General features: G+C 67.8%; 54 protein-coding genes (1 of these 54 cut by a window edge). 18 read left to right on the top strand and 36 right to left on the bottom strand.

Annotation, left to right across the window (positions count from 1 at the left end; all coding sequences use genetic code 11):
• Together ACXJLH_RS11360 and ACXJLH_RS11355 are read left to right on the top strand one after the other, a co-directional pair.
• Positions 1-56: the end of a PsiF family protein gene (locus ACXJLH_RS11360; RefSeq protein WP_056200449.1), read on the top strand. Its footprint begins 247 nt before the window's first position; 56 of the gene's 303 nt are visible here — the last part of the coding sequence; the start codon falls outside the window, past its left edge; it ends in the stop codon at positions 54-56.
• Positions 57-216: 160 nt separating this feature from the next.
• Positions 217-471: a YMGG-like glycine zipper-containing protein gene (locus ACXJLH_RS11355; protein ID WP_056201292.1), complete on the top strand. Its 255-nt coding sequence runs from the start codon at positions 217-219 to the stop codon at positions 469-471.
• A gap of 65 nt (positions 472-536) precedes the next feature.
• Here ACXJLH_RS11355 and ACXJLH_RS11350 read toward each other — a convergent pair whose 3' ends face one another.
• From ACXJLH_RS11350 to ACXJLH_RS11325, 6 genes are all read right to left on the bottom strand, one after another.
• Positions 537-3,536: a TonB-dependent receptor gene (locus ACXJLH_RS11350; protein ID WP_457356344.1), complete on the bottom strand. Its 3,000-nt coding sequence runs from the start codon at positions 3,534-3,536 to the stop codon at positions 537-539.
• Between the two features lie 166 nt (positions 3,537-3,702).
• The gene (locus ACXJLH_RS11345) at positions 3,703-4,662 is read right to left on the bottom strand and encodes a peptide ABC transporter ATP-binding protein (RefSeq protein ID WP_457444130.1); all 960 of its coding nucleotides are present in this window, start codon (positions 4,660-4,662) and stop codon (positions 3,703-3,705) included.
• Positions 4,655-5,605, bottom strand: coding sequence for an ABC transporter ATP-binding protein (locus ACXJLH_RS11340; RefSeq protein WP_457444128.1), 951 nt, complete (start codon positions 5,603-5,605; stop codon positions 4,655-4,657). The genes ACXJLH_RS11345 and ACXJLH_RS11340 overlap by 8 nt, the downstream gene beginning before the upstream one ends.
• A gap of 610 nt (positions 5,606-6,215) precedes the next feature.
• Positions 6,216-7,112: an ABC transporter permease subunit gene (locus tag ACXJLH_RS11335; protein ID WP_457444126.1), complete on the bottom strand. Its 897-nt coding sequence runs from the start codon at positions 7,110-7,112 to the stop codon at positions 6,216-6,218.
• Complete coding sequence (locus ACXJLH_RS11330) at positions 7,112-8,125, bottom strand: ABC transporter permease (RefSeq protein ID WP_457444124.1); 1,014 nt, start codon at positions 8,123-8,125, stop codon at positions 7,112-7,114. Before ACXJLH_RS11330 ends, ACXJLH_RS11335 begins: the two co-directional genes overlap by 1 nt.
• Positions 8,125-9,042, bottom strand: a complete 918-nt coding sequence (locus ACXJLH_RS11325; RefSeq protein ID WP_457444122.1) for an N-acetylmuramoyl-L-alanine amidase — start codon at positions 9,040-9,042, stop codon at positions 8,125-8,127. The genes ACXJLH_RS11330 and ACXJLH_RS11325 overlap by 1 nt, the downstream gene beginning before the upstream one ends.
• A 128-nt stretch (positions 9,043-9,170) precedes the next feature.
• Here ACXJLH_RS11325 and ACXJLH_RS11320 point away from each other — a divergent pair, with 128 nt between their 5' ends.
• From ACXJLH_RS11320 to ACXJLH_RS11300, 5 genes are all read left to right on the top strand, one after another.
• Positions 9,171-9,581: a GNAT family N-acetyltransferase gene (locus ACXJLH_RS11320; protein ID WP_457444120.1), complete on the top strand. Its 411-nt coding sequence runs from the start codon at positions 9,171-9,173 to the stop codon at positions 9,579-9,581.
• Positions 9,578-11,152 (top strand): ABC transporter substrate-binding protein, encoded by a 1,575-nt coding sequence (locus ACXJLH_RS11315; RefSeq protein WP_457444118.1) that lies wholly within the window; start codon positions 9,578-9,580, stop codon positions 11,150-11,152. The genes ACXJLH_RS11320 and ACXJLH_RS11315 overlap by 4 nt, the downstream gene beginning before the upstream one ends.
• Positions 11,149-11,850 carry a creatininase family protein gene (locus tag ACXJLH_RS11310; RefSeq protein ID WP_457389799.1) on the top strand — a complete coding sequence of 234 codons (702 nt, stop codon included), beginning with the start codon at positions 11,149-11,151 and terminating at the stop codon, positions 11,848-11,850. Before ACXJLH_RS11315 ends, ACXJLH_RS11310 begins: the two co-directional genes overlap by 4 nt.
• A 90-nt stretch (positions 11,851-11,940) precedes the next feature.
• Positions 11,941-12,342, top strand: coding sequence for a pentapeptide repeat-containing protein (locus ACXJLH_RS11305; RefSeq protein ID WP_457444117.1), 402 nt, complete (start codon positions 11,941-11,943; stop codon positions 12,340-12,342).
• Between the two features lie 287 nt (positions 12,343-12,629).
• Positions 12,630-13,139: a DUF1993 domain-containing protein gene (locus tag ACXJLH_RS11300; RefSeq protein WP_457444115.1), complete on the top strand. Its 510-nt coding sequence runs from the start codon at positions 12,630-12,632 to the stop codon at positions 13,137-13,139.
• 167 nt (positions 13,140-13,306) lie between these two features.
• Here the strand turns inward: ACXJLH_RS11300 and ACXJLH_RS11295 are convergent, their stop codons facing one another.
• The 5 genes from ACXJLH_RS11295 to ACXJLH_RS11275 form a co-directional block, all read right to left on the bottom strand.
• On the bottom strand, positions 13,307-13,951 hold the full coding sequence (locus tag ACXJLH_RS11295) for a glutathione S-transferase family protein (RefSeq protein WP_457444113.1): 645 nt from the start codon (positions 13,949-13,951) through the stop codon (positions 13,307-13,309).
• Positions 13,952-14,034: 83 nt separating this feature from the next.
• Entirely contained in the window at positions 14,035-14,547 is a 513-nt protein-coding gene (locus tag ACXJLH_RS11290; RefSeq protein ID WP_457444111.1) for a DUF2894 domain-containing protein, read from the bottom strand.
• Positions 14,547-15,200, bottom strand: coding sequence for an OmpA family protein (locus tag ACXJLH_RS11285; RefSeq protein WP_457444110.1), 654 nt, complete (start codon positions 15,198-15,200; stop codon positions 14,547-14,549). The genes ACXJLH_RS11290 and ACXJLH_RS11285 overlap by 1 nt, the downstream gene beginning before the upstream one ends.
• Complete coding sequence (locus ACXJLH_RS11280; protein WP_457444108.1) at positions 15,193-17,706, bottom strand: hypothetical protein; 2,514 nt, start codon at positions 17,704-17,706, stop codon at positions 15,193-15,195. Before ACXJLH_RS11280 ends, ACXJLH_RS11285 begins: the two co-directional genes overlap by 8 nt.
• A complete protein-coding gene (locus ACXJLH_RS11275; protein ID WP_457444106.1) occupies positions 17,706-18,380 on the bottom strand; it encodes a DUF3348 family protein in 675 nt (224 codons plus the stop codon). The genes ACXJLH_RS11280 and ACXJLH_RS11275 overlap by 1 nt, the downstream gene beginning before the upstream one ends.
• A gap of 134 nt (positions 18,381-18,514) precedes the next feature.
• Here ACXJLH_RS11275 and ACXJLH_RS11270 point away from each other — a divergent pair, with 134 nt between their 5' ends.
• The gene (locus ACXJLH_RS11270) at positions 18,515-19,639 is read left to right on the top strand and encodes a threonine aldolase family protein (RefSeq protein ID WP_457444104.1); all 1,125 of its coding nucleotides are present in this window, start codon (positions 18,515-18,517) and stop codon (positions 19,637-19,639) included.
• Here the strand turns inward: ACXJLH_RS11270 and ACXJLH_RS11265 are convergent.
• The 12 genes from ACXJLH_RS11265 to ACXJLH_RS11210 form a co-directional block, all read right to left on the bottom strand.
• Entirely contained in the window at positions 19,617-20,489 is an 873-nt protein-coding gene (locus ACXJLH_RS11265) for an alpha/beta hydrolase (protein WP_457444102.1), read from the bottom strand. The two genes, ACXJLH_RS11270 and ACXJLH_RS11265, sit on opposite strands and share 23 nt — an antisense overlap.
• Before the next feature lie 122 nt (positions 20,490-20,611).
• Positions 20,612-20,878, bottom strand: a complete 267-nt coding sequence (infA, locus tag ACXJLH_RS11260) for a translation initiation factor IF-1 (protein ID WP_056200396.1) — start codon at positions 20,876-20,878, stop codon at positions 20,612-20,614.
• An 88-nt stretch (positions 20,879-20,966) separates the two neighbouring features.
• The gene (locus ACXJLH_RS11255) at positions 20,967-21,182 is read right to left on the bottom strand and encodes a hypothetical protein (RefSeq protein ID WP_082532821.1); all 216 of its coding nucleotides are present in this window, start codon (positions 21,180-21,182) and stop codon (positions 20,967-20,969) included.
• Positions 21,183-21,259: 77 nt separating this feature from the next.
• Positions 21,260-21,472, bottom strand: a complete 213-nt coding sequence (locus ACXJLH_RS11250; RefSeq protein ID WP_056200393.1) for a cold-shock protein — start codon at positions 21,470-21,472, stop codon at positions 21,260-21,262.
• A gap of 274 nt (positions 21,473-21,746) precedes the next feature.
• Entirely contained in the window at positions 21,747-22,067 is a 321-nt protein-coding gene (locus ACXJLH_RS11245) for a DUF1330 domain-containing protein (protein ID WP_457356362.1), read from the bottom strand.
• 48 nt (positions 22,068-22,115) lie between these two features.
• Positions 22,116-23,708: a hypothetical protein gene (locus tag ACXJLH_RS11240; RefSeq protein WP_457444100.1), complete on the bottom strand. Its 1,593-nt coding sequence runs from the start codon at positions 23,706-23,708 to the stop codon at positions 22,116-22,118.
• Positions 23,709-24,103: 395 nt separating this feature from the next.
• Positions 24,104-24,775, bottom strand: a complete 672-nt coding sequence (gene trhA, locus ACXJLH_RS11235) for a PAQR family membrane homeostasis protein TrhA (RefSeq protein WP_056201287.1) — start codon at positions 24,773-24,775, stop codon at positions 24,104-24,106.
• Between the two features lie 120 nt (positions 24,776-24,895).
• The gene (locus ACXJLH_RS11230) at positions 24,896-25,294 is read right to left on the bottom strand and encodes a hypothetical protein (protein ID WP_457356364.1); all 399 of its coding nucleotides are present in this window, start codon (positions 25,292-25,294) and stop codon (positions 24,896-24,898) included.
• Positions 25,295-25,306: 12 nt separating this feature from the next.
• On the bottom strand, positions 25,307-26,041 hold the full coding sequence (locus ACXJLH_RS11225; protein ID WP_457444098.1) for a hemerythrin domain-containing protein: 735 nt from the start codon (positions 26,039-26,041) through the stop codon (positions 25,307-25,309).
• Positions 26,042-26,245: 204 nt separating this feature from the next.
• Positions 26,246-26,692, bottom strand: coding sequence for a hypothetical protein (locus tag ACXJLH_RS11220; protein ID WP_056200374.1), 447 nt, complete (start codon positions 26,690-26,692; stop codon positions 26,246-26,248).
• A gap of 169 nt (positions 26,693-26,861) precedes the next feature.
• Positions 26,862-27,515, bottom strand: a complete 654-nt coding sequence (locus ACXJLH_RS11215) for a site-2 protease family protein (protein WP_457444096.1) — start codon at positions 27,513-27,515, stop codon at positions 26,862-26,864.
• A 5-nt stretch (positions 27,516-27,520) separates the two neighbouring features.
• Positions 27,521-28,363, bottom strand: a complete 843-nt coding sequence (locus tag ACXJLH_RS11210; protein WP_457444094.1) for a hypothetical protein — start codon at positions 28,361-28,363, stop codon at positions 27,521-27,523.
• A 148-nt stretch (positions 28,364-28,511) separates the two neighbouring features.
• Between ACXJLH_RS11210 and ACXJLH_RS11205 the strand changes: the two genes are divergently transcribed.
• Positions 28,512-29,786, top strand: coding sequence for a hypothetical protein (locus ACXJLH_RS11205; RefSeq protein ID WP_457444092.1), 1,275 nt, complete (start codon positions 28,512-28,514; stop codon positions 29,784-29,786).
• A gap of 8 nt (positions 29,787-29,794) precedes the next feature.
• On the top strand, positions 29,795-30,028 hold the full coding sequence (locus tag ACXJLH_RS11200; RefSeq protein WP_457444090.1) for a hypothetical protein: 234 nt from the start codon (positions 29,795-29,797) through the stop codon (positions 30,026-30,028).
• Between the two features lie 259 nt (positions 30,029-30,287).
• On the opposite strand, the gene ACXJLH_RS11195 is transcribed toward ACXJLH_RS11200, so the two are convergent.
• Both ACXJLH_RS11195 and ACXJLH_RS11190 read right to left on the bottom strand, forming a co-directional pair.
• Positions 30,288-30,761, bottom strand: coding sequence for a hypothetical protein (locus tag ACXJLH_RS11195; RefSeq protein WP_457444088.1), 474 nt, complete (start codon positions 30,759-30,761; stop codon positions 30,288-30,290).
• Positions 30,758-31,423: a type 1 glutamine amidotransferase domain-containing protein gene (locus ACXJLH_RS11190; RefSeq protein ID WP_457444086.1), complete on the bottom strand. Its 666-nt coding sequence runs from the start codon at positions 31,421-31,423 to the stop codon at positions 30,758-30,760. Before ACXJLH_RS11190 ends, ACXJLH_RS11195 begins: the two co-directional genes overlap by 4 nt.
• Before the next feature lie 361 nt (positions 31,424-31,784).
• On the opposite strand from ACXJLH_RS11190, the gene ACXJLH_RS11185 reads away from it, so the two are divergent.
• Entirely contained in the window at positions 31,785-32,513 is a 729-nt protein-coding gene (locus tag ACXJLH_RS11185; RefSeq protein ID WP_457389780.1) for a substrate-binding periplasmic protein, read from the top strand.
• A 17-nt stretch (positions 32,514-32,530) separates the two neighbouring features.
• On the opposite strand, the gene ACXJLH_RS11180 is transcribed toward ACXJLH_RS11185, so the two are convergent.
• From ACXJLH_RS11180 to pedF, 7 genes are all read right to left on the bottom strand, one after another.
• Positions 32,531-34,639, bottom strand: a complete 2,109-nt coding sequence (locus ACXJLH_RS11180; RefSeq protein WP_457444084.1) for a TonB-dependent siderophore receptor — start codon at positions 34,637-34,639, stop codon at positions 32,531-32,533.
• Between the two features lie 210 nt (positions 34,640-34,849).
• Complete coding sequence (locus ACXJLH_RS11175) at positions 34,850-35,980, bottom strand: porin (RefSeq protein ID WP_457444082.1); 1,131 nt, start codon at positions 35,978-35,980, stop codon at positions 34,850-34,852.
• A gap of 238 nt (positions 35,981-36,218) precedes the next feature.
• Complete coding sequence (locus tag ACXJLH_RS11170) at positions 36,219-38,705, bottom strand: TonB-dependent receptor (RefSeq protein ID WP_457444080.1); 2,487 nt, start codon at positions 38,703-38,705, stop codon at positions 36,219-36,221.
• A gap of 21 nt (positions 38,706-38,726) precedes the next feature.
• Positions 38,727-39,668, bottom strand: a complete 942-nt coding sequence (locus ACXJLH_RS11165) for a beta-propeller fold lactonase family protein (RefSeq protein WP_457444079.1) — start codon at positions 39,666-39,668, stop codon at positions 38,727-38,729.
• A 13-nt stretch (positions 39,669-39,681) separates the two neighbouring features.
• Entirely contained in the window at positions 39,682-41,805 is a 2,124-nt protein-coding gene (locus ACXJLH_RS11160) for a TonB-dependent receptor family protein (RefSeq protein WP_457444077.1), read from the bottom strand.
• A 37-nt stretch (positions 41,806-41,842) separates the two neighbouring features.
• On the bottom strand, positions 41,843-42,664 hold the full coding sequence (locus ACXJLH_RS11155) for a substrate-binding periplasmic protein (RefSeq protein WP_082532818.1): 822 nt from the start codon (positions 42,662-42,664) through the stop codon (positions 41,843-41,845).
• On the bottom strand, positions 42,661-43,122 hold the full coding sequence (pedF, locus tag ACXJLH_RS11150; RefSeq protein ID WP_056200338.1) for a cytochrome c-550 PedF: 462 nt from the start codon (positions 43,120-43,122) through the stop codon (positions 42,661-42,663). Before pedF ends, ACXJLH_RS11155 begins: the two co-directional genes overlap by 4 nt.
• Positions 43,123-43,361: 239 nt before the next feature.
• Here pedF and ACXJLH_RS11145 point away from each other — a divergent pair, with 239 nt between their 5' ends.
• From ACXJLH_RS11145 to ACXJLH_RS11115, 7 genes are all read left to right on the top strand, one after another.
• Positions 43,362-45,482, top strand: coding sequence for a sigma-54-dependent Fis family transcriptional regulator (locus ACXJLH_RS11145; protein WP_457444075.1), 2,121 nt, complete (start codon positions 43,362-43,364; stop codon positions 45,480-45,482).
• Between the two features lie 455 nt (positions 45,483-45,937).
• A complete protein-coding gene (pqqB, locus tag ACXJLH_RS11140; protein WP_457320512.1) occupies positions 45,938-46,873 on the top strand; it encodes a pyrroloquinoline quinone biosynthesis protein PqqB in 936 nt (311 codons plus the stop codon).
• The gene (locus ACXJLH_RS11135) at positions 46,870-47,514 is read left to right on the top strand and encodes a hypothetical protein (protein ID WP_457320514.1); all 645 of its coding nucleotides are present in this window, start codon (positions 46,870-46,872) and stop codon (positions 47,512-47,514) included. Before pqqB ends, ACXJLH_RS11135 begins: the two co-directional genes overlap by 4 nt.
• The gene (locus ACXJLH_RS11130; RefSeq protein ID WP_457320516.1) at positions 47,514-48,122 is read left to right on the top strand and encodes a hypothetical protein; all 609 of its coding nucleotides are present in this window, start codon (positions 47,514-47,516) and stop codon (positions 48,120-48,122) included. Before ACXJLH_RS11135 ends, ACXJLH_RS11130 begins: the two co-directional genes overlap by 1 nt.
• A complete protein-coding gene (locus ACXJLH_RS11125) occupies positions 48,119-48,613 on the top strand; it encodes a hypothetical protein (RefSeq protein ID WP_457444073.1) in 495 nt (164 codons plus the stop codon). Before ACXJLH_RS11130 ends, ACXJLH_RS11125 begins: the two co-directional genes overlap by 4 nt.
• 2 nt (positions 48,614-48,615) lie before the next feature.
• Positions 48,616-49,317: a hypothetical protein gene (locus ACXJLH_RS11120; RefSeq protein WP_457444071.1), complete on the top strand. Its 702-nt coding sequence runs from the start codon at positions 48,616-48,618 to the stop codon at positions 49,315-49,317.
• Between the two features lie 139 nt (positions 49,318-49,456).
• Entirely contained in the window at positions 49,457-50,614 is a 1,158-nt protein-coding gene (locus ACXJLH_RS11115) for an alpha/beta hydrolase family protein (RefSeq protein ID WP_457444069.1), read from the top strand.
• 316 nt (positions 50,615-50,930) lie between these two features.
• On the opposite strand, the gene ACXJLH_RS11110 is transcribed toward ACXJLH_RS11115, so the two are convergent.
• From ACXJLH_RS11110 to ACXJLH_RS11095, 4 genes are all read right to left on the bottom strand, one after another.
• Positions 50,931-53,366, bottom strand: a complete 2,436-nt coding sequence (locus ACXJLH_RS11110) for a glycoside hydrolase family 2 TIM barrel-domain containing protein (RefSeq protein WP_457444067.1) — start codon at positions 53,364-53,366, stop codon at positions 50,931-50,933.
• A 323-nt stretch (positions 53,367-53,689) separates the two neighbouring features.
• Positions 53,690-54,091: a hypothetical protein gene (locus ACXJLH_RS11105; protein WP_157281071.1), complete on the bottom strand. Its 402-nt coding sequence runs from the start codon at positions 54,089-54,091 to the stop codon at positions 53,690-53,692.
• Between the two features lie 63 nt (positions 54,092-54,154).
• The gene (locus ACXJLH_RS11100; RefSeq protein ID WP_457444066.1) at positions 54,155-54,817 is read right to left on the bottom strand and encodes a hypothetical protein; all 663 of its coding nucleotides are present in this window, start codon (positions 54,815-54,817) and stop codon (positions 54,155-54,157) included.
• Positions 54,818-54,899: 82 nt separating this feature from the next.
• Positions 54,900-55,090, bottom strand: a 191-nt coding sequence (locus tag ACXJLH_RS11095) for a hypothetical protein (RefSeq protein WP_457444064.1), incomplete at its 5' end; no start/stop codon positions are given.

Here is a 55,090-nt window from a genome sequence, read left to right as displayed (position 1 = left end):
CAGCCAAGAGCCACATCAAGAAGTGCATGGCCGACGCCGCCTCGGCGCCCAAGTGACTGGCTGACAAGCCCTGTAGGACGAGAGCCACCTTCGGGTGGCTCTTTGCTTTGTACGCTAGGACAAGTCCCACGCCTCATCGGCCCCTGGGCTGGTTCCGGCGCCGGCGGCTGGCGACGAAAGTTGACTCACCTGATCACCTCCCTCAAGGAGCAGACCATGAACAGCTTTGCAACGTTTTCCAGCCCGAATGGCGCCTATTGGCGCGTGACGGTCCTGTCCCTCGCCGCAGCCGCGACGCTGGCCCTGACGGCCTGTGCGGGCATGTCATCCCGTGAGACCAGCACCATCGTTGGCGCCACGGCGGGCGCCGTCGTCGGCGGCGCGGTGACCGGCACAACCACCGGTGCCGCCATCGGCGCGGCGGCCGGCGGCGTCGTCGGCAATGAAGTGTCGAAGAAGAGAAACCGCTGAGGAATGAAGAAGGCCGGCGCGAGCCGGCCTTTCCTGGATGCGCCGAGGATGCGCCAAGGCAAGTCTCAGAACTTGTAGCGCGCCTCCAGGTAGTACTGGCGGCCTGACGCGTCGACCTTCTGCTGCTCCGCCTCGCTATAGCGATAGGTGGCGCGGACCGGGTTGGTCAGGTTGGTGGCGCTGAACGAGATCTGCAATTCCGGTGTGACGTTGTAGTTGGCCGAGAAGGCCACGTTGGACACCGGTGCCGCGATCGTCGGCGCGGAAGGCATCAGCACACCACCGATGGTCGAATTGCCCTGGCTGTTGGCCGTCGGGGACGGTGCCGTGGTGCTCGACACGTACTTGCCGCGGTAGTTGTAGACCAGGCGAGCGCTGAACACGTCGTTTTCCCAGTACCCGCCCACATTGCCGGCAATCTTGGAAGCGCCGGTCATCGGGCGGCCGTCTTCGACGCGCGTCTCGGTGTAGCTGGCGTTGGACTGAAAGCCGAAGCCCCAGGCGATCGGCTGTTCCCATGACAGCTCGAGGCCGCGGATGCGGGCCTTCTGCTGCGTTGAGCTGTTGATCAGGTAGGTGCGGTACTGGTTGGTCGTGCCGTCGTACAGCTCGACGGTCTGGCCCGACGACGTGCCTCCGGTCTTGGCGTAGCCGTCGATCAGCGAACTGAAGCCGGAGAGCGCCAGCATGGCGCGCTTGTCGTAATACCAGGCCACCGAGATGTCCAGGTTGCGTGAGCTCATCGGCGTCAGGTTCGGGTTCGGGCCGGTCACCGTGCAGCCCTGCGAGTTGCAGGCTTGGGCTGAATAGGTAGCGCCGTAGAGGTTGTAGTTCTGGCGGCCGATGGTCTTGGACAGGCCCAGGCGGCCGACCAGGCCCGTGGCGAACTCATAGCGCAGGTTCAGGCTCGGCAGGATGTCGTCGAATGTGCGCCGGGTGCTCTCCTTTCGGTAGATCACGCCCGTGGCACCGTTGAAGGGCACGTTGTCGTAGTAGGGCTGGCCTTCGCTGACGTCGAGGATGGCGTCCGGGTAGGCGGCGCAGGGCACATAGGGCTTGCCCGGCTCGATGCGCAGGCAGGCGCCTGCCGGAATCGGCACGGGGGTGCGGGAGGTGACGGTCGTGCGCACCAGGCGCAGGCCGACATTGCCGGACCACTTCTCGCCTTCCAAGTTCTGCATCAGGTAGGCCGCGCTCTGCACTTCGCGCAGGTCGATGGAGCCGGAGATGCGGCGCTCCCATTGAGAGTTGGTTTGCTTGGCCAGGTCGCCGAAGAGGCTGGTCAGCGTGTCCCGCGAGAAATAGAAGCCGGAGTTGTCGAAGTTGCCGCCGAGGTACTGGCCGAAGTCGCCGGGGTAGGGCACGGCCAGGGCCGGGTCAGGCGCGTTGGCTGCCACGAAAGCGGACTTCAAGGCCACGGTCGACAGGCCGTATTGGCGGCGGTGATCGGCGTTGCGAAAGCCGAAGTTCATCGAGCTGAAGATGCCGCTGTCCTGCGTGTACTCGCCGTCGATGGCGAAGCTCTTCTCGCTGTCGATGGTGTGGTAGCGGTTCAGGCCGCTGCGGCCGGTCAGGCGGTAGCCGGGCGTGCCGGCGGCCGCGCTGCTGGCCAGGGGCGTGGTGCCGCTGCCGGCGTTGATCCAGCTGAAGTCCGGCGCCTTCTCCAGGTCGGTGATGTCGTACTTGATGCCCTGGCCGTAGCGCGAGTAGGTCAGGCCGCGGTCCATGTCGGTGTGGCCGACGCCCTTGGTTGTGCTCAGCAGGCCCTTGAGGGTCAGCTTGTCATTGACGACCCACTTGCCATCCAGGTCCAGGAAGCCGGAGCTGGCGTACGCGCCGCTGCGGTAGAAGCCTTCGGAGTCGCCGGCGTACTGGGCCGGCAGGCCGTTCGCGTAAGAGATTTCCGCGGACTTGAGCACGCGCAGCTTGTGGCCGTAGATGGTCTCCTCTTCGACGATCACCGGGTTTTTTATGGAGGCATAGACACGCTGGCCGTTGACGTTGGTGGCCGTGGTGCCGCCCAGCGGGCCGGACTGGCCGGCCAGCATCTGGTAAATGGCGCCCATGGTCGCGCGGCCGAAGTTGGCTGCGTTCATCTTGGAGTAGAAGCCGGTCAGGCCGACTTCGGTATTGCTGGTGGGCTTGAGCTGGCCGGAGAACATGCCGCCCTTGCGGTCACGCACACCTTCCACGAATTCGGTGGACATCGAGCCGGGCAGGCGCACGCCGTTCAAGTCCGCTGCCTTGTAGGGTGTGCCTGCCAGCGAGGCGTCGGTGATGCCCAGCATGGTGGCCGTGTTGATCTGGTCCCAGCCGGAGTTGGCGCCGTAGGCGAAGCGCGAGGCGGTGTCGCGGCGGATGTAGCGCTTCTCGGCGAAGACCTGGCCGATGAAGCCCAGCGTGCTGTCCTCGTTCTTCCAGTTCAGGCTGGCGTTGAGCTGCGGGCTGGTCTTGCCGGGCAGGTCGGCGTACACGGCGCCGGCGCTGACCACGCCGCTGAAGCCCTTCGGATTGTCCAGGGGTTTGCGGGTCGTCACATTGATGGTGCCGGCCAAGCCGCCGTCCAGGATATTGGCCTGCGAGGTCTTGTAGACGGTGGCCGAGTTCAGCACCGACGAGGGCATCAGCGACAGGCTGGTGGAGCGGCTGCTGGAGGCCTGGTCGGACAGGTACCAGTCACCGCCAGAGACGGTGTGGCCGTTGAACAGGATCAGCGACATGTCGGGGTTGGTGCCGCGCATGGCGACCTTCTCGGCCTCGTCGTAGTCCGTGCGCACCGCCACGCCGACGACGCGCTGCAGCGAGTCGGCCAGGTTCTTGTCGGGCATCTTGCCCACGTCCACGGCCGTGATGACGTCCACGTTGGCCGAGGCGTTGCGCTTGGCGTCCAGCGAGCTTTCCAGCGAGGCGCGGATGCCCGTGATGACGACCTTCTCCAGCGCCTGCGCGTCGGCCTTGGCCTTGGCGCTGTCCGGGGCGTTGGCCTGCTGGGCCAGGGCTGCGCCCTGCAGGCTCATCAGCAGGGCGGCGAAGCCACAGGTGATGGGAGTGGGCTGGAATCTCATGGTGTTGTCCTTGCGTTGCCGAATGCAAAGATTCTTGCGACGCAAGTCACACCCCATCAGGGGCCAAGCCCGCGAAGTCGGCACCGGAGCAACACTCCGCGCATCACGGAATGACGGCGGGGCATGTACGGCGGTTATGCCCGCCGCGCCTCACCTGCGAGTCACGTCAAACGACGTGGCAGGCGACGCGCCGCCCGTCCACCTCGCGCAGCAGCGGCACCTCTTCGCTGCAGCGCGGCACGGCCAGCGGGCAACGCTTGTGGAAGCTGCAGCCGCTCGGCGGATTCAGCGGGCTGGGCAGCTCGCCATGGATGACGATGCGCTCGCGCCGGTCCGCCTTGCGCAGCGCCGGTGTCGCGCTCATCAGCGCCCGCGTGTAGGGGTGCAGCGGCGACGCGAACAGGCGCTTCTTCTCGCCGATCTCCACGGCCGTGCCGAGGTACATCACCATGACCTCGTCGGCCACATGCTCGACGACGCTGAGGTTGTGCGAGATGAACACATAGCCCGTGCCGAACTCGTCCTGCAGGTCCATGAAGAGGTTCAGGATCTGGGCCTGGATGGACACGTCCAGCGCGCTGACCGGCTCGTCGGCGACGACGATGCCGGGGTTCAGGATCATGGCCCGGGCGATGGCGATGCGCTGGCGCTGGCCGCCCGAGAACATGTGCGGGTAACGGCGCAGGTGCTCGGGCCGCAGGCCCACCTTGGCCGCCAGCGCCGCCACGCGCTCGCGCCGCTCCAGTGCCGTCATCGGCGTATTGATCAGCAGCGGTTCGGCCAGCGTGGTCTCGACGGTCTTGCGCGGGTTCAGCGACGCGAAGGGGTTCTGGAACACCATCTGCACCTGGCGGCGCAACGACTTCAGCGTGGCCTTGTCGGCCGTCGCGGCATCGGTGCCGCTGATCTTCAAGGCGCCGCGCGTCGGGTGCTCGATCAGCGTCAGCTGGCGCGCCAGCGTGCTCTTGCCGCAGCCCGATTCGCCGACGACGGCCAGCGTCTTCTTGGGCGCGAGCGTGAAGCTGACACCGTTGAGCGCCTTCACCGTGGCCTTGGGGCTAAAGAGGCCGCGGCTGACGCTGTAGTGCCGGGCGAGGTCGGCCGCTTCGAGGAGGAGCTCAGACATGGGCGTGCTCCTCGACGGGGAAGAAGCAGCGCACACCGTTCTCCAGCGCCGGCCGCTCGGCCACGCAGCGCGGCTGCACGCGCGGGCAGCGCGGCGACAGCAGGCAGCCCTTGGGCCTGTCCAGCGCGCCGGGCACGATGCCGGGCAGGGCTGACAGGCGCGTCGCGCCCTTGTTGTGTTCGGGAATGGCTGCGAGCAACGCATTCGTGTACGGGTGGCGTGGCGCGTCGAACAGCTCCGGTACGGGCCCGGTCTCGACGATCTGGCCGGCGTACATGACGGCAATGCGCTGCGCCATCTCGGCCACTATGGCGAGGTCGTGCGTGATCATGATCAGGCCCATGCCCTGCTCGCGCTGCAGCTTCAACAGCAGGGCCATGATCTGGGCCTGGATGGTCACGTCCAGCGCGGTGGTCGGCTCGTCGGCGATCAAGAGCTTGGGGCCGCAGGCGATCGCCATTGCAATCATCACGCGCTGGTTCATGCCGCCCGACAGCTGGTGCGGGTAGGCCCTGGCGCGGCTGGCCGCGTCGGGGATCTCGACCAGCTCCAGCAGCTCGATGACCCGCTGCTTCGCCGCCGCGCCACGCAGGCCCAGATGCGCCTTCAGCACCTCGGCGATCTGCGCGCCGACCGTGTAGCTCGGGTTGAGGCTGCTCAGCGCGTCCTGGAACACCATAGCCACGTCGCGGCCGATCAGCGCGCGGCGCTCGGCGGCATTGAGCTTCAGCAGGTCGCGACCCTGGAACTCCAGCGCGTCCGCCGTGACCTTGCCGGGCGCGTCGATGAGGCCCATCAGCGCCAGCATGGTGACTGACTTGCCCGAGCCCGATTCGCCGACGATGCCGAGCAGCTCGCCCGCGTCCAGCGTCAGGTCCACGCCGTCGACGGCGGGGAAGTTGCCGAACTGGACGCGGAGGTTCTTGATTTGGAGGAGGCTCATCGGTGGTTTGGGTTGATGGCCAGGCCCAGCGGGGAGTTCGCCCCCGCGGGCGAGTCACTTTCTTGGGCGCCCAAGAAAGTAACCAAAGAAACCGCCCCCGATCCGCCCGCCCTGCGCTGCGCTTCGGGTTCCCTGCGGTACTCAGGCCTTGAGGCCCCGCGCAAAACTCCCTTCGCTACGCTACGGTCAAACAGTTGCGCGGAGTCAGTCCACGAAGTGCGCTGCGCGCACGGCCTCAAGGCCTTCCGTTCCTCGGCAGGCTCAGAGGGGGGAAGAGGAATACCTCGTTGCGAACGGCTTTGGGGCTTGGCTGTTGGCTGTCCGGCTGTTCCTGGAGCCTCCCCTTCTAAACCGCCGAGAAGCGCAGAAGCCCGGGGCGCGAGCGCAGCGAGCCTCAAGCTCTGACTTCGCGCCCCTTTGTCTGAACGGAGCGTAGCGAAGTGAGTTGGGCGCGGCCCCGGGCTTCGAGCATCGCAGGGCACCCCGACAGGGGCGGTTTTGCAGGGGAGAGCTTTTTGCCTACTTTTTGGCGGCGCAAAAAGTAGGTCGCCCGCCGGGGCGAAATCCCGGCTGGGCGTAGGCATCAACACATCGTTTCCGCGCCAGCCCATCACGCCACCTTCTTCAACTTCGGGTCCAGCGCATCGCGCAGCCCGTCGCCCATCAGGTTGATGGCCAGCACCGACACAAGGATGGTCAGGCCCGGCAGCGTGACGACCCAAGGCGCGCGGGTGATGTAGTCCCGCGCGGACGACAGCATCGTGCCCCACTCCGGCGTTGGCGCCTGCACGCCCAGCCCCAAGAAGCCCAGGCCGGCGGTTTCGAGGATGGCCGACGAGAAGCTCAGCGTCGCATTGACGATCAGCGGCGCCATGCAGTTGGGCAGCACGGTGATGAACATCAGCCGCCACACATGGGCGCCCGCCACGCGGCTGGCCGTCACATAGTCGCGCCCGATCTCGCCCAGGGCCGCGGCGCGCGTCAGCCGCACATAGCCCGGCAGCGCACCGATGGCGATGGCGATGACGGTGTTGACCAGGCCGGGGCCGAGGATGGTGATGACGCAGATGGCCAGCAGCAGGGCCGGCAGAGCCAGCACGATGTCCATCACGCGCATGATGGCGGGAGACAGCCAGCGCTGGAAGAAGGCCGCGAGCAGGCCCAGCAGCACGCCGGGCATGAGGGACATGAGGACGGCGGCGAGGCCGATGCCCAGCGACACCCGGCCGCCATGCAGCAGCCGGCTCAGCATGTCGCGGCCCAGCTCGTCGGTGCCCAGCAGGAAGCGCGAGTTGCCGCCTTCGGCCCAGACGGGCGGCGTCAGCATGAAATCGCGGTATTGCTCTATGGGGTCGTGGGGGGCGATCAGCGGCGCGAACAGCGAGGCGAGCGCGATGACCGCGAAGACGATCAAGGCGATCAGGGCGCCGCGGTTGGCGGCAAAGCCCAGCCAGAACTCGCGCAGCGGGCCGGGCGGCTCGATGGGTCTTTCAAGCACGGCGCTCATCAGTGACCTCCGCCCCGAATCCGCGGATTCACCACGCCATACAGCACATCGACGATCAGGTTCACGCCGATGAAGGTCAGGGCGGAGATCAGGATGCCGGCCTGCACGACGGGGTAATCGCGCCGGCCGATGGAGTCGATCAGCCATTTGCCGATGCCGGGCCACGAGAAGATGGTTTCGGTCAGCACGGCGCCGGCGAGCAGGCTGCCGGTCTGCAGGCCGACGACCGTCAGCACCGGGATCAGCGCATTGCGCAGCGCATGCACGACGACGACGCGGGTGGGCGACAGGCCCTTGGCGCGCGCCGTGCGCACATAGTCCTCGCGCAGCACTTCCAGCATGGACGAGCGCGTCATGCGCGCCACGACGGCCAGCGTGCTGGTGCCCAGCACCAGGGCCGGCAGGATCAGGTGCATCAGCGCGGATTTGAAGGCGCCTTCCTCGCTGCTCAGCCACGAATCGATCAGCATGAAGCCGGTCACACGCTCGGGGTCGAACTCGATGCCGATGCGGCCCGACACCGGCGTCCAGCCGAGGTTGACCGAGAAGAACATGATGAGGATCAGCCCCCACCAGAACACTGGCATCGAATAGCCGATGGTGGCAGTGCCCATGACGCCCTGGTCCAGCAGCGAGCCCCGCTTGAGCCCCGCGCTGACGCCCAGCAGCAGCCCGAAGCCCACGGCAAAGATCAGCGCCGCCGTGGCCAGCTCGACGGTCGCCGGGAACAGCGCTGCGAACTCCTTGCTGACCGGCTCGCGGCTGACCAGGCTCTGGCCCAGGTCGCCGTGCAGCAGCTTGCCGACATAGTCCGCGTACTGCACCGGCAGCGGCTGGTCCAGGCCCATGCGCTTGACCAGGGCCGCGTGCGTCTCCGGGTCCAGGCGGCGCTCGCCCATCATGACCTCGATGGGGTCACCGGGCACGAGGCGGATCAGGCCGAAGGCGACGATGGTGATGCCGATCAGCGTCGGTACCAGCGTGGCCAGGCGTTTGAGCAGGAAGGCGAGCATTACCAACGCGACGTGTAGGGGCGCGTCTCGGTGTTGGTCGCACCCGCCACGCGCATGGCGCTGGGCGTGGACGCCACCTCGATCAGCGCGGCCGTCTCGGCGTCGGGCGTGCCGGAGATATCGCGTGGCCGGTACTTCATCTGGAAGGTGGCAATGACCTCCTTGGTCATCACGTCCAGCTGGCCCGAGCGCGACACGTTGTAGCCGATGCGCGCCAGCCGCTCCTGCAGCCAGGCCACGTCGCGCGGCGCCACCTCGTGCTCCAGCATCTTCACCGTCACCAGCGGCCCGTCCGGCCAAGGGATCAGCCCGGCGTCGGCGAGCTGCTTCCAGGGGAACTGCGGGCCGGGGTCCTGCTTGCGCCCCGGGGCGATGTCGGCGTGGCCGATGATGCGCTCCGGCTTGACGTTATGGCGCTTCTGGATGTCGCGCACCAGGGCGATGACTTCGTCCACCTGGGCCTGCGGGAAGGGCGCGTAGACGCGGCCGCCGGGGCCGTCCACATAGCCGGCGTTGACGATCTCGATGCCGATGGAGGCCGAGTTCAGGTTGGTGTTGCCCGCCCAGTAGCTGGCGCCGGCATGCCAGGAGCGGCGGTTTTCGTCCACCAGCGCGTAGCTGGCCACCGGGTTGTCGCGCACCAGGTAGTGGGCCGACACCTGGCCGCCGGTCGTCAGCACCTTCAGCGACTTCTCCCAGTCCAGCACGGTGTAGTGCAGCACGATGTAGAGGGCGCGGCTGTCCTGGTTCTGCGAGGTGTAGCTGCGGTCGATGTTGGGTGCACGCACCGTGGCGGCAGGGCCTGCGGCCATGGAGGGTGCAGCAGGCGCCGAGGGCGTGGCGGGGGGCGTCGGCACGCTGGCGCAGGCGCTGAGCAGCAGGGCCAGGGTGGCGGCAACGAGGGAGGTGGACTTCATGCGTGAGAGGGCGTGGCCAGACCCGGATTGTTGCAGCGCACTCGACACGGTGGCCCCGGGGCCAGCCCGCAGGGGCCATGTCGGAGGGCGCGGCGGGTATGAGTGCAGGTGATGGTTGAATGGGTGACATGAGTTACACGACGCTGCACGCCACGCCCACGGCCGACACCTACCGCCACCTGCGCGTCGCCTGCGGCCTCAGTCCCAAGTCGGCCGAGGCGGCCGCGCGTGGCTTGCCCGGCACCTTGTTCGGCGTGCAGATCCTGCACGATGGCGAGCCCGTCGGCATGGGCCGCGTCATTGGCGACGGCGGCACGGCCTTCCAGGTCGTCGACATCGCCGTGCTGCCCGAGCACCAGGGCAAGGGCCTGGGCAAGCTCATCATGGCCGAGATCGCCGCCTGGCTGCGCGAGCACGTGCCCGAGACCGGCTATGTCAGCCTCTTGGCCGACGTGCCGGCCGACGCCCTTTATGCCCAGTTCGGCTTTGTGCACACGGCGCCGCGCACGCTGGGCATGGCCTGGAAGCGCCCCGCATGAGGCTGTTGCTCGCGGCACTCGCACTGGTGGCCGCTTCGGCCTCTGCCAGAACCCTCACCGTCTGCACCGAGGCCAGCCCCGACGGCTTCGACTACTCACTGTTCCACGCCAACTCCACGGCCGATGCGTCGTCCGAGGCCCTCTACAACCGCCTCGTCGAGTTCGAGCCCGGCACCACCAAGCTGGTGCCCGCCCTGGCAGAGCGCTGGGAGCTCAGCGCCGACGGCAAGACCTACACCTTTCACCTGCGCGCCGGCGTGGCCTTCCACACCACGCCCTGGTTCAAGCCGACGCGGCCGCTGGCGGCCGACGATGTGGTCTACAGCTTCACGCGCCAGATCGACGCCAAACACCCCTGGCATGGCCAGCCGCGCCAGGGCTGGTACTACGCCACGGCCATGCAGTTTGGCCAGCTGGTGAAGAGCGTCAGCGCCGTGGACGCGCGCACCGTGCGCATCGAGCTGGCGCGGCCCGAGGCGCCCTTTCTGGCCGATGTCGCCATGGGTTTTCTCAGCGTGCTGTCGGCCGAGTACGCACAGCAGCTGCAGGCCGCTGGCCACATGGAGGACATGAACCTCAAGCCGGTCGGCACGGGCCCTTTCGTCTTTCGCAGCCATGTGAAGGACGCCGTCGTCCGCTACGACGCCCACCCCAGCTACTTCCGCGGCAAGGTGGCGCTGGACAAGCTGATCTTCTCGATCTCGCCCGACCCCGCCACGCGGCTGCAGCGCCTCAAGGCCGGTGAATGCGACATCGCCCTCTACCCCATGCCCCAGACCTGGGAGGAGATCCGCGGCAACCCCAAGCTCCAGTTGCTGACCGGCCCCGGCCTGGTCACGACCTTTGTTGGGCTGAACGTCGAGCGCAAGCCGCTGGACGACCGCCGCGTGCGCCAGGCCCTGGTGCTGGCGACCGACCGCGCATCGATCGCTCGAGCCGTTTACGGCGGCGCGGCCAGCCCGGCCAGCAACCCCTATCCGCCCTCGCAATGGAGCTATGACGACAAGGCCGGGCCGGCGCCCCAGGACCTCGCCAAGGCCCGCGAACTGCTTCAACGCGCCGGCCTGGCCAACGGCTTTGCGCTGAAGCTGTGGATACGCGCCGGCGCCGGTGCGACGAATCCGAATCCCAGGGCGACGGCCGAATTGCTGCAGGCCGACTGGGCGCGCATCGGTGTCAAGGCGGAGATCGTCACGCTGGAGTTTGGCGGGCTGCTCAAGCGCACCCGCGCCGGCGAGCATGACGCGACCCTGCTGGCCTGGGCCTCGGACAACGGCGACCCCGACAACTTCCTGACGCCCAACTTCGCCTGCGCGGCCGTGGCCGGCGGTAGCAATGTGGCGCGCTGGTGCCGCAAGGACTTCGACGCGCTGCTGGCCGAAGCGCGCGAGGTGGCTGATCAGGGCAAGCGCGACGCTCTTTACCGCCGTGCCCAGGCTCTGTATCGCGACGATGCGCCCTGGGTGCCGCTGACCTACCCGACGACGGCCATTGCGACGAGCCAGCGCGTCACCGGCATGAAGGTCAGCCCCTTTGGCCTCAACAACTATTCGGCTGTGGACGTGAAATGAAAATTTCGGACATGAACTGGATGCAGGTCGAGGCCTACCTCAAGGCCGACGACCGCTGCCTGCTGCCCATCGGCTGCACCGAGCAGCATGCCTATCTCAGCCTCGCGGTCGACGCCATCCTGGCCGAGCGTGTCGCCGTGGAAGCGGCCGAGCCGCTGGGCGTGCCGGTCTTCCCGGTGCTGCCCTTCGGCATCACGCCGAGCTTCATGAGCTATCCCGGCACCGTCACGTTGAAGGTCGAGACGATGGTGCGCGTCGTCCACGACCTGCTCGACAGCCTCGACCACCAAGGCTTTCGGCGTATCCTCATCGTCAACGGCCACGGGGGCAACCAGCCCGTGGCAGCCGCGGTGGCTGAGTGGATGGCCGCACACCCGCGCACGCGGGTGCGCTTCCACAACTGGTGGAATTCACCGAAGACGCTGGCCTATGTGAAAGGCATCGACCCGCAGTCCGCCCACGCGTCGTGGATGGAGAACCTGCCGTGGACGCGCTTGGCCGGTGTCACTCAGCCCGAGGGACGCAAGCCGCCGGTGGACTACCAGCGCTACGCCGTGCTGCCGCCCAATGCGGCGCGCGAGCTGGCGGGCGACGGCAACTTCGGCGGTGCCTACGAGAGGCCGGACGCCGAAGTGCTGCAGATGTGGTGCATTGCCGTCGAGGAGACGCGAGCGCTGATCAACGGCCCTTGGGCTTAGCGCACTACGGTTCAGTCAGAGCAGCTGTCGGCCAGGAGCGGGTACGGTGATGGACTGCTTTCAAGCAACCTACGTCACTACCATTGAGCCATGGCTTCGCTTCACGAAAGCACAGATTTCGCCGGCAGGTCCGACCTTCCAAGAGGTTGGGAGAACGATGTCTTCCTGTACTGCACCTTCTCCAATCTCAACGTCGAGGGTGCGGCATTCGAAGGCGTTCTGAGCAGTTGCAGAGTCAACAACTCGTCCTGGTATTGGGGGCTTTTCAACACTGCCAAGTTCGTTGAAGTGGAATTCACCAACTGCGTCTTTCGAGGATCAGCCTTCGCTGGGTGTCTCTTCGTCAAGTGCCGCTTTGTGAACTGCAAGTTTGCGAAGGACAACCTCGATGCAAACTGCAGGTTCGATGAGTGCTCCTGGCACGACTGCGAGCAGACAGGTTGCGAGGGCTTGCCTCGTCAGTTCGCCGCCGAAGGCAAGCGGCGCAAGTAGGCGTCGGTGATCGGCCAGAAGCCGCCGTCGCCAGCGGGTTCACGCGAACCCGATCTCGATCCCGTAGATTTGCCGGACGAGACGGACTGCCAGAAGTCCGACGTCCGCGGTGGATCTCGGTCAGCCGCCGCCTACCGCGCGTTCGCACTGACGAGCCCCTTAGCGCGTCCTTACACTGAATTGCGTCGTCCGGCCTTTGCCGTTGGCGCAGCAACTGGGCTTCCAACCCGGTGAGGCGCCCCTCGAATGCCGCCGCCGTCTAGCTTCACTTCTACCAAGGAACGACCATGACCAGTCCGATGTATACCTTCGCCGTTCCCGTCTTCAAGCAAATGCTGGTGGCGCTGAAAGCCGTACTGGCGCAGGCGAGTACGCACGCCTCGGCCCACTCGATTGAGTCCGACGCCTTGCTGCAGGCGCGCCTGTATCCGGACATGTTTGCGTTGGCCAAGCAGGTGCAGATCGCAGCCGACTTTGCGCGTGGAGTATCGGCACGCCTGGCGGGTGTCGAGGCCCCCACCCAGGAGGGACAAGAGAAGAGCTTTGCTGATCTTGACGTCCTATTAGCCCAGACGGTGAGTTTTCTGGATGGCCTGAGCGCAGTGCAGTTCGAAGGCAGCGAAAGCAGAGAGATCATCTTGCGTCCCGGTACACCAAAGGAGAAGCGGCTGATCGGTCAAACCTATCTGGCCAACTACGGCCTGCCGCAGTTCTTCTTTCATGTCACCACTGCTTATGCCATCCTGCGCCACAACGGGATCGCCATCGGCAAGCGTGACTACATGGGCGTGTATTGACTGGCGTTCGATGCTGCGAGCGCCGAGTGAGCTCGCGGTCCTTCGACCATCCAGTTGCCGTAGCTGATTGACAAGCAGGGGCGCGAGCGACTGCTTTGGAGCTATCAATTCAGAGCTGCGAATGTCGCTTCAGGGTCGGCAACTGCCTTAGCTGAACCGCATCGAGCCTAAGCCACAGGCGGCAACTCCGGCGCGCTCAGCCCCTCGAACGGATCGGCCCAGGCCGGCAGCGCCATCAGTCTTGCATGCCAGGCCGCCACCGCCGGGTAGTCGCTCAGCGGCAGCCGAGCTACGTCGTTGTAGGGCAGGAAGACGCCCATGCGGAAGTCGGCGTAGGACAGGCCGCTGGCCAGCAGCCAGTCCTGCTTGCTCAAGTGCGCCTCCAGGATGGACGCCGTCGCGTGGAAGCGCTCGGTGCCTCGCGTCACCAGGTCTTCGTCCAGCGCGCCCAGCTTGTAGCGCTGCTTGGTACCGCGCTCGAAGTGCACCATGTCGCAGGCATGCATGAAGTTGTCGCGGCTCCAGCTGACCCAGCGGATCATGTCCGGCAGCTCAGGCCCAGTGCGCCAGAACTCTGAGCCCACCATCTGCGACAGCCGGCAGGCGATGGCATCCGCCTCGAACAGTGAGCTGCCGTCGGCCTCGACAAGGATGGGCAGGCGCAGCGAGGGGTTGAAATGGCGGTAGTTGTCTGCCTGGCCGGGGGCCAACGGCGCGGCGAACTCGTAGGTGACCGGCGCGGCCAAATACTTCGCCGCCGCGACGGCCAGGCGTGGGTTGGGGTTGCGGGAGAAGTAGAGGATGGGCGTCATGCGGCAGGCTGGAGGGTTGGCAGCGTTGTCATCTTCGCGCCCGAGCCCTGTCAGATCCTGTCAGCAGCGAACTGCTGTGCGCGTCAACGCCGCCGAGCGGCGGGCTTGCGGGCCGGCCTGGCATCGCTTTCGGCGGCAACCTGCAGCGGTGCCAGCGCGGCCAGTGCATCGATCTGGGTCAGCAGGCGCTGCAGGTAGTCGGGCGACAGGGCCTGCAACTGCTGCAGTGCACGGGAGACCAGCACCTGGCTGTTCAGCGGTCCCAGGTGCTCGGGCACCGGTGCGCTGACCTCGGCCATGCGGCGTGTCAGGCGCAGCGCGCTCCAGGTGCGGCGGTGGACCTGCACATTGCGCAGCTCGGGGCCGGCCTGCAACTGGGCGACAAGTTCGGTCAGTGGGCTTGCGGCGTTCGCAGTCCGCCGAGTCGGCAGCACGACCGGCTCAGCCTCGGCGCGCTGCACCAGCCGCGCAACCAGCCGTTCGCGCAGCGCGCCCGGCGCCAGCGCAGAGGCTCGCCGCGCCAGCGCTTCCAGCACGCGCCGGCGCACGGGATCGGCTTCGGCCCGGGCTTGCACCCAGGCGACGGGGTCGTCCATCACGGGGCCGATGCCGCCGCCCGCTTGGGCCGCGGCGTGGGTGCGATCTCGACGCGGCGGTTCAGCGCCCGGCCCGCCGCGTCGTCGTTGGACGCCACCGGCTGCTGGGGCCCGAAGGCAGCGGCAAACACCGCGTCCGGCGGCAGCCCCTCGGCCATCAGCGTGCGCGTCACGGTCAATGCACGCTGGGCCGACAGCTCCCAGTTGTCATTGAACTTCGGCGCGCCCTTGCCGGTGAGCATGCCGCGGTCATCGGTGAAGCCGCTGACCATCAGGATCTCGTCGCGCTGCGCGAGATAGGTGCGCAGGGGCACCGCCAGGCTCTTGATCAGCGCGCGGCCGTCGGCGTGCAACTGGTCCGAGCCGATGGCGAACAGCACCGCGCCGCTGATGCCGATGCGGCCCTCGACCAGCGTGATGCGGCCGTCGGCCAGCGGGCCGGCCAGCGCACGCTCGAGCGCTTCGCGGCGCGCCTGCTCGGCCTGGCGCTGCTCCACCTCGGCCTTGAGCTGGTTGGCGAGATCCAACTGGCCCACCAGCGCCGCCGCCAGCACCAGCACGAAGGCACCCAGCACGCCGGCCATCAGGTCGCCGAACGCCGCCCAGGCGGGCGTGCCGACACCTTCCTGCTCGATCTCCAGCGGCTCATCCATTCGCGGCGGCTCCCTGCAGCGCGTCCAGCACCTGCTTCTGTGAGCCGAGGCAAAGGTCGATGACCTCGCGCGCCTGGGCCACGTAATAGCTCAGCTGCTCGTCGCTGCGCGTCATCGCGCCGGCCAGGCGCTCTTCCAGCGCGGCCAGGTGCTGCACCAACTGGGCATTGGCGCCCTGGAACTGCTCCACCGCCGCGCCAAAGCCTTCGCCCAGGCTGCCCATTTCGGCGGCGCTGGCGGCCAAGGTCGTCGCGGCTTCGGCCAGCTTCTCGCCGGTGGCGTCGGCCTGCGCGGTGAAGCGCTGGCCCAGGGCTTCGAGCTGGGTGGCGGAGCTGCCCACCAAGGCATCGATGGCAGCGCGCTGTTCACCAGCGGCCTGCTGCAGCGAGGCCAGCAGCGTCGAGACGGTCTGCATCAGTTCGGCGCGTTCGGCCAGGGCTGTGCGGTCCTGGGCCTGGCTCTGTGCCAATTGCTCGCGCAGCGCGGCCACCACTTCGACGGCTGCGCGTGGGGCTTCGCCGGCGGCCTGCAGCAACGCGCCGGCTTCGCTCAGCGTGGTCTTGGCCTGGGCTTCGGTCTGCGCGACCAGTTCGCGGGTGTGCCGCAGCAGGCCATCGGCCAGTTGCTGCTGCTGGGCCAACTGCGTGGCGCCGGCCGACTGCAGTTCGGTGCGCCATGCGGTCAGGCGCTCAGCATCGTGCGCGGCATGGGCCGATTGCAGCTGCGTGTGTGCCTCGGCCAGCGTGGTGACGGCGGCCTGTGTCTGCGCAGCAAAGCCGGCGGTCAGCTCGGTCAAGGCGCTCTGGGCACGTTCGCCGCTGGCGGCCAGCAGTCGCTGCGCGGCTTCGCGCTGGGCGACCAGCAGCTGTTCGTTGGCGGTGCGTTGCCGGGCCAGGGCCTCGGCGTCGGCGCGGGCCTCGGCGCGGCGTTGGCTGTCCAGTTCGGCCTGCAGCGCCGTGTGGCGGGTCTGCGTGTCGGCGATGCGGTCCAGCAGGTCCTTGGTCTGCGCGGCGAAGCCAGTGGTCAGCGCGGTCAGCGCGTTCTGGGCGCGCTCGCCGCTGTCGGCCAGCAGCTGTTGCGCGGCCTCGCGCTGGGCGGCCAGCAACTGCTCGTTGGCGGCGCGCTGCTGTGCGAGCGCCTCGGCGTCGGCCTGGGACTCGGCGCGGCGCTGGGTGTCCAGCTCGGCTTGCAGGGCCTGCTGCCGGGCCTGCGCCTCGGCCACGCGGTCCAGCAGCGTCTGCGTCTGTGCGGCAAAGCGCTCGGCGGTGTCGGCGATGGCCTGTTGGGCAGCGGCGCGTTGCTCCGCCAGCGCGTCAATCTGGCGGCCCAGCGCGGCGGCGCGGGCGGTGTCGGCTTGTGCCTGTGCGGCCAACAGGTCTTGCGCCTGCGCGGCCCAGCGTTCACCCAAGCGATCCACCGCCTGCTGCGTGGCGGCGCTCGTGTCGGCCAGCAGCTTCAGCGCGGCCTCGCGCTGCTGGGCGAGGCCCTCCGCCTGTGCCTTGGCCGTGGCCTCGCCCTGCTGGGCGATCTGCGCCACGCCGGCTTCGAAGCGGCTGCTCAGCGCGCCGAGCTGGCCGGCCACCTGCGTGCCCACGCGCTCATGCAGGGCGGCGGCCTCGCGGGCGATGCCGGCCATTGCGGCCTCGGCGGCGGGCTGGATGGCGGCGCCGGCCAGGCGGGCGCTCTCGGCCAGGCTGCCGCGCAGCGTCGTGTCCACGCTGGCGGCCAGGGCGGTGTAGGCCTTACTCGTCTCGCCATGGAAGCGGTCGTTCTGCGCGGCGAGCTGGTCGGCCATCTGCTGGGCGTACCGCTGCAACTGGGCGACGAGTTCAAGCTGACGCTGCTGCGCTGCTTCAGCCGCGGCAGCTTCGGCGGCCTGCTGCTCCAGTGCGCGGCGGTGCGCGGCGGTCAGCGGGCGCAGCTTGCCGAGCAGGGCGGTGTCGAGCTGGCCCGACACGGCCGCGCGTTCGCGCCTTGCCAGCGCGACCATCAGGCCCAGCATGGCCGAGCCCGTCACGCCGGCCACGCTGGCGCTGAAGGCCAGGCCCAGGCCCTGCACCGGCGCGCCCAGTGCGGTGCGCAGTGCGGCCAGGTCGGCCGTCTGGCCCAGGGCACTGGCCGTGCTGCTCAATGTGATGACCAGGCCGATGAAGGTGCCCAGCATGCCCAGCAGCACCAGCAGGCCGGCCAGTGCCGGCGCGAGTGCCAGGCCGGGCAGGGCCACGCGCAGGCCTTCCAGGCGCTGCTGCACGCTGGCGCGCACGGTGGCGGGCAATGTCGCGACCCAACCCTCTTTCGGCTCGGCGTCCAGCGCGGCATCCAGTTCGCGGCTGACGCGGCGAAAGGCAGTCAGCTCCCAGATGCCGATGGCAAAGAAGGCCGCGATCAGCAGCGTCATTGCCAGCGCCACCGGGTGGTGGCGGGCGGCGGCCAGCGCGGCGCCGGCAATGCCCGCGAGGCCGGCGGCCAGGGCGAGGGAATAGAGGGCGTTCAGGAAGCGGTTCATCAGGATTCAGCTTGATGCAGGGCTTCAATGAGCCCCTGCACCGGTTGCAATCTCAGGTCCAGCTCGGCGCGCAGCGCGCGCTGCAGGTCGGCCCAGAAGCGGGTGCGCCAGCGGCGCGGGTCGGTGGCGTGGTGATCTGTCGCGCGTTTCGTCAGCAGCGCGGGCAGGCTGGCCAGCAGCGGGCGCTCCTGCGCGACGATGGCGCGTTCGAACACCGCATCCAGCTGCGCCAGCCGGGCCAGCGCCCCCGAGGCTTCGGCCAGCCGGGGGCGCAGGCGCTCGCGCAGTGTGGCCACGCGCGCGGCCATGCTGCGCTGCTGCTGGGCGTGGTGCAGGCGGTAGGGCGCCAGCAGGTCGGCCAGCGGCACGCCTTCTGGCGCGGATTCGGCGGATTCGCGCGCCAGCAGGGCGTCGTCGAAGGCGGCGGTCAGCTCTTCCTGCAGGCGGGCCAGTGCGGCGTCGGCCCAGTCCACCGCTTCGCGGCGGGCGGCGACGTTGGCGCCGGCTGCAGGCGCTGTGGCCAGCAATTGGGACAGGCCGATGGCCTCGGCCCAACCCAGCCAGCCGCCCAGGCGCTCGGCCACGGGTGCTGCCACCACCGGCGCGACGCCCCATTGCAGCAGCAGCCGGGCCAGGGGCTCGGGTGCGAGGGGCTGCGGTGAGAGGGCTTGCATGGGGCTGGCGCGCCTGTGCGGCGCGCGCGAGGAAAAAGGGCGAGAGTTTAGTGAACCCCGATCAAAAGGGCATTCCCGCCCGGCGCGGCGTTGTCGCCAGCGTCGGCTTGGAGAGGCAGGCGACACTCCCGGCCATGCCCTCTGCCAGCTACTCCAACACCACCCTCAACGCCGACACCGAACTGCGCAAGCGCTGCACCCGCTGGCTCAATGGCCACCGCCCGCCGCTGTCCATGCGCGAGTCCCTGCTGGCGCTGGCCGAACTGCCCGAAGCCGAGTTGCCGCTGGACGTCTACGGCCAGGGTCAGGCCATCCAGGCGCTGGAGGCCGAGGTGGCCGCCCTGCTCGGCAAGCCGGCCGCGCGCTTCATGCACAAGGGCGTGGCCGCCCAGCTTGCGGCGCTGCGCGTGCACTGCGGTGAGGGCAACGGCCCGGTGGCGCTGCACCCGCAAAGCCATATCGCCATCGACGAGGCCGAGGCCTTCGAGAAGCTGCTGGGCTTGCGCGGCCTGCGCATCGGCATGACGGACGAGCCCTTCGGCACCGCGCAACTGGCTTCGCTGCCCGGCCAGCCGGCGGTCGTTGTGGTCGAACTGCCGCTGCGCCGGGCCGGCTACCGCCTGCCCGAATGGGACGAACTCATGGCCATCAGCGCCTGGTGCCGCGCGGCCGGCGTGCCGCTGCATTTCGACGGCGCGCGGCTCTGGGAGGCTTCGGCCCACTACGGCCGGCCGCTGGCCGAGATCGCCGCGCTGGCGGATTCGGTCTACGTGTCCTTCTACAAAGGCCTGGGCGGCCTGGCCGGCTGCGTGCTGGCCGGCAGTGAGGATTTCATCGCCCAGATCGCACCCTGGCAGACCCGCCTGGCGGGCAACCTGTTCACCGTTCACCCCTACGTGCTGAGCGCGCTGCAGGGCCTGCGCACGCAGCTGCCGCGCATGCCCGCCTACCGCGAGCGCGCGCAGGCGCTGGCCGCCTTGCTGGCGGCCGAACCTGGCTGGCGCGTGGCGCCCGGGAAGCCGCAGGTCAATGCCTTCCAGTTGCACCTGCCGGTGGCACCCGAAGCGTTGCGCGAAGGCCTGCTGGAGGTGGCTCGGCGCGACGGCTTCTGGCTCGGCGCGCGGGCCGTGGCCTCGCATGTGCTGGCGGGTGGCGCGATGGTGGAGGTCGTCATCGGCGATGCGGCCGACAGCTGGACCGACCATGAGGCCCTGGCCGCGCTGCGGCGGGCGGTGCTCAGCGCTCAGGCGGGCTGTTGACGAAACCTGTCACGTCTTCCAGCACGGGTGCCAGCCAGCGCAGCGGCGCACCGAAGGCGGCAATCAGCGTCGTGTGGCCGACGCGGTCGTAGAACTTCACCGTCACCGGCACGCCGAAGGTTTTCAGCCGCGTCGCCAGGCCCTGGGTGCTGCGTTGCGGGTTGACCAGTGAGTCGTCTCTTGCCGCACCCAGGAAGCTGCGCGGCGCGGCCTTGCTGGCGTGTTCCAGCGGTTGGGTGCCGGGCGGGTAGTCAGGGTGGAAGAACACCGGCTTCGCGTCGGGGTTCTCGATGGGCAGGAAGTCGTAGGGCCCGGCCAGGCCGATGAAGCCGGCCAGCTCGCGCGGCGTGTGGCCGGTGGGCTTCAACCAGCGTGCGTCCAGTGCCAGCATGGCGGCGTTGTAGGCGCCGGCGCTGTGGCCCATGACGAAGACCCGCCGCGGGTTGCCGCCCAGGCCCGCGGCGTGGCTCAGGCTCCAGGCCAGCGCTGCGGCGCTGTCGCGCAGGAAGTCGGGGTAACGCACCTCCGGATAGAGGCGGTAGTCGGCCACCAGCGTCAGGATGCCGCGCGAGGCCAGCGCCTCGCCGACGAAGGCGTAGTCGCCGCGCTTGCCGCGGTTCCAGGCGCCGCCGTAGAAGAACACCACCACCGGCCAGCCCTCACGCGGCGCCGCGCGGGCCGGCTGGTACACGTCCAGCTGCTGGCGCGGCCCCGGCCCGTAGGCCAGGCCGGCCGTGCGCGTGTGCGTGTGGACGGGCGCAAGCACGTTCAGCGCCTTCACCGGCGCGTAGGCCACCAGCACCCCCGCCAACAGCAGGGCGCCGAGCAGGAAGAGGGCGGCTTTCAACATGGGAACGCAGAGCCTACGCGGTGGGCGCGAGCTTGGATGTTGCAAGCGCACCAATGGAAACGGCCGCCAGGCATGCCATGGCGGCCGATTCGGGGTTTGAGCGGGGTTTGAGCCGCGAGGGCTCAGCGGCGCTGCTGGCTGCCACCACCGGACGGCGGCGGGCCGCGACGCTCCAGGTGGCGGAAGGTGATGCGGCCCTTGCTCAGGTCATAGGGCGACATCTCCAGCGACACGTTGTCGCCGGCCAGGATGCGGATGTGATGCTTGCGCATCTTGCCGCCCGTGTAGGCGATGACCTTGTGGCCATTCGACAGCGTCACGCGAAAGCGCGAGTCGGGCAGGATTTCATCCACGACGCCTTGCATTTCGATCAGTTCTTCTTTGGCCAAGTGTGGGGCTCCGTTGCGAAAGTTAGACGGGAGGCCGAGCACGTGGCCGTGCCGGCGTCTGATGCGGCCGGTGACCGCCGCGCGCTCCTCAATGGCAGCGCGCCCAGGCAAGGCCTTCATTCCGCGCGTAGTGCAATGCTGCCTGCGGGCTGATGAACTGTGGCGTGAAACGCATGATGCGATCCACGCTGGCCATGCCGCGACCGGAGCGGATCGACACCAGGGCGTCGAAACCGCCGCCCTCGCGGGCTTGGGTCATGGGTGAAACCAAAAAGCGTCCCACCTCGATATTGTTATTGTTCATGTTGTTCTTCTTTTTGTGGGGCTCCCGCGCCGGTCTTTGCCGGCGGCGGTTGGGCGCCCAAGGCGCCCTTGCACAAATTACAGCGTGCGGATGTTCGAGGCTTGCGGGCCCTTGGCACCTTGGGTCGATTCAAACGACACCTTGGCACCTTCGGCCAGCGAGCGGAAGCCGCCAGCGTTCTTGATTTCGCTGTGGTGGGCGAAGAGATCCTTGCCGCCGTTGTCAGGCGTGATGAAGCCGAAGCCCTTGCCGTCGTCGAACCATTTCACGGTGCCGGTTTCTGTAGTCATGGTGTTTCCTTTTTGGAATGTATAGATGGAAAAAATACTCCGTCGGCGTCATGCCGTGCGGAGACAGAAACACTCAAGAACACTCACCGGGGAGTTGCTGAAGCGAGCCGCTCGCAAGAAGGGCCAGGGGGTGGCCAGCGGGGCTGCAGATAAGACCTTGAGGAAACGGTCTTGTGCGAATCTATGCGGCGAATGTACCACGCCGCCCCAAAGCCCTTGTAGGACACCGGCGCAGCAACCTGCGTGCGGCGTCGTTAGGTCACGGTTGCAGCCTTTAATCGCTCACCGGTTCACCCGGCTGCGGCCCGTCATAGCCCTCGACGATGACGATGTCTGCCTCGGCCGCGGCCTGGCGCAGCGTGATCTGGGGCGCGTACTCCGGCGAGTGATAGCAGGCCAGCGCCACCTCGTAGCTCGGGAACTCGATCACCACATTGCGACCGCGGCTGCTGCCCTCAGGGTTCTCGAACTGGCCGGCGCGCACGAGAAAGCGGCCGCCGAACTTGGCGAACACCGCGTCGTTGCGCTGCACGTAGAGCTTGTATTGCTCGGGGTCGTTGACGTCGACGCGGGCGATCCAGTAAGCCTTGGGCATGGGGGGGGCACTCCAGCTGAAGTTCGGGTCAGGCCCCAGTGTGACGCGTCATCGCGCCGTCCGCCGGGCGGGTTGCGTCGCCGCCTGGAACGCGGGCTTGCCCCCAAGCTGCGCCGCCGCCGCGGGGCCGCCGGTTACCAAGAGTTCGGCGAGGGCCACGCCCGACTGGCCCTTGCCGTCCAGCACTTCGTAGGCCACGACGACCTTGCTGTTGTTGGGCGTGCTGGCCGATGGCGTGACCTTGCAGGCACCGTTGGCGAGGAATTCGATGCTGGCGCTGGCCTGCCCATAGATCTGCTTGCATGTCCGCAGCCATTCGCCACCGTTCGCGGTGGTGCTGCCCGCGTCCTGGATCATCACGGCCTGGCCGGCCGTGGCCGTGGTGGGCGCAGTGACCCTGACCACCGGCGGCGACATTGGCGTGTAGCGGAGCCACAGCCGCAGATAGCTGCCTTGCAGCTCGCCACCGCCCTCGGTGCAGCCAATGTGCAGCGTGACGGCGCCACGGTTCACTGTCGTCAGCTGGGTGGGGTCGCGGTCCATCTCGGCCACCAGGGCTTCCCATTCGGAGGAGTTGCACATGTGGCCGGCATAGCTGGCGCTGGCTGCCGGGCCGGCCCCCGGCTCGAAGCCGGCCCGCAGGTTGCCGGCATAGCTGCCCGGCGTGAGCGCAAGTCCGGCCGTGTTCGACAGCACCAGCTCCATGCTGTCATAGGCAGCATTGCCGTTGGGGTTGAACACCCAGCGAATGCGCTCCGCCGTCTGGTCGGCAAAGATGGCCTCGGTCCCGCCCTTGACCGGGACATCGAACACGCCATCCGATTCCGACATGCGCAAGTCGCTACCGCTCGAGACGTGGCCGCTGCCCCAGATGTCGGCCCGCGACTGCGTGTCCTGCCAGCTGCGCACGCTGATGATCAGATCGGCCGTCGCCGACTTGCCGGACTCCGAGACCGCCGTCAACCTGAACTTCGCCTGAGCGCCGCCCTTTGCCACCAGCGGCGTGTAGGTGTCGCAGATGCCCAGCCGGCAGTTAGACAGGTCGAAGCTCGGCCCCGACAGCTGGGTCCATTCGATGGAGCGCAACCTGCTGGCAGGGTTCCAGGAGAGCGAGCCGTCCAGGCGCAGGGATTCGCCCTCGTTCAGCGTGCGGTCCGCGCCGGCCACGGCGAAGCTGCGGTCCAGCGCCGCGGCCACGGCCGACCGGTAGCGGATGGCGCCGCTCACGTAGGCGGCATAGCCCAGCGAGCATCCGGCCGTGAAATCCGCGGCCAGACTGCTCAAGCTGCCATCGGCCGCATAGGCCACGTCGTGCACCACGTAGGCGCCATTGCTGGGGCGGCAGTTGGGCGAATCCAGCGTGCCCACGGAGCTGGACGCCATCGGCCAGATGGCGTGCGGCACCAGCCCAACCTGCAGCTTCAGCGCCGGCGCAGTCGTGCCGAGGAAGAGCCCGCTCTGCGGCTGCGGGCCGATCCAGAAGATGCCGCCACCCGTGGCGAACTGGTTCATCCACGTGTACTGCGTCAGCACCGGCTCGGCCGCGTCGAACATGTTCATCGTCGTGCCGCTGGCCGACGCCAGCGGGTTGCCGCCGAAGTTGCGCTGCCAGATGTAGCTGGCCGCCGATGTCGCGGGCACGGGCTCGAAGGCCGCGGGTGCTGGAGCCGGGGCGGGTGCCGGGGCAGGCGCTGGGGCGGGTGCTGGGGCGGGTGCCGGTGCAGGCGTTGGAGCTGGGGCGGGCGCAGGTGCCGGTGAGGGGGCAGGTGCAGGCGCGGGTGCAGGTGCGGGTGTGGGCGCAGGCGCAGGTGCAGGTGTGGGCGCAGGCGCGGGTGCAGAACCTCCGCCCCCGCCGCAGGCGGACAAGGCGGCCGCCATGGCAGTGGCGCCCATGCCCAGGCGCCAACGACCGGCCAAGCGCGCCGGCGGCGCCGGGCACGGGTCTGGAATCGACATGCTTGTTATCTCCCTGAGTCCGCCTCCGGCGGGCACTTCAGTTTGTCGTGCCTGATCGCGCCCGATGGCTCGCGCGCAGTCTAGGTGTAGGCGTAGAACAGCGCCGCGAAGAAGTGGCAGGCGCTGCCGCCCAGCACGAACAGGTGCCAGACGAAGTGCGAGTAGCGCACCCGGTTGTCCAGCAGGAAGACGAACGCCCCCAGCGTGTAGCTCAGGCCGCCGGCGATCAGCAGCGTGAGGCCCGCGGCCGGCAGGCTGTTCACCAGCGGCCCGGCCGCGAACACCACCACCCAGCCCATGGCCAGGTACAGGCCCGTGGACACGAAGCGGTGCTTGAGCCGGTTCAGCAGCTTGATCGCCACGCCGAACGCCGCCGCCGCCCAGACGGCGATCAACAGCGTCACGCCCGGCCCGGTGTGCAGCACGCCCAGCGTGAAGGGCGTGTAGCTGCCGGCAATGAAGACGTAGATGGCCGCGTGGTCCAGCCGCAGCAGCACCGCCTTGGCGCGGCCCTGCCACAGGCTGTTCGGCAGGGCGTGATACAGCGTCGAGATGCCGTACAGCAGGATCATCGTGGCCGCGAAGATCGCCGCGGCCACCACATCGGCTGTGCCGCCATGGTTCATCGCGCGGATCACCAGGATGGGCAGCGCCGCGATGGCCAGCACCACGCCCAGGCCGTGGCTGATGGCGTTGGCGATCTCTTCACCGAGGGTCTGGTCGCGGTCGGGGGTGGGGGCGGTGTGCAACATAAGGGTCGTCTCGTACTGCTGAGCGATGAGCCAAGCATGCCAGCGTGGCATGACGGTTCCGACCCAAGGTTTGAGGGGGTTGAAAAAGCACGAGCACCGCGTTTGACCCGCATCAAACGCTCATGCCGCCCTGAGCTTGGCGCCGGTGCCGCGCCAGACGTTGGCGGCAAAGGCCAGCACCGCCACGCCCACTACCACCGAGCCCAGCCCCACCAGCGGCTCGGCCGCCGTCACGCCGCGCATCAGCGCCGCCAGCGCCGACAGCATCACCGGCAGCGCCAGCTGGTGCAGCCAGAACTGCAGCGCCACCAGCCGCGGGCTCAGCGTGTCGGCCAACTGCTGCACCACCAGGCCGAAGCCCAGCATGCTCGCCCAGCCCAGCAGGTTGACGTGGGCATGCACCGAGCGCAACCCGAAGTCGTGCGTTGCGCCCATGTAATTGCCCAGTGACACGCCCACCACGAGGTAGAGCGCAGCCATGCGAAGCCACCAGGCGCCATAGCGTTTGTTGTTGTTCATCATGGGCCTCCGTCAGGCCGCCAGGCCAGGTGCAACCGGCAGGCCCAGGCCGCGCGCCAGCGCAGCCCAGTCGTCGTCGTTGAGCTGCTCGCGCGCCATGGCCAGCACCGCGCCAAACACCGGCGCCGGCGCGTTGGCCCGCATGCCCCCCAGCAGCCCCAAGCGCTCCGCCGGCGCCAGGGCCGGCAGCATCCAGCGCAGCGAGGCCATCATCTCGGCGGGCGACAGCGCGGCCAGGATCTGGCCGTGGATGGCCATGATGCCGGCATCGTCCAGATGCGCCCACAGCACCGCGTTGTGTTCGGTCTCCTCCAGGTGCATGTGCGCCAGGTTGTGGGCCGCGAACAGGCTCACTGCGTGGTACAGCGCCCGGCAGGCGGCGGCGCAGTCCTGCGGCGGGCAACCGGCCAGCGCGCGGGCATGGGTGCGCAGCGCCTCGATGTCGCGCTCATGCTCTACATGCTCGGTCGCGATGCGCTGGCTGGTGCCCGGCTGCGCGCGTTCCAGCGCGGGGTGCACGAAGGCGTTCTCGTGCTTCAGGTGCGACGCGCAGAAATCCGCCGCCGCTTCGACCTTGCCGGCCAGCTGCTGCAGCGACGCCGGGTCGCCCGGGTCGACGCACCCGGCGCTGGTGACCAGGTCGGCCAGCATCAGCCGAAGGCCCTTGTGAATGCTGGCGTAGATGTCAAAGCGCGGCGCCGTGGCCGTGCCGTGAACGGCGAGGATTTCTTGCAGTGAGGTGTGCATCTCGGATTCCCTGGGTGGTGTGTCGAATGGCTCGCTGCGCCTGGCATCGAACCGTGCAGTCACTGTAGGAATCGGGGCGGCGGCGCGCCGCTAAATGCTTGCTAGCCGAACCTTAAGAGTTTGCTAAGTGCTCGTGGATATTGGTATTTTTTCCATCCAGCCGTGCCGGAGGGCATGCTGGCACAGCTGAATGGGCGGGCTGCCTTACTTCAGCACCAGCTCCTGCAGCTCCATGCCGCCCGCCAGCTTGCGCATCACCTTGCGCTCGCCGGAGGCCGCGTCCATCTTGTGCTGGTCCATGGCCATGAAGGCCTCGTACTTCTTCTGCACTTCCAGCTGCTGCGCCGTCGTCAGATAGTCCTTGGACTCGATGGCCAGGATCAGGTCGGGCTCGCCCTCGCGAGCGTTGTTCACCGAGAACACGTGGTACGACACGATGTAGCCCTCCTTCTTGCCGAACTCGTTGGACTTCTTCCAGGTCTTGGCCAGGAAGTCCATGTAGTTCTCGAACTGCCCGGGCTCGACCTTGATATGGGAGAAGTTCCACACCGTGCCCGGCTTATAGCTGGAGTCCTGGGCGGATGCCGCAGTGCCAACCATCATCAAACCTGCCGCCAACAGCCCCGTCAGCATGTGCTTTGCGTAGTTCATTTGAATGCCTCCTCACCTGTCGACGCCGGTGACTGCGTTCGCGCGGTGGTGCGCCGGCGCACTGTGCGCCTGCTGACCCGTTTGCGGTGGGCGGGCGGCGATGGGGGGGCGCGAAGCGTCCTTCACCTTCAGGATGCCCGGGGGGGTGGAAGGGCGGCGAGCTTGATCGTCAAGCGCCGAGGATGAAGCCGCCCAGCGCAACCAGCCACAAGACAAGCACCGCCATCCACGCGAACACCGCCGCGCGCGTAGCGGCGGCCGGCCACCAGCGGGCCAAGCCCAGGCGCCGCCCCAGCACGGCCAATGCCGCGCCGCCATTCAAGTACGGCAGAGGCAGCAGGTTCAACGCTGCGACCTTGGCCGCCAATAACGCGAGGATGACCGCGAACGGCGCCGATTCAGCGAAGGCAGCGATCCGTTGCAGCAGTGCTTGCGCGTCGCCCAGCGGCGAAATCACACCGGTAAGCCATTGGGCCGGCAAGGCCAGGAAGGCGTCGATACCCGCGCGTCCCTGAAGCGCGACGGCCAGCCCCAGCAACAGCGCGCAGCCGGACAGCACAACGAGCAATTGCGCAGGCACCGAAAGGCGGTCGAGCGCCCTGGGCCATTCCTCTTCAGACAGCCGGTCCTCGACGGAATGCAGGAAGCGCACCGAACCTCCGATGGGCAGGGCCCGAATTTCAAAGAGGCCAGTCGTGAACAGCGCCGGCCCGAAGCCGTAGGAAATCCGTAGAAGCTGCGCGCCGACGGCATGGCCCATGGCGGCCATGGTCAGGAGGTGAAGTGCCGTGACGGCGGCGATGGCCAGGAAGAGATTCAGCATCAGGTTCAGGCCTCGGCCGCCAGCACGAAGGCCGGGGCCCAGAAGTAGTCGCTGATGTGGGCCAGGCGCGTCACGCGCCAGCCCAGGGCTTCGAGCTTCTCGCGCCAAACCGGCGCCGGGTGCTCCCAGTTCGTCGCGGCCGTCTGCGCGTCGAGCTGGCCGAGGAACATCGGGATCAGGAAGCCCTGCGCGACCAGCTCGCGCGTAGCGCCTTCGTACTCGCCCAAGGCGCGTTCGTAGCGCTGCGCGAGCGAGGCCACGTAGGCGTCCGAGCCGCGCTGCAGGTCGGGAATGTCGAACTCCACGATCACCAGCCGCTTCACGTGGGCGCGCAGCCGCGCCAGGCCGGCCCAGCGTTCGGGCTCGGGAATGGCCTGCAGCGCGAAGGTGGCTTGGGCGAGGTCCCAATGATGGTTGCTGTCGTCAGGCCCGAGCCTGGCGGCGAAGGCGCCGAGGCCCTCGTTCAGCGCCTGCAGGGGCAGTGTGAGCTGCTCAGCGTGGGCTCGCGCCACTGCACTGGTCAGCAGCGCGCTCGCGGGCTCCACGAGGGACAGGCGCTCCAGCGCGTGCGGGTGAGCGGCGGCCAGTGCGGGGAAGAGGGCATGGCCGTCGCCGCAGCCGATGTCCAGCAGCGAGCGCACGTCGGGCGTGCAGTGGCTCGCCAGCTCTGCGCTGACGCGCTCATACAGCGGCACATTGCCACCGCCGCGGATGAAGGCTTCGAAGGCGGCGGGGGAGGTGTAGACCTGGGTGTCGCGCGCGCGGGCAGCGTGCTGACGAAGCGCGGGGATCAGGAGCGGGAGGTCGGCGGCTGCGCGTTGCAGCGTGGTGCTCAGATCAGTTGCCATGCTGGACTTTAAATTTGAGATCTGACCCCGTGACCCCGAACTCGCGAACTTGAGGCTCGTTCGGTTGCCGTGGCGCCCCAGACCGGGTATTAACCACGCTGCAACGATGTTCGCGGGTGGTCACAATTGCTGAAGCGAGGGATCCAGAATGACAAGCGAAGTTTTGATTTTGAACAAACGGGCGGTCGTTATTGGTGCTGATAGTGCGGTGACCACTTCATATGCAGGGGATCATCCACGATATTCCAAGACCGCCAATAAAATATTTGAATTAAATAGGCGAGGTTCGATTGCCGCCGCAATCTACGACACGGCGAGCCTGGACAGGGTTCCGTGGGAGCTCGCACTCAAGCTCTTTCGTACTCATCTTCAAGACGGAACCTTTTCGCGGGTTTCTGAATATGTTGCGGCGCTGCTGACCTATCTCAGTGGCAACAACAAGCTCTTTCCCGAAGCTCACCGGCAGGGCTGTGTTCCGTCTCAATTTGATGATGCCGTCCGCTCGGTAGCTGCGCATGCAGTCGCAAAAGATCCGCGTATCAAAGATGAGACTTTGCCTCTGGCAGACCGCCGAACTCTTTGGGCAGAGCAGTCTACAGATTTGAAAACATGGCTCGATGGTTTGCCAGTTAAGCCGATCCTCAACGAAGCTGCACTAGAAGCCCTCCTGGGTGATCTTGACCCTTGGGCGCAACGAGTACAGGGACAGCTCGACTCTGAATCTATTCTCGAGGCATTTACTGCACCTGAACTCGCTGAGCTTGCTCATCTCATTCGATACAAGGCGCCGGCAGCTGCATTTACCTCAAGCACGGGCTTGGTGGTCGCTGGATATGGCGAAGATCAGATTTTTCCGTCCTATGAGCAACTTCTTGTGTATGGACACGTTGGAGACGACCTCTACTACGAGCATGTAGATAAGTTCGAGGTCACGCACACCGGTATCGCAATGATTAAACCCCTCGCAAAAACCTCCATGATGGATGTGTTTGCTGAGGGCTTCGACCAATCGCTGAAGGACGTCATCGCTTCAGAAAGCAAGAAATCTATCCAGTCAGTTTTTGACAAACTTGTGGCTGCCGGTGTTGATATTCCTGTCGACCTGCTGAACACGTTGCCAGACGAGTGTCACAGCGCCTTCATGAAAGATTGGACGCGAGTGAATTGGGAAAACAATTTTTATCCTCTGCTGAGTGTTTTGCAGAGCCTTAGCGTTCAGGAAATGGCACACTTGGCAGAGTCACTTCTAGGACTCGAGTCGCTCAAGGAGCGCGTAACCTCGTCGTCAGAGACTGTCGGCGGGCCAATTGACGTGTGCGCCATCTCGAAGGAGGAGGGTTTGGTGTGGATCAAGCGAAAGCACTACTTCGACGCCTCACTCAACATGCGTTACGCGGCGCGGCTCAACCGCTCGTTTGAATAGGGGAAGTCATGGACAAGCTGGAGCAGTTCCTGGCGTCGCGCCGAAGGACGGTGGCGACCTTGTCAGAGATCGCAGAAGCGCAAGGGCCGCAACGTACCAAGATCCATCAGACGTTTGCTGCCGACAAGCGCGCAACCGATGCAAGCCCAGAGTGCAGCCCGCTGGCGCGCTTGGCTAGAAGGGACTTTCAAGATACGCGAGCCGATGATCGGGTGACATTGCGCAAGCTTGCGACGCGATGAGCGGTTAGACGGCTCACCGCCACACTCGGTTTCGCCTCCAACCGTAGCCTCGCCCCAAGTTGAGAAACCCGCTTGGCGGTACAACTGCCTAGCGGGTTTTTGTTTCGGTACCCAAGTTCGCAAGTTCGGGGTCAGGTCTCAAATGTTTAGCCCACTGCCACAGCGTTGCTAGCAGGAAGTTGGTCTGCTTGCGATTGCATCTGTCGCCGTCGGTCAGCACGCCCAGGCCCTCGCCGGAGCCGCCGACCCCTACACCCGATCAGAAGCGATAGCTCGCGTTCGCGCTAGCCAGCCAAGTCCGCCCCGGCGCCGGCTCGAAGAACCGCCCATTTCCATCGTTCACGATGACCGAGCCCGCGTAGCGGCGGCCCGTCAGGTTGTCCACGCGCAGTAAGGCGCCGAAATCCCAGGGGCCGAGGCTGAGCTGGTAGCCGACATAGGCGGCCAGCGCCGCGTAGCCGGGGGCGGCGTCGCTATTCAGATCGTTGACGTAGGCCTTGCTTAGCGCCCGTGCCTCCAGCCCGGTGCGCCAGCCGCTGGTGGGCTGCCAAGTCAGCGCACCATAGACCGCCGTGCGGGCGATGGTCTTAAATCTAAAGCCGGGCGACCCGGGAGCAGCAGCAAACGCACCGGGCGCCGCTGTGCTCAGAAGAACACGGTCCCGCCGGACGCGAATCCGTTCATCCTGGCGCAGACCACATGGCGCGCCGCGTCGGCACCGCCCGCGAGTCACCGCCCCGACATCGCCGCAACCAGCGCCTTGCCCACCGCTTCGCTCGAATTCGGGTTCTGGCCGGTGATCAGATTGCCGTCCTCTTCCACGTGGCTCAGCAGGGGCAGCAGCGCGGAATGGAAATCAGCACCGCTGGCCTTCATCTCGTCTTCCAGCAGGAAGGGGACGACGGCCTTCAACCGCGCCAGGAATTCTTCGGCGTTGGTGAAGCCGGTGGCGCGGCGGCCCTGGAAGAAAGGCTGGCCGTCGGCGCGCCTTGCGTGCACCAGCGCGGCCGGGCCGTGGCAGACGGCCGCAATCACCTTGCCGGCCGCGTCGTGCCGCGCTACCAGCGTGTGCAAGGTGGCGTCCTTGGCCAGGTCCATCATCGGGCCGTGGCCACCGGGGATGAACACGGCGTCGAAGGTCTCGCCCTGCACGGACGCCAGCGTCACGCTGTGCCCCAGCGCTTCCAGCGGCATGGCCCATTCCTTGCGCTGCTTGTCGCTCGGTTCCGTCTTGGGGTCCAGCGGCACGGGGCCGCCCCGGGGCGATGCGACCGTGACGGCGATGCCGGCCTCGATGGCAGCCAGGTAGGGCACGGCGAACTCCTCCAGCCACAGGCCGGTCTGATGCTCAGGCGAGAGTTGTGTGGCACTGGTGGTGACGAAAAGGGCGCGCATGGATGGTCTTCAAAGTGGCTACGCGCCAATCTAGGTTGCTGTCAGCTCGGGCCTTGTAGGCGGCAATGCCGCTCGCGACCGCGCGCACGCCTGAAAGCGCTCGCTTCTTCCGTCGGCTCGCGACGCGGGCCGTCAGCGCTGGGTGTGCAGCACCATCTGCGGCCCGAGCAGCGCGTTCAGCCGCGGGCTCGCTGGAACTGGCGCTTTCGGGTGATCATGCAAGCCTTGCAACAGTCCCTGCCCTCACTGCCTCATTGACCGCCAAGTGTTGCAGTTGGGACTTGAGCCGCCAACCGTCAAGGAATACAAGGGCTCGAATATGGCTGTGAACTGTGCTTCGAACGCCGGAAAGGCTGGGTGCATGATCGCGTTCGCCGTTTCCTGCGCTCTGGCCGGTTCTTGCTGGGCGGCGGATCGCAAGCTGAGCATCGTCACGGAGGAGTGGGCCCCGTATAACTACAGTGAAGATGGCGCACTGACAGGGTTTTCGGTAGAAGTGGTCCGGGCGATTGCCCAGGCGCTCAACGCAGATATCGATATTCAGCTGATGCCCAGCATGCGCGCCAAAGCATCGCTGGAAGGCAATCAAAGAACGATGCTGATCACGATGTTGCGAACCCCGGAACGCGAGACCAAATACAAATGGATTGGCCCGCTGGGCGACAGTTCCATTTATTTCTACAAGCGCAAAGGCAATCCTCTTGAAGTCTCGACACTCGAGGACACCAAGAAGGTTCGCTCGATTTGCTCCCGGCGCGGTGGCCTGACGACTTCCAGGATGCAGGCAGCAGGCTTCACCAACCTCGAGGCAGGCGCATCCGACGGCAAAGCCATTTACAGGATGTTGATATTCGGCAGATGCGATTTGGCCGTCAGCGATTCACCGTTGGGCGTCATTCACCTGTTGAAGCAAATGAACTATTCGTTGGATGCGGTCGTTCAAACGCCCGTCAAACTGATCACCTCTCCCATATACATTGCCTGCAGCAAGGACATTTCCGACGCGGAAATCGCTCGCTGGCAGGCGGCGCTCGATAAGCTGAAGGCTTCAGGCGCCTTTCAAGCCATACTCAAAAAATATAGTGAGTAACCGGCTTTGTTGAGTGTTCAGAATTTATATCTCGCCGAGAGCATGTAACTTCGCCCCGCGCCGGGCAAGACCCAGGCCTGCATATATGAACTGCTGTAGTACAGCCGGTCGAGCAGGTTGTCGATATCGAGGGACGCGCGCCACTGCTTGCCCAGTTGCAGCGAGCCGATCAGCTTGAGCGTGGTGTAGCCCGGCAGCTTGAAGTTGTCGGCTGCCACCAGCGGCGCCACGGCCCCCTCGCGTTCGCCCACATGGTTGATGCCCGCGCCCAACGTCGCGCTGTTGGCTCCCAGCAGGAAGGCCTGCACCAGCATCAGATTGGCGCTCTGGCGCGGTACGTTGGCCAGGCGCCGGCCGACCAGGAAGGCATTGCTGTCGCGGGTCACCTGGGCATCGGTCCAGGCGTAGGCAGCCGACAGACGCAGCCCGGGCAGGACTTCGCCCGAGATGTCGAACTCCAGGCCCCGGCTGCGCACCTCGCCGGCAGCCACCGAGAAGTTGTTCGGGTCCAGCGGGTCGGGGGTCAGCACATTGTTCTTCGCGATCCTGTAGATCGCCAGCGTGCTGCTGGTCTTGCCGTCCGCGGTGTCGAACTTGACTCCCAGCTCGCCGGCCCTGCCCGCTTCAGCGGGGAAGGACTGGAACGCGCGGCTGACGCCGCTGTTGGGGCGAAAGCTCCTGGACGCCGAGGCGTACAGCGACAGCGTCTTGCTCGGCTGGTAGACCAGGCCGACGCGCGGCGTGGTGGCGCTGAGGGACTGGGCGGTCGTGATGCCGTTGCGGCGGTTCAAGAGCGATTGGTCGTAACTGTCGTGGCGCACGCCCAGCAGCATCTTCCACTGCGGCGACAGGTCGATCTGATCCTGGCCGTAGATCGACCTTGAGCGCTGTGCCTCGCGGGTCCAGGTGGTCAGCGGCATGGGCGGGGCCACCTGGCCATAGACCGGCTCGTAGATGTCGATCACGGAGGCTTCGGCGACGCGGTACTGCTTGCGATGGTCGATGAACCTGTACGCATCTGCGCCGACCAGCAACTGGTGCACCAGGCCGCCGGCACGCAGCCTGCCCAGCAGTTCGAGGCGGCCCGACATGTCCAGCGCCGAGTTGTCGCGGCTGCGGCGCTGGCGCACCAGGCTGCGGTCGTCGGCCAGCAGGAAGCGCGCCTCGGTCGAGATCCCGTTGATCGAGCTGTCGCGGTGACTGAAGCCGGCCTGGATCGCCCAGTCGTCGTTGAAGTCGTGCTGGATGAAGACCTGGTGGCCGGTCGTCTCGGTGGCGTGCGGGCCGTCGCCGGGCTCGCCCAGGAAGCGCGAGCGGGGCAGGCGGCCCAGTTCACCGTGGATCGCGACGATGCCGCGGTCGAAGTTGGCGCGCTGCCTGGCGTGCTCCAACTCGTAGGACACGGTGGTGGTATCGCCGGCCCGCCACAGCAGGGACGCCGCCACCATATGGCGCTCGGAGCGCACATGGTCGCGGTAGCTGTCGCCCTTCTCGCTGGCGGCGTTGAGCCGGTAGGCCAGGCGCTCGCTGAACGGGCCGGTCAGGTCAGCCGTGCTGCGCAGGCGGCCAAAGCTGCCGCCCGAGACCTCCAGCGCATGGCCGGGCTGGAACAGCGGCTTCTTGGTCACGATGTTGACCGTGCCGCCCGGCTCGCCGCGTCCGTAGAGCGCCGAGGCCGGCCCCTTCAGCAGCTCGATCATGGCGGTGGCGGCGGTATCGCGCAGCCCGTTGTAGCCGTGGCTGTAGTTGAAGCCATTGACCATGTAGTCGGAACCGAAATTCGGGTCGCCCGTGAAGCCGCGCATCGCGTAGCTGTCCCACAGCCCGCCGAAATTGCTCTGCCTGGCGATGCCACTGCCGAGCTCCAGCGCGTCGGCCAACTGGGTCACACCCGCGTCCGCCAGCATGTCGGCTGACAGCACGCGCACGCTCTGCGCCAGGTCGCGGATCGGCGTGTCGGTCTTCATCGCACCGGTGACGAAGAGGCTGCGATAGGGCTGCCTTGCCGCTTCAACTCTCACGGCCTCCAGCTTGTTGCCTTCGGTGCCGGCCGCAGTGACCGGTGGCATGGCTACGGGCTGCGACCAGGCGCCGGCACAGCAAGCCGCCTGGATGAGTGCCGCCATCGCGGCATGAAAAGAGCGGCGCCTGGATTGCAAGTCAGCTCCGGGTCAATCGGGCCTCAGTTTGCCTCGGCGCTGGCAGGCCTGCCAGGAGTCTGCGCCGCGCGACCCGCACGGCGGCGGCGCGGACTGCTTTCGCAGCCGCGCAACGCGAATCAGATATTTGCCAGGATTAACGCCCTCGTCGCGTCGCCGCGAGGGCCGTGCGATAGGTCAGAAGAACACGATCCCCCCCAGTGCTACGCCGCTCATCTTGGCGTCGCTGCCGGTCACCGGCTTCGACGTCGTCCGGCTCACCTCCCCCACCAGCGTCACGCTCTTGGTCAGCCCGTAGTACAGGCCCGCCGTCACATTGGTGTTGCTGCGCAGGTCGGCCGCCGCGCCATCCTTCAGCTTGCTCTCGCCCCAGTTCAGCCCGAACTTGGTCTTGGCCGTGGCCTGCCAGGTGGCTTGCAGCAGCACATTCGTCTGCTTGCGGTTGCCGCTGTCGCCGTCGGACAGCACGCCCAGGCCCTTGCCCGATTGCAGATTGGCCGCGAAGCCCAGCGCGCCGAGGCTGACGCTGGCGCCGACCTCGGCGCCGTTCATCGTGAAGCTGGCAGCGCCGCCGGTGCCTTCGAACTTCTGGTGCTTGACGCCCACCCAGGCCTTGCCGCCATTGAACTTGGCGGTGGCCAGGGCTTGCAGCTGCGGCTCGTTGCGGCCGATGGCGGCGCCGGCATCGACGGGGCTCATCAGCGCGATGGTGGCCGAGAAGCCGCCGCTGCTGGGCAGGCTGTAGGCGATCTGGCCATAGGTGCCGAGGTAGGTGTAGCCGGAGCCGATGTGGCCCAGCGTGACGCGGTTGCGCTGGGTGGCGCTGACGGGCGCGCCGGCGCCGAGCAGGGTCATGTCGCCAAGGATGGCGGACTGGCCGAACAGGCCGTAGTCGCGGCCGAGCTTGACGCTGCCCATGTCGGCATTGCCGAAGGTGACGAAGCCCTGGCGCACGTCGACGTTGCTGTTGTTGGAGATGGCGTCGCCCGAGGCGACGGCCGCGCCGATCATCAGCGTGGCTTGGATGTCATAGCCGTCCTGGCGCGTCTTGGCCGTGGTGGTGAGGGCATTGGGCAGCAGGCCGTTGCCGATGACGGTGCGGCCATCGGTGCCGCCGCAGCCCAGGCCCTTGGTCGCCAGCGCCACGCCGCCGACGGCCTGCGAGCCGGAACAGCTGGTGTGGGTGTAGTAGGCGTTGATGATGCCGCCCAGGCTCAGGTCCCATTCGCCGGCCTTGAAGTCGGCGGCGTGGGCTGTGCCTGCGGCGGTGAGCGCGGCGGCGATGAAGGTGCGGGTGTTGATGTTCATGTTGTCTCCGGTTGTGGTTTTGGGCAGGGTGCTTTGCGCAAGCGCTGTGCCAGTACCGGGCTGGAGCGAAGTGCCCGCGCGGGCGTTGCCGCGCGGCGCAGTGGGAGCCATGACGCGTGCCGCGCTGGCACGCTGCTGCGGGTGTGCCCCGACGCGGGCTGTTGCGTGGCGCGGGCGCGCGCTGTGCCGCCGTGCAGCGTGGGTGTGGCGGCGCGCAGCAGTGCCCGAGGGCTTCTCGCTAGAAGCTGTACTTCACGCTCACCACCACGCTGCGCGGCGCGCCTGGCGCGTAGAACGTCGCATGGCGCAACGGGCGGTCGCCGTTCGCGTTGGCGGCGAAGGGCCGGCTCTGAAAATTGCCCGCGCTGTCGAAGCCCGTGGGGCCGAGCTGCGCGGCCGTGGCGTACGCGCGGTCGAACAGGTTGTTGACCTGGGCGAAGAGCTTGAGCCCCTTCATCGGCGTCCAGGCCGCGTTGATGTTGACCACCGCGTAGCCGGCGCTGCGGCCCGCGCCGAGGTAGTACGTGTCATCGGGCCGGTGCAGGCCGTTCTCGTTGCCGCGCGCTGCTGCGCCGCTCATCGCGATGGCGTCGGCGCCGAGCGACCACGCATCGCCGAGGTCGAGATCGGCATAGAGCTTGAGCATGCGGCGCGGCACCAGCGGCATGTGGTCGCCGGGGCGGATGGCGATATTGCCGTTCACGCCGAGCAAGCCCGCCTGCGCCGCATCGTTGCTGCTGTTGGACGCGCCGTTGACGCGCTCGGCCGTGCGGTAGGTGGCGTCCAGCAGCGTGAGGTTGATGCCCGCCGTCAGGCCCTTGGCGGGCTGCCCGCTCAGGCCCAGCTCCACGCCCTGGCGGCGCGTCTTGCCGAAGTTCTTGAAGTAGCCAAAGCCTGCCGCGTCGTCGGCGACAAAGAGCAGGTCGTCGCGGTTATCGGAGCGGAACACGCCGACGCTCCAGGCCAGTGGCCCGCCCGACGCACCGCGGATGCCCGCCTCGACGGTCGTCGTGACGACCTGCCTGAGCGGCGGGTCGCCGGCCATGGCGTTGGGCAGCTTGCAGGGGTTGGCCGGGTCGGCGCAGCCCAGCTCGATGGAGGACGGGTCGCGGCTGCCCTGGCTCACGCCGGCCCAGGCGTTGACGCCGGCCACCGGCGTGAAGGTCAGGCCCAGCGCGGGGTTGAGGCGGCTGAAAGCGTGGTCGCCGTCCAGTGAGCCCGGGCCGGCGCCTGGCGTGATGGCATCGCGGTTGCGCGCCGTGCTGTGGTTGTAGCGGGCGGACACGGTCAGGTGCGTGCCACTCGCCACCGTGAGCACGGTGCTGGCGAACAGGCTGAGCGTGCGCGTGCGGCCCGCCAGGTCCACGCGGGTGTCGTAGGGCGCGCCGTCCATGTTGCCGCCGCCCACGCCATCACCCAAGGCGCTGACGCCGGTGACGCTGCGGTCGGCATTCAGGTAGCCCAGCTCCGAGCCCTGCACGAAATGGCTGCGGCTGAAGTCGGCCGCCGCGCCGATCAGGGACTGACTGGGCAAGCCAAGCAGCCGACCGTCGTGGCTGAGCTGGGTGGTGAAGCCGGCGTTGTGCTGGTTCGTGCGGGTCTGATTGATGACGCCATTGCACTTCTCGCCAGGCTCGTCCTTCAGCAGCGCCTGGGCAATGCAGCGCCACTTCGGGAAGGGCGTGTTGGCCGCGCTCTCGCCCGCGGTGGGAATGCCGGTGTAGCCCGCAGCCGCCAGCGCCGCGCGCTCGGCGGCACTGGGCTGGTAGAGCGACTGGTCGAGCGCGTCGTCGTTCAGGTCGCCGTTGTAGGTGCGCGTGCGGATGCTGCGGACGTAGGCGTTGCCGGCCAGCGTCCACTGCTCGCCGAGCGAATGAGAAAGCGCGAGGTTGAGTAGTGCCGCGCGGTTGCGGGTGTTGTCCGGCCGCGTGTAGACGCTGGCGCGGTCGCGTTCCAGAAAGCGTTGCTCCTGCAGGCCGTTGCCGTTGAGGTCGGTGTCGGCGAGCGACGCGGTCAGTGCAATGTCGGTGTCAGCGCTGCGGTGGCCGAGCTTGGCGAAGAGCTGGTTCACGTCGGACTTTGAATCGACCCGCCAGCCGCGCTCGCGGAACTTGTGGCCGGCGACGTACCAGTGCGTGCCGCCGGCGCTGCCGCCGCCCACCTCGAACTCGGCGGCGCGGCGGCCGTGCGAGCCGGCCGTCAGCTGCAGCGACGTGCCCGGTTGCTTCAACCCGTCCTTGGTCTGCACGCTCAGGGCGCCGCCCAGCGTGTTGAGGCCGAACAGCGGGTTGGAGCCCGGGTTGAGCGCGATGGAAGCGATGGCCGCCTTGGGGATCAAGTCCCAGCTCACCACGTCGCCAAACGGCTGGTTCAGCCGCACGCCGTCGAGGTAGACCGACAACCCCTGCTGCGAGCCCAGCAGCGGCGAGGCCGTGTAGCCGCGGAAGTTGACGTCGGCCTGCAGCGGGTTGCCCTGCATCTCGTTGAGGTGGACGCTGCCCAGGCGCCGGTTCATGAAGCTGGCGAGGTCCAGCGCCTGGCTGCGCTCGATGTCGGTGGCGCGCGTCGTTTGCACGGCGGCGGGGATCCAGTCGCGCGGGATGTCGACGCCGGCAACCGGCGACACACCGACGACCTGAACCCGTTCGAGCTGGATCTGGGCGTGAGAGGCGGACGCATAGGCGAGTGCCAGCGCCGCCCAGCAACTGCTGTGGCGGTGAGTCATGGGGTTCCCCGGTTGCCGCTGCTAGCGGATCACCACGCCCCAGGGCAGCTTCCCCACCGCCACCTCGGCCACGCGCTGCAGCGTCTCGGTGTCGATGACCGACACCGCGCCCGAGCGCCCGCAGGCCACATAGAGCTTGCGGCCATCGGGCGTCAGCGCCATGTTCCAGGGCCGCTGACCGACCGGGATGGTGGCGACGAGGGCCATGCGCTCCACATCCAGCACCGACACGGTCGCATCGCCGCCGTTTGAGATGAAAACTCGCCTGCCGTCGGGGTGCACGCTGATGCCATTGCTCTTGGGCCCGGCCATCAGTTTGTCCTGCACCGAGAAGGTCTGCATGTTGATGACGTAGATCTCGCTGGACATCTCGGCCGCGACAAAGGCCCGCCGCCCGTCGGGCGAGAAGCCGATGCCGCGCGGCCGCGTGCCGACCGGGATCTGCGCGACCTGGGCGCGCTTGTCCACGTCGATGACGTCCACCGCGCTGCCCTCCTCGGCGCTGACCAGCACCCAGCGCCCGTCGGGGCTGAAGACAGCGTGCTCGGGGTTCTTGCCGCGCACCTTGACGGCGAAGCTGCGCGCCATCGTGCGCGTGTCGACGAAGACGATCTCGTTGGCCTCCTCCACGGCGGCCACGACCCAGCGTCCGTCGGGCGACTGGCCCAGGCCTTCGGGTGATTCGCCGAGCGGGATCTCGCCGGCCTGGCGGCGCGCGGCGAGGTCGATGACGACGAGGCGGTTGCCGGGCTGGTCGCTCACGTAGGCGCGGCGGCCGTCAGGGCTGATGACGGCGCCGCGCGGCTTGGCGCCCGCGGGCAGTTCGTAGAGCACGGCGTCGGTGGCGGTGTCGATGACGCTCAGCGTGCCGGAGCCCTCGTTGGACACATAGGCCAGTGGGCCGGCTTGGGCCTGGGCTACTGCCGCGGCAAGCAGGGTCAGGGTGGGCAACAGGCGGGCCATGAGGGTCTCCGGTTCAGAAGCGATAGCTCAGGTTGGCGCTGGCGAGGAAGGTGCGGCCCGGTGCGGGCTCGAAGAAGCGGCCGTTGCCGTCGTTGACGATGACGGAGCCGGCGTAGCAGCGGCCCGCGAGGTTGTCCACGCGCAGCAAGGCGCCCAGCTCCCAGGGGCCGAGGCTGAGCTGGTAGCCCGCGTGTGCGGCCAGCGTCGCGTAGCCGGGGGCGGCGTCGTTGTTGAGGTCGTTGACGTAGACCTTGCTCAGCGCGCGCGCCTCGGCGCCGAAGCGCCAGCCGCCTGCGGGTTGCCAGGTCAACGCGCCATAGACCGCGGTGCGGGCGATGCCGGGGATGCGGTTGTCGGCCGCGACCTGTTGGTTGGCGGCAGCGCAGGGCGTGGCGGTGCAGGTCAGGAAGCCGTCGCGGTAGCGCGCGTCCAGCCAGGTGGCGGCGACTTGCGCCTGCAGCGTGCTCGCGAGCTGGAACGAGCCCGACGCCTCCAGGCCGCGGCGGCGCGTGGCGCCGGCGTTCTGGTAGGTGGCGCGGCCGCCCAGGTTGGTCTGCGTGACGATCTCGTGCTCGGTGCCGGTCTGGAACAGCGCCAGCGCTAACTCGGCGCCATCCCAGGGCCGGGCCTTGATGCCAGCTTCAACGCTGCGGCTCAGCGACGCCTGCAGGCCGAAGTTCAGGCCCGTGGCGCCGCTGGGGCGGTAGGCCAGCTCGTTGAGCGTGGGCGTCTCGAAGCCGCGGCCGGCGGTGGCGTAGACGCGCAGTCGCTCGCTGACCGCGAAGCTTGCGCCCAGCACCGGCAGCGTGGCCGAGTAGCTGGCGGCGCCGCTGTCGTCGGGGTTGGTCTTGGTGATGTAGGCGTCGGTCGAGCGGAAGCTGACCTTGGCGCGGCGCACGCCAGCGTTGAGCAACCAGGCCGGCGTGGGCCGCCATTCGGCTTGCAGATAGGGGTCGGCATTGCTGACGCGGTTGGTCTCGTCGCGGCGCAGCGTGCCTTGCACACCGAGCGTCGTGCCGATGAAGTTCTGGGTGCCGACGCGGTGCTCGCTCAGCTCGTCCGCCGCAATGCCGGCGATGACGCTCGCCGCGGCACTCTTCCAGCGCCAACGCACATCGGCACCCTGGTAGTCGCGCGCCAGGTCGATGACGCCGCCGGGGTGCAGCGCATTGGCCTGGGTCGCGACCGGGATGGACTGGAACTGCATCGTCGTGCGATGGCCCTGGTAGACCATCACGCGCAGGGTGTTGGCGCTGTCGATGCCGTGCTCCAGCACCAGGCCGCCCTGCTGCTGCTTCATGGTCTTGCGGGTGTTGAAGCTCAGCGCGCCGGGGTCGACGCCGCGCGGGTCGGCTTGCCATTGGGCACGGGTCAGGCCGAGCGGATCCTGCGCCTCGGGCAGCTCGACGCTGTTGGCGATCAGCGTCAGCTGCGTGTCGGCGCCGAGCTTGAAGTTCAGCCGCGCATTGCCCAGGCGGCGCTCGGTGGCGCTGTGCTGGCGGTAGCCGTCGGTCTCAAAGCGGCTGGCGCCGAGCGTGTAGCCGATGGCGCCTGCGGTGCCGCTGGCGGACGCGGCCACGCGACGCAGGCCGTCGCTGCCAAAGCTGACGCCGGCGTCCAGGTGCGGCGGGCCGGCGGGGTTCTCGGAATAGATGCTGATGACGCCGCCCGACGAGTTGCCATACAGCGCCGAGAACGGCCCGCGCAGCACCTCGACACGGCCCACCGTGCCGATCTCGACATTGGTGATTTGACCCTGGCCGTCGGGCAGCGTGGCGGGAATGTCGTCCACGTAGACGCGCACGCCGCGGATGCCGAAGCTGGCCCGCGCGCCAAAGCCGCGTACCGAGATCTGCACGTCCTGGGCGTAGTTCTGGCGGTCGCGTGCCAGCAGGCCCGGCACTTGCCCTAGGCCCTCGGAGATGTTGACCTGGGCGCGGCCGGCGCGCAGCGCGTCGCCGTCGATGCGGTTGATGGAAGCGGGCACGTCGAAAGGCGTGGCTTCAGTGCGCGTGGCGGTGATGACGACGGGTTCGAGGACGGTCGGTGCGGGTGCGGGTGCGGCGTGGGCGGCCGCGCTGGCGGCTGCCAGTGCGAGTACCGTCCTTCGCGCCGCGGGCGCGAATCTCTTGTTCATGGGTATCTCCAGATGCGATCGGGCCGGCTCTTGCCACTCAGGCCGGACGCCAGGCCACTTTGTACTTGGTGAAGATCTCGGCGACGCGGCCTTGGCTGACCAGTTGGTTCAACGCGTCCTGCAGGGCCTGGGCGAGGTCGGTGGCGTCGCGCTTCACGGCCATGCCGGCCGCCCAGCCGTCGCGCGGCGCACGCGGCGACGGCAGGGGCTCGATGCGGTAGGCCGCGTCGCCAGCCAGCACCGTCTCCAGCTCCGACGCCAGGCCGGCGGCGGCGGCCACTTCGCCGCGCTGCAGTGCGCGGGCGGCCTCGCAGCCGTCCTTGAACTGCGTCAGCAGCTGCTCCCGGTAGGCGCCTCCGTCCGCACCGATCATCAGCCAGCCGGCCAGCGTCTGGCCGGGCACGGCCACGCGGCGTGTGCCGAGCTGGGACAGCGTCTCCAGCCGTGGCAGCTCATCCACACGCCGCGCCAGCATGACGCGCTCACGGTAGTAGGGGCCGAAGATGCGGGCCTGCGGCGTGGCCTCGATCAGCGGGCGGTCCACCGGCACGTGCATCAGCACGTCGGCCGGGCCATGGCCGAGGTAGTGGCCCTTCCAGACCATGTTGCGCAGGTCGTCGTTCATGTTCTCGTCGGCATTGAAGGCCAGCGGCGCGAACTTGACGCCCAGGGCCTCGGCCAGCGCCTGGCCCAGCTCCATGTCGATGCCCTTGCCCTTCACATGGAAGGGCGGCATGTCCTCGTACAGGCCGACGATGAGCCGGCCGCGCTCGCGCACCTGGGCGAGGGTGGCGGCGCCCGCCCCCGTGCCGGTGAGGGCGCTGGCGGCGGCCCAGGCGAGGATGTGGCGCCGGTTCACAGCGGCTTCTCCCGGCGCACTTCCAGGTAGGACTTGATCGCCCACATCGCTTCCTGCGTGAACACGCCCTCGAAGGGCGGCATGTAGACGGCGCCGTTGCGGCTGCGGCCGTGGCGCACGGTGTTCAGGAAGTAGTCGTCGTTCTCCTTCACGCAGGCGGCCTTTTTGGCGGCGTCCTTCAGCGTGCTGCAGTCGTTGTCCAGCCGGCGCAGGTCGGGCGCAATGCCGCCCGAGATGGCCTCCAGGCCGTGGCAGCGAGCGCAGTTCTGGTTGAAGGCCGAGCTGCCGATCTTGATGGCGGCCTCATCGCCGCGAAACGGGTTCTCGGGTCGCCAGCCTTCGCCCAGCTGGGGCAGGCTGCTGGTGTCCACGGCCTGGGGGGTGACGTCGCCGTGGGCCCAGGCCACGACGGCCGCGACGCACAGGCTGCCGGCGATGTAGCGGGGATGGAATTTCATGGGTTGTCTCCGGTCGTTGTCTGGGTTTGCAGGCCCGTTCGGGCTCTGTCCCTGCGCTGCAAGCGACATGCCAGGATGGAACTGCTCCAACCTGGAACAACGACCGTGTCCGCGCTTGACCTGTGTCATGGACAGCCGAACCGCTTTGGGACACGATGGCCGCCAGACACAGACAGGCGTGGCACCGACCGCGCCGCCGCCGAGACAAGCCTGCAACAGGCAGGCGCATGAGAGCCTCTATGCCCACCATCGAGACCGAAGCGCCGGCCAGCCCGGCGCCGCCGGGGCCCCCACGACAGGCCTTCATCGAGCGCAGCCACCAGCGCAGCGAAGCGCTGGGCCTGAAGCGCCACGAGAAAAGCGGGCTGGACCCGATGATCCGCAGCGACCTCAACCTCGCGCGCGAACGCAACCAACGCCTGTACACCCACGCCGCGCCGGTGATGCAGCTGCTCTATGAGCAGATCGTCAACACCGAAAGCATGATCGTGCTGACCGACGCGCAGGGCACCATCCTGCACGCGGTGGGCGACGACAGCTTCCTGGCCCGCGCCCACCGCGTGGCGCTGGCGCCGGGTGAGAACTGGGCCGAGCATGCCAAGGGCACCAATGCCATCGGCACGGCGCTGTTCGAGGAGGTGCCCACGCTCGTGCATGGCGGCGAGCACTTCATCCACGCCAACAACTTCCTGACCTGCTCGGCCTCACCCATCTTCGACCCGCGCGGCAACATGCTCGGCGTGCTGGACGTGACGGGCGACCACCGCGGCTACCACCAGCACACCATGGGCCTGGTGCGCATGTCGGCCCGCATGATCGAGAACCACTGGCTCTCTGACGACTACAACAACCGCCTGCGCCTGCACTTCCACAGCCGGCCCGAGTTCATCGGCACGCTGCTCGAAGGCATCCTGGTCGTGTCGCCGGAAGGCCGGCTGCTGGGCGCCAACCGCGCCGCGCTGGACCAGCTCGGCGTCAGCGGCGCGGAGCTGCGCATGCGCAGCCTGAGCAGCCTGCTGGGCACGACGCCGGCGGCCATCTACGACCATTTCCGCATGCCGATGTCGCCGCCGATGCAGCTGTGCCTGCCTACGGGCCAGAGCTTCTTCGTCAGCGCTCGCTTCGACTGGCCCTCGCGCCCGGTGGTGGGAGGGCTGCGCAATGCGGAGATGGCCGACGTCATCGATGCGCGCGAGCCCTCGCAGGGCACCAGCTCGCTGCGCGAAGGCGAATGGACTGGCGGTGTGCCCAGCCCGGACGCGCCGGCCCAGCCGGCGGACATCGTGGCGACGGCGGCCACGGCCAACGGCGCCCAGCGCTTCTCCGGCCTGCAATACCTGCGCACCGGCGACCCGCAGCTGGAGACCGTCATCCAGAAGGTCAAGCGCGTGCTGGACCGCGGCATCCCGCTGCTCATCCTGGGCGAGACCGGCACCGGCAAGGAATTGCTGGCCCGCGCGGTGCACCACGACTCGGTGCGCGCCCGCCAGGCCTTCGTGGCCGTGAACTGCGCGTCCATCCCCGAGAGCCTCATCGAGGCCGAGCTGTTCGGCTACGAGGAAGGCGCTTTCACCGGCGCGCGGCGCAAGGGTGCGCCGGGGCGGCTGGTGCAGGCCAACGGCGGCACGCTGTTCCTGGACGAGATCGGCGACATGCCACTGCCGCTGCAGGCGCGGCTGCTGCGCGCGCTGCAGGAGCGCAGCGTGACGCCGCTGGGCAGCACCAAGTCCATCGCGGTGGACATCGCCGTCATCGGCGCTACCCACCGCAACCTGCGCGAGATGATTGCCGCGCAGACCTTCCGCGAGGACCTCTACTACCGCCTCAACGGCCTGGCCCTGCGCCTGCCGGCGCTGCGCGAACGTACCGACGTGGAAGCCATCGTGCGGCGCATCCTGCAGGCCGAGCGCCCGCAGGACACGCCCGAGCTCAGCCCCCAGGTGCTCTCCATGTTCCGCCGCTACCAGTGGCCGGGCAACATCCGCCAGCTGGCCAATGTGCTGCGCACGGCGGCGGTGATGTCGGCGGGCGAGCGGCTGGTGACGACGAATCACCTGTCGGATGACTTCCTCGAAGACATGCAGCGCGCTGTGGGCGGCATGACACCGGCCCCGCCGCCCGCGCTGGCGCCGGCCTGGCCGCCCTTCGAGCCGCATGCCGCGCTTCCTGCACTGGTCGCACCGGCCGCAGCTGCCGCGGAGCCCGCGAGCGCGCGCACGCTGGAGCAGGCCGAGATCGACATGATCCGCGCCACGCTGGACGCAGCGGGCGGCAACATCTCGCTGGCCTCCAAGCAGCTGGGCATCAGCCGCAACACGATCTACCGCCGGCTGCGCTGGAACACGCCCAGGGCCTGTTAACGCTACGGCAGTAGGTCGCGAAGGTCAGCCGCCAGGGGCCAATCAAGGCGCAGTGCGCCGCCCGCATTGATATGCGGGCAAGCGGTGCAACGCTGAGTGGCCCCTGGCGGCTGACCTTCCCTTCGGGTTGTAGCCAGAAAGCCCGCGCGCGGCGTTGCGAAGCCTCGCTTGGGGCCTACCCAAGCTTCGTTTCGCGCCTTGCTCGCGGGCTTTCTGGCTACAACGCGGCCTGCTGCCGTAGCGTTAACAGGCCCTAACCGTTGTTCCCGGGCCTCAATGCAGGCCCGGGACTTTCCCGGGGGAGGTGCTGCACCGCGCTGTGCCGAACTGGAGCAAAACCCCTCATTGACGCCGGCTGCAACGGCGTTCTGGCAAGGCACGGGTCTTGCACCCCTGGGTGCATCGACCTGCTGACTGCCTGCTCCCATGTCCCGTCTTCTTCTGCGCGGCTTCCCATGAAGCTCCTCGTCCTCGGCTCCGGCGCGGGCGGTGGTTTTCCGCTGTGGAACTGCCACTGCCGGCTGTGCAGCAGCTGGCGCCGCGGTGAGCTCGACGCCAGCGCGCGCACGCAAAGCGCCATCGCCATCTCGCAGGACGGGCGGCCCGGCGAGGGCTGGCTGCTCATCAACGCCAGCCCCGACCTGCCGCAGCAGATCCGGGCCACGCCCGCGCTGCAGCCGGCCCACGCGGGCGACATGCCCATCCGCGCCGTCGTGCTGCTGGACTCGCGGCTGCATCACGTGGCCGGGCTGCTCTCCTTGCGCGAGAGCCGTGAGCTGGAGGTCTATGCCACGCCGCTGGTGTTCGAGGACCTGACGGCCGAGCTGCCGCTGCTGCACGTGCTGGAGAGCTACTGCCGCGTGCGCTGGCGCATGCTGCCCATCGCCGGCGACGTGCGCAGCGCCGCCTTCGAGATCCCGGGCTTCCCGGCGCTGAGCTTTGCCGCCGTGGCCGTGCCGGCGCGGGCGCCGCGGCATGCGCGGCTGCGCAGCGAGGCAGCAGGCGAGTGCATCGCGCTGCAGGTGCAGGACCTGCGCACGGGCCGGCGCGTCTTCCTGTCGCCAGCGCTGGCCGAGGTTGGCGAGGCCGAGCTGGCCTGGATGCGCCGGGCCGACTGCGTCGTCGTCGACGGCAGCTTCTGGACCGAGCACGGCATGCAGGAAGCCGGCATCGGCTCGGTCAGCGCCAGCGACAAGGGCCACCTGCCGCAAAGCCGCCACGGCGAGCGGCCCGGGATGATCGACGCGCTGCGGGCCAGCGGCGCGCCGCGCAAGGTGCTCACGCACATCCACCACAGCAATCCCATCCTCGACCGCGGCGGCGCCCAGCGCCGTGAGCTGCTGGCGCACGGCATCGAGGTGGCGCATGACGGCATGGAGATTGAACTGTGAGCACAGCGACCGCCGCCCCACGGCCCGCGCGCCCGGCCGAGCCACTGTGGCTGGAATGGCTGACCCTCGTCGGCGGCCTGGCCTTTTGCACCTGGCTGCTGGGTGCGCGCGGCGTCTGGGCGCTGCTGCTGGGCGCCGACCCCACGGGCCTGACGCTGGTCATCATGGCCGTCTTCCTGTGCTCCACGCTGTGGTGCGGCCAGCGCTCGCGCGAGCTGCAGCGCCAGCGTGACTTGCTGGCTGATCCGCGGCTCGCCCGCGCCGGAGAGGCCTGCTGGGCGGCCGAATACCTGGGCGCGCCTGGCGACATCGCCACCGAGCTGCTGCTGGAGCACAGCCATGGCCCGCACGGCACGGCCTGGTGGGTCAACGGCATCCAGCTCAAGCTCGGGCTGCTGGGCAAGGTCATCGGCTTCTCGATGCTGGCGCTGACCATCGGCAAGCTGCAGAGCTTCGACCCGGCGCAGTCGCAGGAGTTGCTGCGCAGCCTGACGGCGGGCCTGGGCGTGGCGCTGCTGACGACCATGGTGGGCCTGGTGGGCAACATCCTGCTGGGTTTGCAACTGACCCGGTTGGACCGTTTCGCTGATGCCTTGGTGGCCGACATCCAACGCGCCGCGCTCCGAAAGGACGGTGTGTGATGCGCCGCCTGCGCCGGGGTTCGAGGGAGGCCGAGGTCGACCCCTTCTACGACATGCTGTTCAACCTGCTGATCGGCTTTGTCTTCTGCTTCATCGTGGCGTTGCTGGCCATGAACCCGCGCGCCACCAAGGCCGGCGACGTGCCGTCCAAGGCCGAGTACCTGATCAACGTCGCCTGGCCGGACAACAGCCCCAACGACATCGACACCTGGGTGCAGGACCCGGGCGGCAACCTGGTGTGGTTCCGCCAGCGCGAGGCCGGGCTGATGTACCTGGACCGCGACGACCGCGGTGACGCCAACGCCGCCACCATCGTCAACGGCCAGCGCATCCAGAGCCCCTTCCGGCAAGAGGTGGTGAGCATCCGCGGCATCGTGCCCGGAGAGCACATCGTCAACGCCCAGTACTACCAGTCCAACGACGGCCAGCCGGTGCCGGTGACCGTGACGGTCATCAAGGTCAACCCGCGCGCCGACGTCGTCTTCTACGGCACGGTCAAGCTGGCCCGCAAGGGCGACGAGGCCACCGCCGTGCGCTTCACGCTGCAGCCCGACGGCAGCGTCGTCAACGTCAACACGCTTCCAAAAAGTCTGATGCAAAGACCATGACTCTGCCCATCATCCTCAGCTTTGCCGCGCTGCTGCTGCTGTGTCTGCTTTCCCTGCTGCAGTCGCGCTGGCCGGTGTGGCTGCGCGGCCTGCTGGTGGTTGGCGTGAGTGCTTTCTACTTCTACGCCGAGGGTGCCATCCACACGCTGTGGGGCTGGCCCAGCGGCGACCCGCTGCCCGAGCGCTTCGTGCTGCTGGCCGCCGTCATCGAGGAGCCCGCTGGCAAGCGCGACGGGGCGCTCTATGTCTGGGTCAATGCCGTGGAAGACGGCAAGCCCGCCGCCCAGCCGCGCGCCTACCAGCTGCCCTACAGCAAGGACCTGCATGCCCTGCTCAACGAGGGCCTGAAGAAGGTGCGCAACGGTATCGCCCAACTGGGCACGGCCGAGCCCAAGGCCGGCCGCAAGGGCCTGGCCTGGCTGCGGCCGGGCAGTGACGAGCAGCGCGTCAAGCTTCGCGACATGCCCTTGCCGCAGCTTCCCGAGAAGTGATCATGCGGCGCTACTTCTTCCTCGCTTCGATCGCCCTGGCCGGCTGCAGCCGCGCGCCCGAGGGGCAGTCCTGGTTCCCGCTCGAAGCCGGCCACCGCTGGACCTACACCGTCACGACGCGCAGCGGTGCGGACACCAGCGAGCGCGAGAGCCTGACGCTGCGCACGCTGGGCTCGGCCACGCTGGTGCTGGACGAGCAGCCCGCCTGGCAGCGCCGCAGCGACAGCGGCGTGAACTACTGGCTGCGCGCCGACGCCAGCGGCATCGTGCGCGTGGCCAGCAAGAGTGACATGCAGGCCGACCCGGTGGCCGATGCGCCGGGCCGCTTCGTGCTGAAGGCGCCGTTCGTGGTCGGCACGCAATGGCAGGCGCCGACGACGGCCTACTTGCTGATGCGCACGGCCGAGTACCCGCGCGAGATCAAGCACAGCCATCCGAACATCCCCATGACCTATGAAATCGAGGCGGTGTCCGACGTGGTGCGCACGCCAGCGGGCAGCTTCTCGCCCTGCCTGCGCGTGCGTGGCAGCGCGACGGTGAAGATCTTCGTCGACGCCATCACCGGCTACCGCGACCAGCCGCTGACGACGTTGGAGTGGTATTGCCGCGGCGTCGGCCTCGTGAAGCTGGAACGCAGCGAGCCCTCCACCTCACCGATGCTGGTGGGCGGCTCGCGGACGCTGGAGCTCGAGTCCTGGCAGTAATACCCATGGGCCGAGCGCTGGACCGTTCCCTGGCACGGCACACTGCGCCCCGGCCGTGTCGGCCGAGGGAGCAAAAGCTGTGTTGGATGTTTCGCGTGTGACGGCAGCCCGCTTGGGGCGCCGAAGGTTCCTGGGCGGGATGCTGCTGGCGCCTTTCGCTGGCGCGGCCGGCGCCGCCGGTTGGACGCCCGGCAACGGCCCCTACGCGGTGGGCAGCAGTTGCATGAAGGCCGAGCCGGCGACCGCAGCGCCGATGGAGCACTACCTCATCGGCCGCTCGCAGCCGCAGGGTTCGCTGTATCTGGACCAGCTGATCAGCGATCGCCAGGCCACGCTGGTGATCGACGTGAAGGTGCCCAAGGACTGGCCGTATGCCGGGGCGCTGGCCGGACGCAGCCTGCCGGTGGTGCTGACGGTGTTCTACCCGACACCGGCCGACAACCGCCGCCCCGACTACACCTTCCCTGAGGAGACCGGCTGGTATCGCCTGCCGCACATGCAGCGGCCCGGCGAGGCGCCGCTGTTTGCCGACGAGCGGGCGCGCTACCCGCTGATCGTTCACTCCGGCGGGCAGGGCACGCATGGGCTGTGGCACATCGGGAAGCTCGCGCACCTGGCCTCGCAGGGCTACATCGTGGTCGACGTTTACCACGGTGACAGGCGCACGCCGGGCGGCAGCGAAATGTTCGCCCTGCGCAGCCTGGCCGTGCGCGCGGCGCTGGACCATGTGCTGGCCCACCCACACTACGCAGACCACATCGACGCCGCCCGCATCGGCGCCACCGGCAGCAGTGCCGGCGGCCTGACCGTGCTCACGCTGATGGGCGGCTTGAACCCCGCGCGGCGCGGCCTGTCCCTGGCCGACGAGCGCATCAAGGCCGGCTTCGGGACGGTGCCCTTTCCCGGCATCGGCATGGCCGCGGCACGGGCCATGGGCCTGCCCGTGAACCTGCCTCCGGGTGCCGGCCCGAATTTCTGGAACTTCGGCCTTGACTTCGCCGGCCTCGCTGCCGTCAAGCGGCCCTGGTTTGCGGTCAGCGGCGAGTTGGACAGCAACGTGCCGGCCGCCGACGTGCTGGCCGCCGCCCACGCCGTGGGCGGCCCCGCCTGGGTGGTGGAGATGAAGGGCCAGACCCACGGCTTCAACGAAGCGGCCAACGCCGAGACGGGCGGCTGGGAGGCGGCCTTTTTCGACGCGCACCTGCGCAACGACGCAGCGGCCCGCGCGCTGCTGCGCCCCGATGCCCAGCCGGCCGGGCCCGAGGCGCTCGGCCGCATGCTGCTGCAGCCGGCCTGAGCTCGGTAGGCTAATGGGGTGAGCATCGCGAATCCCAACGCAAGCGGCGGCATATGGGATCAACGACGTCGCGCGTGGCTAGGTGTCAAGACCCGCCTGTTTGTATACGGCGCGCTTGAACAAATGGGGTTTGGAGACCTGCCAAGCTTGAAGGGCGTGCACGGGTGAGCGATGGTCGGGCATAGATGCGCCGGCCCAGCGTGGTGCGGCGGGTCCTAAAGGTGTAGACGCCGATCAGGCCCGTCATCAGCATCAGCACGTTGGGCAGGCCCTTGTACGAGGCCAGCAGCCAGACCAGCGCTGCGCTACTGCGGTTTCATCGCGCAATCACATCGAGCCGCATCCGCTGCGTCGGCAGGCCCTCGACGGCAACTTCAACCACGATGGGGCCGGGCGAAGCGCCCGCGCGGACTGCCGCCACCATCCGACCGTGGAAGGTCTTGCGTTCGCCCGATTGCAGGCTGCTCGCATCGACGGGATCGCCGTTGCCCGCGCCGCCCAGCACGCCGGCGCCGGTCACACTGACCTTCGCCTGGCGATCACCGGCGCGCGCGTAGATGGGAACGCCGTCGCTGTCGGCCAGCTCGATCGTCACGTAGGCCAGGTCCTCGCCATTGGCCTTCAGCTGCGACCGATCCGCGGTCGCCTTGAACGCCGCCGGCAGACCCGCTGTGCGCAGCTCCCACTGGCCAGCGCGCCTGCCGTCCCGGTAGCCGACCGCCAGCAGGCGGCCCGGCGCATAGGGCACGACGAACCGGGCCTTGTATTCAGTGGCGAGGCCTACGGCCTGCCGCCCCAGGCTCTTGTCGTTGAGGAAGAGTTCGACCTCCGGGAACTCCGAGTACACCGCGACGTTCAGCGGCCTGCCTTCCTGGCCGCCCCACGACCAGCTGGGATGCACGTCCTCCAGCGTCCAGTCGCTGTGCGGGTCGCCTTCCGGGAAGGGATGGTGCGGGAAGGCGCGAGTGCCAGCCGGCTGCTCGACGAAGGCCGCGATCGGGTCGATGCCGGTCTTCCACAGTACCTGGCGGTAATAGGCGGCGGGTCGCTTGCGCCCGGTAGCGTCGATCTCTCCGCAATAGGCCAGGTGCCACGGATATGGGCCCCAGGTCTTCCAGTCCTGCTTGGCGTTCACCCAGCCGATGCCGGCCTCGCCGAGGTAGTCGAAGGAGGTCCACACGAAATCGCCGATCACCCACGGCAGGGTCTCCACCGGGCGCCAGTAGTTGAAGGCGTATCGGGACAGGGACTCGCCGCTGTACATGACGCGCGACGGGTATTGCTCGTGGTCGCGCTCGAACAGGTGGGGCATGTAGTTGTAGCCGGCCGCGTCGAGCTCGCCATAGGCGCTGGCGATCGTCGGGGAGTCGATGCTGACCGCCTGGGTCACCGGCCGGGTCGCGTCGAGCTGGCGGACCCGCTGGACCAACATCCGTGCGGTCTTCGCGCCCTCGGGCGTGCCCTGCTCCCGGATCTCGTTGCCGATGCTCCAGAACAGCACGCTGGGGTGATTGCGGCCGCTGATGATCAGGCTGTCCAAGTCCTTCTGCCAGTTGTCAGCGAAGAAGCGGGCGTAGTCGGCGCTGGTCTTGCTGTTTCGCCAGGCGTCGAAGGCCTCGTTGATGACGAGCATGCCGAGCTCATCGGCAGCGTCCAGGGTGGCTTGGCTTGCTGGGTTGTGGGCGTTGCGGATGGCGTTGTAGCCGGCAGCCTTCATCAGCGCGACCTTGCGCGCATCCGCATCGGGAAGCCCGGCGGCGCCGAGCATGTAGTTGTCGTGGTGGATGTTGCCGCCGCGCAGCAGGACCTTCTCGCCATTGATGCGCAAGCCGTTTTTCGCATCGATCGCCACGGTACGGATGCCGAAACGGGTCAAGCGCACATCGGTCGCGACACCGTTGACGCGCACCTCCTGGCGAAGCAGGTAGAGATGCGGTGCCGATGGCCCCCACAGCCTGGGCTTGTCCACGGCCAGAGCTTGCCCGGCATCCATCTGGCCGCGCGCCGGCACGACATAACGCTTGCTGGCGCGGGCGACGGTCTCGGTGCCGTCGACGCTGGTCACGGCCGTGACCACTTCCACCTGCTGTGACTTGGCCTGGCGGTTGGAGAGGCGTGTGCGAACGTCCAGGTCCGCCCGTTGAGCGGTCGCGGCGCGGGTCGCAACCGCCACGCTGTCGGGGTCGATGTGCACCGGGTCCAGCAGTTCCACAGCCACCGGGCGGATCAGGCCCGAACCGGCATACCAGCGCGACGACGAGTCCACATGGCGCGCCCGGACGACGATGACGTTGTCGCCCGCCTTGACCTTGCCTGTCAGGTCCAGCGTGAATGCGGTGTAGCCGTAGCGATGCTGTCCCACAGGCTCGCCGTTCAACCAGACGTCAGAGTCCATGTAGACGGCTTCGAACTTCAGCCGGACCACGCGGGCGGCTTCGGCCGAAGTCAGCGTGAGGTGACGCCGGTACCAGCCGGTGCCACCCGGGATGTAGCCGGAGTCGCGGCCACCCACGGTGGCGGGATCAAAGGGTGGCGCCCCGTCCGCCTTGTCCAGGATGGAGAAGTCGTGCGGCACGGCCACCTGGCGCCATGCGCCGTCGTCGAAGTCGGGCCGCTCCGCGCCCTTGACCTCCCCCGCCATGAAACGCCAGCCCATTGAAAGACGGCGTTCCTCAGCGGCCGACGTGATCGAGACGAGCGCCAGCATCAGCGCCCATGGCAAGCGGCGCGTGAACTTGTTGAGCCTCAACATCAATTTGTGTCCAATGAAAATCTCGAGAGGCAGCCCCAGCCCCCACAGAGCTTCGTCAGAAGTCAGCGGGCTGCAGCCCGTAGGTTAATGGGATGAGCATCGCAAACCCCAGCGTCTACGCGCCGGTACCGTTGGGGTTCACTTTGTTCACCTCAGCCTACGGGCTGTTGGCGCCCAAGTAGTGGCAGAGGGCTCGTTTCGGCCATGAGCGGAAGTTCACTCTGGCGGGATCATCGGCCGGTCAACTCACAAAGCTGTCGCCCAACGTGAAAGCTCAGCGGACGGCGAAGCCGTCCGCTGGAGTGAAAGGTTGGGCCGCTTGATCATGGGCAAGCAGGCAGCTGTCGCTCTGCAAGCTCAGCCTCCGACGCGTCCTGAACATATGCCCCAGCCACTTCAAGCACTTTGAGATCTTCGCTCCAGGAAGCACCCAGTCGTTCAAGATTCCGGCGAGACAGTGATTCCTCTGTTTCACGCGCCATGAGATCTGCGCAAATGTATTTAGGAATCCATTGCTTCTTTCGAGCGCACTGCGTGAATTCCGGCGACTTAAGCCTCAGTCGGCCTTCTGCAATCCAGCGCCCGAGGAAGGTATCGGCGTACGCCGCATCTTGCGCAACGCAAAGCCGAATCACCGGAAACACCCACATTGGCCCGGCACCGCCCGCCAATACCGGCGCGGCACAGGAAAGAGCTAAGGCAGCGAAATAGCTTCGGAATCTCATGCGGTTCAACGTTTGAGATCAGCGGGCGGCGAAGCCGTCCGCTGCAATGAAGGGTTCGGCCGCTTATGGCCGCCAGACATTGACTTGCCCCGTTGGCGTGGTGGAAACGAGCACCATCTGCGAGCGCCAGTCGACTAGGACGAGTTGGAACTTCTTGTTGAGGGTGATGAATGCCTTTGTTAGCGGCCGATCATCACCATCAACGAGCGCCGCCAACGACGTGACGCCATCAGCGTCAGCAAGCCCGTACAGGAAGACCGATGCGGATATGCGAAGCGCGTACCCATCTTTGACTTGCCCCAACGGCCTCGACGTTGTGGTCAGGATCGGTGCCGGGAGGTTGGTCGCGGAGACAGAGCTTGCAATGTCTGCAAGCCCGGAACTGCCAAGAACCGGCATGCGTGGCAATCGTCTGGCGTAGATATCAGTCCATCCGTGTTTCGTCCGATGCTTCGCCTCGAACGATTTGTACTCGGTAAGGCGTGTCTTGATCTCGGAAAGTCGGCTTGAAGGTAAGAACTCAACTTGTCGCCAGTCGTCTTCGTGAAACTGCGGAGCACCCTCAAACGTTTCGCGCGTGGGCATGACGAACTGGATCTCGTCAGCCGCGACAGTTGGCATGGTGAATCGAACGGTCTTGGCATCGACCGTCGCTGTGGGCTGTACAGCTTGTGCTGTAGACCCTAAGCCGATGAATGCGAGAGCGGCAGCAACAATTTTTCTCATGAAGCGTCTGGCGTGGAAGCGGTCTAACGTTCGCGCTCAGCGGGCGGCGTAGCCGTCCGCTGCAGCAAAGGGTTAAACCGCCTCATAGTTGAAAGAACTTTCTTGCCGCTGGATGCATGTTGGCGATGGTTGCAGGCGGTGCCGAACCTTTGCGACGCCAGATCTCGGATAGAGATTCGCCCGCCGCATCTGCCACGTCGGGGTCCTCCGTGAGGTTGAGAGCGATCGCAAGCAACGCAGCCTCAACCTCCGGTTCGTCAAAGACACCAAGAT

The sequence above is a fragment of the Roseateles sp. P5_E4 genome, assembly GCF_054049255.1.
The sequence above is the reverse complement of the archived record's forward strand: the minus strand, read 5'-3'. Positions and strand labels throughout refer to the sequence as shown.

Bases quoted from the DNA above. Each gene is read 5' to 3' on its own strand.
- ACXJLH_RS11125 (WP_457444073.1), top strand. From the start codon at position 48,119: ATGACTCTGCCCATCATCCTCAGCTTTGCCGCGCTGCTGCTGCTGTGT.
- ACXJLH_RS11145 (WP_457444075.1), top strand. From the start codon at position 43,362: ATGCCCACCATCGAGACCGAAGCGCCGGCCAGCCCGGCGCCGCCGGGG.
- ACXJLH_RS11250 (WP_056200393.1), bottom strand. From the start codon at position 21,472: ATGACTACAGAAACCGGCACCGTGAAATGGTTCGACGACGGCAAGGGC.
- ACXJLH_RS11220 (WP_056200374.1), bottom strand. From the start codon at position 26,692: ATGAACTACGCAAAGCACATGCTGACGGGGCTGTTGGCGGCAGGTTTG.
- ACXJLH_RS11315 (WP_457444118.1), top strand. From the start codon at position 9,578: ATGAGGCTGTTGCTCGCGGCACTCGCACTGGTGGCCGCTTCGGCCTCT.
- ACXJLH_RS11335 (WP_457444126.1), bottom strand. From the start codon at position 7,112: ATGAGCGCCGTGCTTGAAAGACCCATCGAGCCGCCCGGCCCGCTGCGC.
- ACXJLH_RS11110 (WP_457444067.1), bottom strand. From the start codon at position 53,366: ATGTTGAGGCTCAACAAGTTCACGCGCCGCTTGCCATGGGCGCTGATG.
- ACXJLH_RS11175 (WP_457444082.1), bottom strand. From the start codon at position 35,980: ATGAACATCAACACCCGCACCTTCATCGCCGCCGCGCTCACCGCCGCA.
- ACXJLH_RS11255 (WP_082532821.1), bottom strand. From the start codon at position 21,182: ATGAACAATAACAATATCGAGGTGGGACGCTTTTTGGTTTCACCCATG.
- ACXJLH_RS11345 (WP_457444130.1), bottom strand. From the start codon at position 4,662: ATGTCTGAGCTCCTCCTCGAAGCGGCCGACCTCGCCCGGCACTACAGC.
- ACXJLH_RS11350 (WP_457356344.1), bottom strand. From the start codon at position 3,536: ATGAGATTCCAGCCCACTCCCATCACCTGTGGCTTCGCCGCCCTGCTG.
- pedF (WP_056200338.1), bottom strand. From the start codon at position 43,122: ATGAAATTCCATCCCCGCTACATCGCCGGCAGCCTGTGCGTCGCGGCC.
- ACXJLH_RS11230 (WP_457356364.1), bottom strand. From the start codon at position 25,294: ATGAACAACAACAAACGCTATGGCGCCTGGTGGCTTCGCATGGCTGCG.
- ACXJLH_RS11200 (WP_457444090.1), top strand. From the start codon at position 29,795: ATGGACAAGCTGGAGCAGTTCCTGGCGTCGCGCCGAAGGACGGTGGCG.
- ACXJLH_RS11215 (WP_457444096.1), bottom strand. From the start codon at position 27,515: ATGCTGAATCTCTTCCTGGCCATCGCCGCCGTCACGGCACTTCACCTC.
- ACXJLH_RS11205 (WP_457444092.1), top strand. From the start codon at position 28,512: ATGACAAGCGAAGTTTTGATTTTGAACAAACGGGCGGTCGTTATTGGT.
- ACXJLH_RS11180 (WP_457444084.1), bottom strand. From the start codon at position 34,639: ATGGCGGCACTCATCCAGGCGGCTTGCTGTGCCGGCGCCTGGTCGCAG.
- ACXJLH_RS11115 (WP_457444069.1), top strand. From the start codon at position 49,457: ATGCTGCTGGCGCCTTTCGCTGGCGCGGCCGGCGCCGCCGGTTGGACG.
- ACXJLH_RS11225 (WP_457444098.1), bottom strand. From the start codon at position 26,041: ATGCACACCTCACTGCAAGAAATCCTCGCCGTTCACGGCACGGCCACG.
- ACXJLH_RS11120 (WP_457444071.1), top strand. From the start codon at position 48,616: ATGCGGCGCTACTTCTTCCTCGCTTCGATCGCCCTGGCCGGCTGCAGC.
- ACXJLH_RS11295 (WP_457444113.1), bottom strand. From the start codon at position 13,951: ATGACGCCCATCCTCTACTTCTCCCGCAACCCCAACCCACGCCTGGCC.
- ACXJLH_RS11100 (WP_457444066.1), bottom strand. From the start codon at position 54,817: ATGAGAAAAATTGTTGCTGCCGCTCTCGCATTCATCGGCTTAGGGTCT.
- ACXJLH_RS11270 (WP_457444104.1), top strand. From the start codon at position 18,515: ATGCCCTCTGCCAGCTACTCCAACACCACCCTCAACGCCGACACCGAA.
- ACXJLH_RS11190 (WP_457444086.1), bottom strand. From the start codon at position 31,423: ATGCGCGCCCTTTTCGTCACCACCAGTGCCACACAACTCTCGCCTGAG.
- ACXJLH_RS11130 (WP_457320516.1), top strand. From the start codon at position 47,514: ATGCGCCGCCTGCGCCGGGGTTCGAGGGAGGCCGAGGTCGACCCCTTC.
- ACXJLH_RS11160 (WP_457444077.1), bottom strand. From the start codon at position 41,805: ATGAACAAGAGATTCGCGCCCGCGGCGCGAAGGACGGTACTCGCACTG.
- ACXJLH_RS11210 (WP_457444094.1), bottom strand. From the start codon at position 28,363: ATGGCAACTGATCTGAGCACCACGCTGCAACGCGCAGCCGCCGACCTC.
- ACXJLH_RS11305 (WP_457444117.1), top strand. From the start codon at position 11,941: ATGGCTTCGCTTCACGAAAGCACAGATTTCGCCGGCAGGTCCGACCTT.
- ACXJLH_RS11185 (WP_457389780.1), top strand. From the start codon at position 31,785: ATGATCGCGTTCGCCGTTTCCTGCGCTCTGGCCGGTTCTTGCTGGGCG.
- ACXJLH_RS11275 (WP_457444106.1), bottom strand. From the start codon at position 18,380: ATGCAAGCCCTCTCACCGCAGCCCCTCGCACCCGAGCCCCTGGCCCGG.
- ACXJLH_RS11280 (WP_457444108.1), bottom strand. From the start codon at position 17,706: ATGAACCGCTTCCTGAACGCCCTCTATTCCCTCGCCCTGGCCGCCGGC.
- ACXJLH_RS11300 (WP_457444115.1), top strand. From the start codon at position 12,630: ATGACCAGTCCGATGTATACCTTCGCCGTTCCCGTCTTCAAGCAAATG.
- ACXJLH_RS11170 (WP_457444080.1), bottom strand. From the start codon at position 38,705: ATGACTCACCGCCACAGCAGTTGCTGGGCGGCGCTGGCACTCGCCTAT.
- ACXJLH_RS11165 (WP_457444079.1), bottom strand. From the start codon at position 39,668: ATGGCCCGCCTGTTGCCCACCCTGACCCTGCTTGCCGCGGCAGTAGCC.
- trhA (WP_056201287.1), bottom strand. From the start codon at position 24,775: ATGTTGCACACCGCCCCCACCCCCGACCGCGACCAGACCCTCGGTGAA.
- ACXJLH_RS11245 (WP_457356362.1), bottom strand. From the start codon at position 22,067: ATGCCCAAGGCTTACTGGATCGCCCGCGTCGACGTCAACGACCCCGAG.
- ACXJLH_RS11320 (WP_457444120.1), top strand. From the start codon at position 9,171: ATGAGTTACACGACGCTGCACGCCACGCCCACGGCCGACACCTACCGC.
- ACXJLH_RS11355 (WP_056201292.1), top strand. From the start codon at position 217: ATGAACAGCTTTGCAACGTTTTCCAGCCCGAATGGCGCCTATTGGCGC.
- ACXJLH_RS11330 (WP_457444124.1), bottom strand. From the start codon at position 8,125: ATGCTCGCCTTCCTGCTCAAACGCCTGGCCACGCTGGTACCGACGCTG.
- ACXJLH_RS11325 (WP_457444122.1), bottom strand. From the start codon at position 9,042: ATGAAGTCCACCTCCCTCGTTGCCGCCACCCTGGCCCTGCTGCTCAGC.
- ACXJLH_RS11265 (WP_457444102.1), bottom strand. From the start codon at position 20,489: ATGTTGAAAGCCGCCCTCTTCCTGCTCGGCGCCCTGCTGTTGGCGGGG.
- ACXJLH_RS11290 (WP_457444111.1), bottom strand. From the start codon at position 14,547: ATGGACGACCCCGTCGCCTGGGTGCAAGCCCGGGCCGAAGCCGATCCC.
- ACXJLH_RS11105 (WP_157281071.1), bottom strand. From the start codon at position 54,091: ATGAGATTCCGAAGCTATTTCGCTGCCTTAGCTCTTTCCTGTGCCGCG.
- ACXJLH_RS11285 (WP_457444110.1), bottom strand. From the start codon at position 15,200: ATGGATGAGCCGCTGGAGATCGAGCAGGAAGGTGTCGGCACGCCCGCC.
- pqqB (WP_457320512.1), top strand. From the start codon at position 45,938: ATGAAGCTCCTCGTCCTCGGCTCCGGCGCGGGCGGTGGTTTTCCGCTG.
- ACXJLH_RS11340 (WP_457444128.1), bottom strand. From the start codon at position 5,605: ATGAGCCTCCTCCAAATCAAGAACCTCCGCGTCCAGTTCGGCAACTTC.
- ACXJLH_RS11310 (WP_457389799.1), top strand. From the start codon at position 11,149: ATGAAAATTTCGGACATGAACTGGATGCAGGTCGAGGCCTACCTCAAG.